Consider the following 49,332-nt stretch of genomic DNA (forward strand, 5'->3'; position numbering starts at 1 on the left):
CGAAGAGGCAGCGCCGTTCTTCTTCGACGATTTCAACGCCGACGTGCGCGGTCACATTGCCGAATATGCCAATTCCGATGTGATGGCGATCCTCGACCAGACCAGCGATATCGAGGCGAATATTTCCGAATACGACATCGCCGATCTGGCCGGCGGAGCGCGTGAACCGACCTATCAGAACATCGAAGGCGCGGACGGCAATCAAAAAAGCTTCCGCATCCCGCAAAGCATGGCCCGCCTGCTTGCCCAGCGTGACGAGAAGTTCCGCCGGATTATCCGAGAAGGGCGCACCGGCACGGTGACCTTCAGCAATATCACCTTGCCGGGCGATCCCGAAGACAAGGATGCAAACGAAGTCGAGTGAAGAAATAGACCGCAACGCGGCGCTTTAGAAAAACCAGCTATTTAGGCCGCCGAGACAATTTCGGCGGCCTTTTGCATTTTATTCGGAATTACCGTTATAACTCGGTGTACGAACTTCGCTGGACGCAGCTTTCATGCGCGCGGGAAAGGGCATCAGGGTGGCTTCACTGTTTTCATCAGCCGCTGCGGTAGCAATAATCGCAGCCTGCGCCGTTCCCGCCAGTGCCGGACAGGCCCGTCCTGACAATGCCGCGCAGGACACATGGGTAGCGCCCTCTGGTCCAGGCGAATTTGCGACCTTCGCCCCTGCGGAAAACCGCGTCAGGCACCGGATCGATTATTCGATCTGGACATCGGCCCTCGCCAATTTCGTCGTGTCGATGGGGCCGCCGCTGCGGAAACGTCCGTTTGCACCGCCCGGCGCGATGGGCACCCGCACCAAGCTGGGTCACAGTTCCATCTACCGGCTGGACGGGGCGATGGTCGGCTTCACCTTCATGACGCCAGAGGTGAAAGACAGCTTCACCGCGTACCGTGAAGATCTTGAGAGCGTGCCCGATACGATTGACCTGCAATCGATCTCCAAGAACGAACAACTCGCCTACTGGATGAACCTGCACAACGTTGCGATGGTCGAACAGATCGCCAAGAACTGGCCGATCCGCCAGCCGCGCGAGATCGAGATTGACGGAATGCCGCTGGACGAAGCGAAATTCATCACGGTCGAGGGCGTGGCGCTATCGCCAAGGGATATTCGCGAACGAGTCGTTTATCCGAACTGGAGCAATCCCAAGGTTATCTATGGTTTCTGGCGGGGCGAAATTGGCGGACCGGCGATGCTGCGAGAGGCGTTTCAAGGGAGCACGATTTCCGATCAGCTGGACCGTGCCGCGCGCGAATTCACCAATTCGCGTCGGGGCACGGAAAAGCGCGGCGGGACACTGCATGTCTCCGAACTCTATACAGAAGCGGCACCGTTCTTTTTCCGCGATTTCAATCGCGATTTGCGCGCGCACCTTTTGAATTATGTGGAGGACAGTGTGCTCAGGCGGGTTGAGGAGACCGATGCGGTGAAGGCCACGTTGAGAGAACACGATATCGCCGATCTTTCAGGCGGCGCGCGCTCAAATCCGTATTTTTCGACCGGCAAGCTGGGATTTGGCGTCGCCGCGCTTCTCTTCGAACGCCGTAAAAAGCTGGATTATGTGGAGCGCAAAGGTCTGCGGCAGGGCACGGTGACATTTAGCAATATCGATCTGCCCGGCGACCCGGAGGGCAAGGGCGAGGTTGAATAGGTGCAGCGCCATGGCCCTTATTTATCTGACGTTCATCTAAGGTTAGTGTGACCGGGCGCATGTTGTTCATGATGGGATCGTACTAACTCTGTGGGAGAGTTTCGATGAAACCTGGATTTATTGCACTCGCATTGGCCGGCAGCATGATGGCTGCGCCTATCTCGGCTGAAACCGCTTCTTCGGCGTCTTTCCAGACTGGCGCGGTGAACGACGCCGTCAAGGATAATCTGGAGCGGTTCGCCCCGGCCGATGTACGCGGCGACCATCAGATTGATTACGAACACTGGGACGAGGCGCTCGCATGGATGGTGATCCCGATGGGTCCATCCATCAGGCAGACCGCAGGCCGGGTCGAAGCCGATTTGGGATCGCGCATGATCACAGGTCACGATTCGCGGTTCAGGCTGGAGGGCAACCGCGTTGCCTTCAGTTTCCTGACCCCTGAAATCGTGCAGGCGCTGAGCGAATATCGCGCCGATCTGGAACGGGTGGGCAGCACCCTCGACATCACCAGCATCCCGCGCAACGAACAGCTCGCCTTCTGGCTGAACCTGCACAACGTCGCGGTGATTGAGGCGCTGGCTTATGAATATCCGCTGCGCCAGCCGGCCGACCGGACATTCGGCGCCGAGGCCGCCCCGCTCGACGATGCGAAACTGGTTACGGTGGCAGGCGTGGCCTTATCGCCAAGGGATATTCGCGAGCGGATTGTCTACAACAATTGGCGTGACCCAAAGGTGATGTACGGGTTCTGGCGCGGCGCGATCGGCGGGCCTTCGATCCAGCGTATCGCGTTCGATGGCGCAAATGTCGATGCGCTGCTCGCTCTGTCAGCGGAAGAGTTCGTCAATTCGCTGCGCGGTGTCGAAAAACGCGGCGACACATTGCAGGTCAGCCCGATTTATCAGGAAGCGTCCGGGTATTATTTCAGCGATGATGACGCTCTGCGCGCCCATTTGGAAAAATATGCCGGCGAAGACGTCAGCAAGCTGCTCGGCAAGACATCGCAGACGGATTACAAGTCTTTCGAACAGGATCTTGCCGATCTGGCCAAGGGACATGCGCATTCCAACATCGACTTTCTTTCCAGCATCGATTGCAGAGGGCAAAGCTGCGCATTTGAACCGCAAGGGGGATCACCGGTGCGCACCAACGCAAACCTCGCCATTCAGCGCCTTATGAAAGAGCGCGGTGAAAAACTGCGCCGCGCTTACAAAGCGGGCATTCGCAGCGGTATGGTCATCTATGGCGACGGCAAGTATTCAGAAAGCGACGTTCCGGCAGAGGTGGAATAACCGCGTCAGGCTGATCGCCTAGCCAAAAACTTCTGCGATCTGTTCGGACGCAGTTTCGACCGCTTGGCGCCGGGCGTACCGCCACCAGAAAAATCCGGTCGCGCCGCCTGTAACCGAGCCAAACGCTGCCACGAGCAAGGCGGCCTGCCACAAGCCGTCGAACAGGGCATATGTAATTGCGAATGTCACCAGCCCGCCGCTTAAAAATCCGCCCCAGAAATAGGTGCTGCCACGCTCCGCGCGTCTGCGCTTGAGCCATGCGGTCGTCGGTATTCCAATCAGCAGCAAACCGGCACCGGCGATGACCAATCCGACAGCGAATGGCATTATTGCAAGAGCCAAACCGAACGGATCGCCTTCATTAAGCGATCCTATCGCGACCGCAATTGCGACAATTGATGGCACGCTGGTTCCGATCAGCGACCCCATTGCCGCCGCCTTTATCCCGGCGACAAGAGTGTTTGGCCAATCCATCGCACAGCACTAGACAGAGGCAATTCGCGCAGCAAGAATACTGCTTGAAATTCAGGGGACGGGATAGACATGACAGCGCGGCAAATTGGCCTGTTTCTGGGCCCGGCCATCTTCGCCGTCACCGCCCTTACCCCTGCGCCGGGCGATATGGGCACGCAAAGCTGGCTGGTCGCAGGCCTCGTCATCTGGATGGCGACGTGGTGGATGACGGAGGCGATCCCGCTGACCGCCACCGCGCTGCTACCCTTCATTTGCCTCCCGCTTGGCGGAGTGATGAGCGCAGGTGACACGGCCAGCGCATATTACGCCCCCATCCTGTTCCTGCTGCTGGGCGGCGCTTTCATCGCACTCGCCATTGAGCGGACCGGATTGCACCGCCGATTAAGCCTTGCGATCCTGAGAACGGTCGGCGCAGATGGCGGACAGACGCGTTTGTTGCTGGCTTTTATGGTGTCGGCCGCGCTGCTTTCCATGCTGATCTCAAACACATCGACCGCGCTCATCATGATGCCGATGGCGCTTGCCGTGATCGCGGGCGGGTCGGCTGTTTCAAACATAGACGTGCTGGAGCAGAACGGACTGCCGGGCGCGTTGCCGATGGGGATAGCTTTTGCGGCGACCATTGGCGGGCTTGGCACGATTGTCGGATCGCCGACCAACGGGATCGCGGTTGCGCTGCTGGACGACATGATCGGGCTGGAAATCAGCTTTGCCGGGTGGATGGCGTATGGCCTGCCGATAGTGATCGTTGGCGTGCCGCTCGCCGCGCTCATCATCAGCCGGGTGCAGCAGGTTGCCGACCATCCGTTTGACGTAGCCGCTGCGCGCGCAGCGATTGACGATGCCGCCCCATGGACGCCTGCGGAAAAGCGGCTGGTGCCGATTATTGCGATCACCTTCGCGCTCTGGATGTCGCGGCGCTGGGTTGCGCCCTACCTGCCGGAAAACAGCTGGACTGACGGGACGATTGCCGTGCTCGCCAGCCTCGCGCTGTTCCTGCTTCCCGATGGCACGCGCCGTCCGCTGCTTAAATGGAACGAAGCCGACCGCGCGCCGTGGGGCGTCATACTGATGTTCGGCGGCGGACTGGCGCTGGCGGCGGGAATGAAGGAAAGCGGCCTTGCGCTGTGGCTCGGCAATGAATTGCTGCTGCTGGAGACGGTCCCACTGATACTGATCGCTCTGGCGGTGACAATGATGGTGGTTCTGATCACCGAATTTGCGAGCAATGTCGCCACCGCCAGCGCGATCATCCCCGTGGTCGCCAGCCTCGCTGCCGCGCTGGGTCTCGGCGAAGATGCGATCCTGTTGGCGATGCCCGCCGCGCTTGCGGCAAGCTGGGGGTTCATCCTGCCAGCCGGGACCGGGCCGAATGCAATTGCGTGGAGCACCGGCAGGCTGAAAATCGGCCAGCTGGTGCGCGCAGGCGCGGTCCTCGACATTGTGGGCATCGCGCTGATCGTCGGCATGGTCTGGGCTGTTGCGCTGATTGTTTAGGCGGCGTTGGCAGAAGAGCCGGCGATGCTCACCACATCTTGCGGGTGCGCGATTTGTCGCGTTGCAGGTCGCCAACCGCTATCCGGTCCCAGAACTGCCCGCCAACAATTTGTTCGGCGTCGTATGTCTTGACCAGAAAGCTTTCCAATTCATCGGTCTGCGGCGCGTTGGGTATTTCGAACGTCCACAGGCGAAACCGCCCGCGCCGGTTCTCTGCAAGCACGCTCTTGATGAACGCATGGGGGATCGGCACGCTGATACCGAAATCCTCCTGCTCTTTCCCGATACGCTCAACCGTTTTGCCAAAATAGAAAACCGGACAGGTCAGCACATATGTTTCCAGCGTGCTGTCGCGCGCATCTAGATCCCTGATCGCCATTTCAAGATCGCGCCAGATGCGGCGATTGAATTGCGGATGTTGGGGCGACATGTTGGACAGCAGGAACGTTTCGGAATTCTGGATATCCTGCAGATCCTGATTTGCGCTGGCGACGAGATGTCCGCGATCAAAACCGCTGCCCTTGTACGCTTTCAAACCGGCTCTGAACCGTTTGGGTATCCGTGTATCGGCGCGAAAATTATCGAGACGCTCCAAATCGCCCATATCGTTGACCAGTTCGCGGTCTCGGTTGATGATCTCCAGCGTCCATTTCGCCTGCCGGAAATACCACGAATATCCGATGGTGAAATGCCGTCCGGTCATGATCTGGTCGCACACCGGTGCGCCGTAACGCAGTTCTCGCTGCATCTGGAATGGATCGTCAATCACTGTCCCTCCTTTGCCGGGACCGGCTGATGCCGATCTTCGGTGCGAATTTGAGCCGCGACGCCTTATACCATTTCGTCAGTCTAACGGTGCCGGAAAATGCGGTGCTCTTGGGAATTCGGGCGATCGGCCTGGCAGGCGCGAATCTCCACATTCTCTTTGCCGCCAACCGGTTGCATCTGAAACCATCGCGCGATAACCACAGCGTCGATAGCCGGTTCGAGAGGAGAGGCGCTTCTGCGGAGGTTAGAAGCGGGTGCCAATCGGGCCAGTCACGTCAAATGCAGCGGCTCCTGCCTTCCTGGGAGCGAGTTCTTTGAGGAAGGAATCCGCATGACGGATGCAATCGACGCCACTGACACACCAACCCCGCGACGCAATCCGAAACCAGCGAAGACCACCATCGGCGGCCGCGAACTAAAACCATCGACGTTGATGATGGGGCACGGTTTCGATCCCGTCCTGTCCGAAGGATCGCTAAAACCGCCGATCTTCCTGACCTCTACCTTTGCCTTCCCCAGCGCCGCAGACGGCAAACGCCATTTTGAAGGCATCACCGGCAAACGTGAAGGCGGCGCAGAAGGGCTGGTCTATTCCCGTTTCAACGCGCCAAACCAGGAAATCCTCGAAGACCGGCTCGCGATCTGGGACGGGGCGGAGGATGCGCTTAGTTTCTCCAGCGGGATGACCGCGATCTGCATTCTGATGCTGGCCTATGTCAGCCAGGGCGACGTGATCGTGCATTCCGGCCCGCTTTACGCAGCATCGGAAGGGTTCGTGGCCAAAGTGCTGTCGAAATTCGGTGTGACCTACATCGATTTCCCCGCCGGTGCGACGCGCGAGGAACTGGACGATGTGCTGCAACGCGCGAAGAAACAGGCTGGCGAAAACGGCGGGAAGGTCGCGATGATCTATCTCGAAAGCCCCGGCAACCCGACCAATGCGCTGGTCGATATCGAAGCGGTAAAGGACGCGCGCGATGCGAACCTCAAATGGGATTGCCCGATCGCCATCGACAACACGTTCCTTGGCCCGTTGTGGCAGCGCCCGCTGGATCACGGTGCGGACATTGTCGCCTATTCGCTGACCAAATATGTCGGCGGTCACTCCGATCTTGTCGCAGGATCGATTGCGGGCGCGAAAAAGTGGATGGACCCGGTGCGCGCGCTGCGCAACACGATGGGCGGGATCGTTGATCCAAACACCGCGTGGATGCTTCTGCGCAGCCTCGAAACGGTGGAGCTACGGATGCAGCGCGCTGGTAAAAACGCGGCGAAGGTTTGCGCTTTCCTGAAAGACCATCCCAAGGTTGATGGCCTGGGCTATCTCGGGATCATCCATGATGAACGGCAGCAGGACATCTATGACCGGCACTGCCTGGGCGCGGGATCGACGTTCAGCGTGTTTCTGAAAGGCGGCGAGGCGGAGTGTTTCCGCTTCCTCGACAACCTCACAATCGCCAAATTGGCCGTCAGCCTTGGCGGGACGGAGACGCTGGCCAGCCACCCCGCTTCGATGACGCACCTGTCCGTTCCACATGCGCGCCGCCAGCAGCTTGGCATTTCGGACAGCCTTGTTCGCATCAGCATCGGGATCGAGGACGCAGACGACCTCATCGCCGATTTTGAACAGGCTTTACAGCACGTATGACCGGATCAAGGGCCGCCGCATTCGCCATCGCGCTAAGCGCGGCCCTTGCCTTGTCTGCACCCGCATTCGCGCAGTTCGATATCGACTATCCCGACACGCCGCCGGCGGAAGGGCAGACGATGCTGGAATGGGCGCGTCCGCCCGTGCTCGATTACACCATCCCGGCTGACAAACGCGGCGATCTGTCGACCTGCGCCGAAGACAGGGAAACGGAGCTGGAGCGCGTCGCGGCGACATGCTGGCCCGTGCTGCAAACGTTGAAGCTCTATACGCTCGCCTCCTTTGCCGAGAATGAGCCGGTCGGCGACAAAGCGACGAACTGGCGGGCCGCAATTGCCCATGCGGAAGAACTGATCGAGCTGGTGGGGACGCCGCGCTGGCCGATGGAAGAATTGCTACGGACCAAGGCGCTCGAAATCCGTTTGTCGGCATTGAGAGGGCTCGGCGAGTGGGACGCGGCCCTTGACGCGAGCGGGGCGCTGATAGCGAGCATTCGCGATGACATGGTGCAGCATGACGATTTCCGGCTGGGCTTCGCGCACCGAAAGCGCGGCGAAATCCTGATCAAGCTGGGTCAAAGCGAAGCTGCGCGAGCCGATCTCGACAGGGCATGGACGCTGTTTGATGGCGATGACCGCGACATGGTCGGCTGGCCGCTGTCCAATTACAGCGAAGCCGTAATTGCCGATGCAATCCGCAGCGGCGATCTTGAATATGCAAAGCAGGCGGCCGACCGGTTTCTGGACCTCATCCGAACCGCGCCCTCTAACATGCAGTTCGGCATCACCGATCACATCGATCTGAAACTCTATCTGCTTGCCATCGAAGGCGATGCCAACGGTGCCCTCACCCTCATAGCGGAACGTGTCGAAACCGGCAGTCCTTATTCGAAATGCACCGCCGGACCTTTCCGGTTTCCGCAGGTTCTTGCGCCTCTGAGGCAGGACGCGCGGATCCTGAACGCGCTTCGCGAGCTGGGTTGCCGTGACAAGCAGCTTGCCGAAATGGATTTCGCAGCCGATCAAGGCATTCGTAGCAGGAGGGGCGACCTGATTTTGCCCCCGCCAAGCGGAGAATAGATTTTGACCGATACGCGTCAGCCAGTTTTCCTCGTCATTGGAGCGGGCGCAGGCATCGGCGGGCAAACTGCGGTTCGCTTTGCCAAAGGCGGGTATCACGCGGTGCTGGCGCGGCGCTCTGATGAGGATAGCCTTGGCCGGTTGATCGAGCGGATTGAGGTGGACGGCGGAAGTGCCACAGGCACGCTGCTCAACGCTGCGGAAGATGGCGCGATAGAGGAACTTGTCGAGCGGACCGAGCGCGATATCGGCCCTATCGAAGGCGCGCTCTACAATCTCGGCGCGCAGATCGGGAACCGCAAACTGCACGATACACCGCACCGGACGTTCGAGCTGGGATGGCGGCTGGGGTGTTACGGGGTGTTTCGCCTCGCCCATGCGATGTTCCCCGCCATGGTGGAGCGGGCGAGGACTGGGCGGCACGGGACGCTGCTGGTCACATCAGCGACGTCGGCCGTGCGCGGAAATGCGGGCCAGCACAGCCATGCCGCCGCGATGGGCGGCCGGCGGATGCTTTGCCAAACGCTGAATGCCGAGTTTGGGCCGCAGGGCATTCACGTTGCGCATATCGTGGTCGATGGTGCGGTCGATGCGCCCGATACCTTGGGCAAGCTGCTGGGCAACAAATTCGACGCGTTCAAACAGGCAAAGGGCGAGGAAGGCGTAATCGACCCGGCCGAAATCGCGGAGACGTATTGGCACCTCGCACAGCAACCGCGCAATTGCTGGACCCACGAGGTCGACATCCGCCCATGGAGCGATACCGCGTGGTGGAACGACAACCCGAACCCCGAAATCAACAGCCGGGGCAAGGGATTTGCGGGACCGAAGGACTGATGGATGAGTGGTACTGGAGTGGGAAGCGGACATTCCCGGACCCTCAATCCAAACGGACAGTGTTACCTTTGAAGAACCCTGAGCAAACAGCCCCTTCAACTCGCTGGCCCGACGGACTCTTTGCTTTGAAAGCGGTGGCAAAGACATCATCTCGACCGCAGTCGAAATAGGCATAGCCGGTCGTCACAACCTCGCTGTAGCCTTGCGCTATAAGCGTTTGAGAAGCCCGATCATGTGATGTGCAGGCGACCGGCGCAAAAAAAGGAAATGCTGCGACCAGCGCAATCCCTATACCGATATGGATCATCTTCTTTCGGGGCATTGAATGTAAAGTGCCATAACCAGACTACGTCTGCAATGGGGGCCATGAACAGTCGCCGCTAGCTTGCGCTCTTGTCGCTTGAACGGGACAAGCGTCGTCTCCAAAAACCGAACGCCATCTGCAATAGGTTCAGCAGCAGAACACCGCCGAATATCCACGGGGTCCACTCGGTAGACAGAGACGGCAAGAGATCGAACTTTATGTCCGCCCAGAGAAAGCCGAACACTGCAAGGCTTGCGACCCAAAGATAGATTGAGTTTCGAGCGTCTTCAGTCATCGTATCACCTACAATATCGGGAAGCTTCATGCCCGCAACCGGGGCGTAGGCAGTCGCTCCCCGACCTACCCCTTCCAAGATCGCCGTTCTTCGGCCATGCGCAGCACTTCGTAGCTGACCTGGATCGCCTGAAACTGCTTCGCCGCTTCCTCGTCGCCCGGTTTTACGTCTGGATGCACTTCTTTTGCCTTGGCGCGGTACGCTTTCTTAATCGCGGTGTAATCCGCGTCCGCTTCCAGCTCGAGAACCTCCAGCGCCATCATCTCATCGGCGCTGCGCGATCCATCGCCTGATCCGGTCCAGCCGTAATGCGATGCCTCGGCATAGCCTGAGTTTTCCTGCTGTTCGGCATGTTTCCGCTCGGCCTTCTGCTCTTTGTCGAGGCCTTCAAAATAGTCCCATCCGCGGTTGTATTCCGCCGCATGTTTTTGGCAGAAATACCAGCGGTCCGGGCTGTTGGGCGATTTCGGCGCGGGGCACAGGCCAGCCTCTCCGCAGCCGTGGCGGTCGCATTCACGCTGCGCCACGGTTTCGCGCGAGGAATCGTAAGACCGCCAGCGCGGAAAGCCCCAATCGTTGGAACGTCCGGCGCGGCTCATAGCGGGCGAGGCGCGGCAGGCGCGCATTCAAAGTTGTTTGTCGAGAGTATCACGCGGTCAATCTAGGGTAAGTGGCGGGGAAAGCAAAGGCTGGCAAAGGTCGGGAACCAGTTGCGATGTGAAATGTTGCATTGCAACAGTCCGTTAATTTTTCGGTGTCAGGACGCACCCGAGACAGAGACCAGAATGAGCCAGCAACTCGCCCTATCCAGCATTTTTTCAGTGCTTGCGCTTGCAAGCCTGTGCCTTGCTGTGGGCAATGGTCAGATCACAGGGCCGCGCAGCGATGGTCCGGTGATCGTCAGCCAGCCATTCAGCGCGCAGTCCAGTCTGCCGCCGGTTCTCGCAGACTGACAGACACGGTGGCAGGGGCCGGTTTCCCGGCCCCGCCCAGTCCTTCAAATCAGTTTATAATCACGCTGGCTGCGCGGCGGTTTTCTGCCCACGCAGCTTCATTAGAGGCAAGCGCCACAGGGCGTTCCTTGCCATAGCTGACGGTGCGAATCCGGTCCGCTGTTACGCCCAGGCTGACGAGATAATTTTTCGCAGCATTCGCGCGGCGTTCTCCCAATGCGAGGTTGTATTCGCGCGTGCCGCGTTCATCGGCGTGGCCTTCGATGATGAACGTCAATTGCGGGAAGCGTGCAAAATACTGCGCCTGCGCCTGAAGCGCCGCGGCATCGGCGCTGTCCACGTTGAAACGGTCAGTGTCGAAATAGATCGTTGTCGATGATCCCACCGCCGCTTCAAAATGCTGCTGGGAGCCTACGGTCGGCCCGGACGGTGTCTGCGTCCCGGTTTCCGCAGGTGCGGTCGTCGTCGCGGCGGGGGGCGGCGGCAATTCTTCGGGCGGCTTTTTCGAACACGCGGCAAGCGCGCTGGCCGACACAACTAGCAGCATGGTGGCTTTCATCGAATTCATTTGCATCTTCCTTTAAATTGCGGGGATAGCCCCGTCAGGAGGTAACAATTCAACGCATTCAGGGCCGGATCGGTCCCCACGCCGGATCAGAGGCATCGACAGGCGTCGGCAGTCTGCGTTCATTCCGGCCGGTCAGATCGACCTGCCACAGCCCTGAACGCCCGGTGTTCCGCTCGGTCCGGAAAAACTGGATGATGCGGCCATTGGGCGCCCATGTAGGTGCCTCGTCCTGCCATCCGCTCGTCAGCACCCGCAGGTTGCGCCCGCCCGGCGTCATCACTGCGACGTTGAAATCGCCGGCAATGCGCGTGAAGGCAATCTGGTCGCCGCGCGGGCTCCATTCGGGTGTAGCACATCTGCCACCGAAAAATGTGATGCGCCGCTGGTTGGAGCCGTCGGCGTCCATGACATAGCATTGCTGCGACCCCGACCGGTCGCTTTCAAATACGATTTTTGATCCGTCGGGCGAATATGATCCGCCGATGTCGATCCCCGGAGTGTCGGTCAGCCGCACGCTCGTGCCGCCGGTTACAGGAACGCGGTAAATGTCCGTATTGCCGCCGACAGCCATCGAATAGAGGATGCTTCGGCCATCAGGCGACCAGCGCGGGGCAAGCGTCGGGTTGGAATTTTCCGTAACCAGCTGCTGTTTGCCGCTGCCGATATCGTAGACATAGATGCGCGGGTTTCCGTCTACGTAAGACAGATACATGATCTTCGAATAATCTGGTGAATATCGCGGCGTAAGCGCGGTCGCGCTGCCCAGCGTCAGGAACCGGTGGTTCGCGCCGTCGCTGTCCATCACAGCCAGCCGCTTTACCCGCGCATTCTTTGGTCCGGTTTCCGCAATATAGGCGATCCGACTGTCGAAGAACGGGCTTTCCCCGGTAAGCCGCGCATAGATCAGGTCGGAGCATTTGTGCGCAGCGCGCCGCCAGTCTGCCGGGCGAACGACCCAGCCTTCGCGGATGAGCTCATCTTTCAGCGCCACGTCATAAAGGTAGCATCCCACCACCAGCCGATCATCAGCGCGGGCGCGGACATATCCATGGACCAGCATTTCTGCGCCGCGCCCGCTCCAGCTGCCCCAGCTGGGCGCGGTGATCTGGCCGAAACTTGGCTGCGGCAGGCTGTCCGGCCCGACCGGTTTGAACAGGCCGTTATTGCGCAGATTGCCGGTGATGACCCGTGCAACCTCGCGGCCCAGTGCCTCTGTGCCCTCCGCATTGGCAGGTGTGGGCGCGTTGCGGTCTGTGGCAAATGCGGGAATGGCGACGCCGATATCGGACCAGTCGCTTTCATCAGTGACGGTAAAGGTCAGGCCGCCCTCATCCGCTTGCGCTGCGGACGCCTCTGCACCGGTGGTTTCAACCGCGCCGCCTTCGCTCAGCGGCTCGCCCAGATCCTCGCTCTGCGCCAGCGCGCCGCTTGAAAAGATGAGCGCAAAAGGCGCGGCGAATGCCGAAAAGGCAGTGAGGGTAGGTTTCATCGTGACAGGTTCCTATCGAAGCGGGCGCCGCGGATCGACTTCCACGCATTGTAATATTCGCCGGGCAGGTCAAACGGCGCGGCGAGCTGGACGGCGCGGATGGCGCGCTCTGCATGGAGGGATGCCTGCGCGCGGTTGGCTGCGTTGATACCGCTCTGCCGCAAAACGCGCGGGCGCCCTTTTAACGAGCCGTCTTCATTGAGGTCAAAGGCCAGCTCTGTGACCAGCAATTCGGTATCCACGCCATTGGGCGCGGTCCACTTTGGGCGGATCTGCCGAACAATCGCCTGAATGATGGATGCCTGCGCGCTCGCACCGATTTCCGAGGCGGGAATGCGGGTTTCATCAGTGCGGGTTGAGCTGCCGTTTCCTGAAAGGAAATCGTCGCCAATCCGGCTACCGCCGCCGCGTTCTGCAGCGCGCGGCGCTGGCTGGGCGGGCGGCGCAGGTGTGCTCCTGCGCGGGGTGGGAGACGCGGCGGGCGCGTTGGTCGTGCGCGTTGTGGCGGGCGTTGGCGGGGGCGGCGTGTCCGGCGCGGCCTCAGCCGGTGCGGGGTCTGCCTCCGTCCCGAGATTTTCCGCCAGTGTCGGCGCAATAGCTGTGCGGCTTTCCGCCACGGGATCGGGCGCGGTTGCCTCCAGACCGATATCGGTCGCTAGGCTAATGGTCATACGTTCGGGAATGATCGGGGGATCGCTGCGCATCGGTTGCAGGACGAGCAGCAGGACTACGCCGACATGCAGCGCGACCGCGACAGGCACGGCGATCCGGTCCTCTGGCCGAAAAAGGGCTCTCTCTCCCATATTCATCCCACGCTATGGCTCGGTCCCTGAACCGCTGGTGACCAGCGATATAGAAGTAAATCCGGCGCGGTTCAGCTCACCCAGAACGGCCATCGTCCTGCCATATTCGACCGCGCGGTCGCCGCGAAAGACGATCACCGGCTGCTGCCCGTCCGCTCCGCGATCAATCGCGGCCAATGCCCTGGGAAACCCGCCGACCGGCACAGCCTCGTCCTCAATGTAGATGATGCCATCGCCGTCCACCGAAATGGTGATCTGTTCGGGTGTCTGGTCGACCGGGTTTGCGCGGCTATCGGGCAAATCAATCGGCACCCCGACCGCCAGCAGCGGGGCTGTGACCATGAAGATAATGAGCAGCACCAACATGACGTCCACGAATGGCGTGACGTTGATCTCTGCCATGGGCGCGCGGCGCGACCTGCGGCCCGATCGGGAGGAGGCGAGGCCCATCGCCATTACGCCTTGTCCAGCTCGCGACTAAGCCCGGCGTGCACCTTGTCCGCGAACCGCTGAAGCTTGGCTTCGTAGCGGTTCACCCGTGCGGAGAAGCGGTTGTAGGCGATGACGGCGGGAATGGCGGCGAACAGGCCGATGGCCGTGGCAAACAGTGCCTCCGAAATTCCGGGCGCAACCACCGCGAGCGATGAGCTTTCCTGCGCGCCGATCTGGAAGAAACTGTTCATGATGCCCCAGACCGTGCCGAACAGGCCGACGAACGGTGCGACCGAACCTGTGGTGGCGAGGAAGTTGAGCCGCGTTGCCAACTCGTCTGCTTCCTCTGCAACCTGGCTTTCCATCGCGGCGCTGATGCGGTCGCGCGCCGCGCCGCGATCAACCACTCCGCGAGAGGTGGATTTCTTCCATTCATCAAGGCCAGCGGCGGCAACGCGCGCGGCGGGCACTTCGCGCCGCTGTTGTTTCGTCAGCACGGATTCGCGGTCGCGCGTTTCCCAGAAATCAGTTTCATACTGGCGGCTGCGCCCTTCGAATTTGCCCATCCGCATCGAAAACGCGACAATGATCGTCCAGACGTAAATGCTGGCGAGGATCAGGCCGAACATGACCGCCTGCACCACGATATCCGCGTCCAGAAACAGCGTAAGCGGGTCGAGCCGGGCGGCGGGCGCAGCGGCCAGAATGTTAAGCGAAATGGTCATTTGGCCTCTTGGTCCATGAATGTTTGAAATGCGGCGCGCCACGGCGCGGGCTGACGTTTGGGGCGACCGTCCAGCGAGATGTATCCGACGCGCAGCGATGCCTCGCACAGGTCTTCGCCGTCCCTCCGCGCGATCTGGTGCATCCGGCAACTGGCCGCGCCAAGCTGGGTGCAAACGGTTTCGATTACGACATCATCGTCCAGTTTTGCGGGGCGCAGATATTTGAGATTTACTTCCGAAACGGCATAGGCGCCGCCTTCACCGCCCGCCTCGATCTCGGCACGCTGGTCAATATCCAGCATTCGCAGCAAGTCGGACCGTGCGCGCTCAAACCAGCGCAAGTAATTGGCGTGATAGGTGATCCCCGACAGGTCGGTGTCTTCATAATAGACGCGCACCGCGTAAAGGTGACGCGGGCCATCGAACACACCGCCGGGAGGAGTAGGTTGTACCATTGCAAAGCCGTCTAGCGCAGCACGGAATCGCTGCAAAGCGCGGATTGTGCGATGTCAGATGAACGGCGGTGAAACGACTCGCGCGCGCGACAGGATCATTTCTTCCAGATCATCGGGCCTAGCGGCTCTCCGCCAAAGATATGGACATGCAGATGCGGCACTTCCTGTCCGCCATGCGCGCCGATATTGGCCATGATCCGGTATCCCGGCTCCACCAGCCCTTTCATCCGGGCCACTTCGCCTACCGCGCGGACAAAGCCGCCGATCTCGGCATCAGAAGCCTTGGCAGAAAAATCGTCCCAACTGACGTAGCGCCCTTTCGGGATCACCAGCGTGTGAATTGCCGCCTGCGGATTGATATCCTCGAATGCGAAGGCGTGATCGTCCTCGTAAACCTTATTGGACGGGATTTCGCCGCGCAGGATTTTGGCAAAAATGTTGTCATCATCGTAGGGAAGCGTCGGATCAATCGGCATTCATTCGCTCCTTGAGGCTTTCTCTTCCAGCCCGGACAACCCTTCGCGCCGGTCGAGTTCGCCCAGCACATGGTCGAGCGACACGCCTTTGGCATCCAGCAGGACCATCAGGTGAAACAGCAGATCAGCCGCCTCCCCGATCAGCTCTTCATTGCTGCCCGAAACGGCGGCGATCACGGTCTCGGTCGCTTCCTCGCCCACTTTCTGCGCGATTTTAGGCACGCCTTTCGCGTTGAGCTTTGCAACATAGCTCGTCTCGGGCGACGCGGCCCGGCGCGCGGCGATGGTCTGTTCGAGGCGTTCCAGAGTGTTCATTCGCTATCTGTCTTTCAAAGACCCCGCGCAGGCAAGCCTGCATTGCGCAGCGCCGTGTGCGCCTCTGTTATGGAGTGCTGCCCGAAATGGAAGATCGAGGCGGCGAGCACCGCGCTCGCATGGCCTTCCTTCACGCCGTCAACCAGGTGATCGAGCGTGCCGACCCCGCCGCTGGCGATCACGGGGATATTCACCGCATCGGCAATGGTGCGCGTCAGTTCAAGGTCGTATCCCGCTTTCGTCCCGTCGCCGTCCATGCTGGTGACGAGCAGTTCGCCTGCGCCCAGTTCCGCCATCTTCACCGCATGTTCGACCGCGTCGATGCCGGTTGGTTTGCGCCCGCCATGCGTGAAGATTTCCCATTTCGGCCCCGGCTCGCCCGTGGTCGGTACGACGCGCCGTGCATCGACGCTGGCGACAATGCACTGGCTGCCGAACCGCTCGGCAATCTCGCGCACGACTTCGGGCCGTTTTACCGCCGCGCTGTTGACCGCAACCTTGTCTGCGCCCGCGAGCAGCAGCGCGCGCGCATCATCGACCGAGGCAACGCCGCCGCCAACCGTGACCGGCATGAAGCACACCTCTGCGGTGCGTTTCACGATATCGAGCAACGTTCCGCGCCCCTCATGCGTGGCGGATATATCGAGAAAGCACAGCTCATCCGCGCCCGCCGCTTCATAGGCACGCGCCTGTTCGACCGGATCGCCCGCGTCTTTCAAATCGACGAAATTCACGCCTTTAACAACGCGCCCATCGGCAACGTCGAGGCAGGGGATGACCCGGATACGAACGGTCATTGTTGCGGCGCCGATGCTGTCACAGAGTTAACTCCACCTTCAAGACACTCATCCCCTTCGCAGCCATCGCTGAAGCCGATCAGGACATAGGGCCACAAAAAGCTCGCGAAAAACGCGCCTGCCATACCGTAGACGAGGCCTTCCTGACCAAAGCGCGGCTCCAGAAATTTGGCGACGCCCAGCGCAAGGACCAGGAACACCACCATATTTATGAGCGCAATCTCAAGCGTGGCGACGGTCACACCCGCAAGGAATGTGAGGCCGAGAAACAGAGAGCCGATCAGGCGGATCATTTACGCCCGCGCTCCCATCGCAATCGCTGCCGCCAAATCCAGCCGCCCTTCATACAGCGCACGTCCTGTAATGACGCCTTCGATGCCTTCATGCGCGTTCAGTGAGAGCACATGAATATCGTCAATACCCTTCACTCCGCCGCTGGCGATGACGGGGATATCGACCTGCCGGGCAAGCTCAACCGTCGCGTCGATATTCACGCCTTTGAGCAGGCCGTCGCGGCCAATATCGGTGAACAGCAGCGCGGCAACGCCCGCATCCTCGAACCGGCGGGCGAGATCAACCACGGGCACGTTGGAAACTTCCGCCCAGCCCTCGGTCGCGACCATGCCGTCTTTCGCATCCACCGCGACGACGATGCCGCCGTCCCATTCCTTTGCCATGTCTTTTACAAATTCGGGGTTCTTGAGCGCCGCAGACCCCATGACCACGCGCGCCACGCCAAGGTTGAACCACCCCTCCACCGCCTGCGCGTCGCGAATCCCGCCGCCCAGTTGCACATGGCCGGGAAACGCCTCGACAATCGCCTCGACCGCGGCGCGGTTTTCGGTCCGCCCGGCAAAGCTGCCGTCCAGATCGACGACATGCAAATGCTCTGCGCCCGCCTCGGCGAACAGCATAGCCTGCGCTGCGGGATTGTCCCCGTAAACGGTGGCGCGGTCCATATCGCCCTCGGCAAGGCGGACGACTTCGCCGCCTTTCAGGTCGATTGCAGGAAATACGATCACGGCTTCCACTCCAGAAAACGGGTCAGGGTCGCAAGGCCATAGGCCTGGCTTTTTTCGGGGTGGAATTGCACCCCCATAATGTTGGCGCGCGCGACCGCTGCAACCAGGCCTTCGCCGTGATCGGTCATCGCGGCAATGTGGTACGGGTCGCTGACGGCAAAGTGATAGGAATGGAGGAAATACGCCTCCCCCTGCTCGATCACCGCGCTGCCGCGTGCATGGGGCATCAAGGCCACATCGTTCCAGCCCATATGCGGGATCTTGATCGCGGGATCGCTCGGCTCAATCAGGCGCACTTCGCCCGGTATCCAGCCAAGGCCGGGTGTCTCGCCATGTTCCAGCCCGCGGTCGCCGAGCAATTGCATACCGACGCAGATGCCCAAAAACGGCGCGCCGCCCTGCTCCACCCGCTCTGTCAGCGCCTCGGTCATGCCATCGACCGCGCGCAGGCCGTTGGCACATGCCTTGAACGAACCCACGCCCGGCAGCACGATCCGGTCAGACGTGCGCACCGCATCGGGATCGGCGGTGACGGTAACATCCGCCCCGACCGCTTTCAGTGCATTGTGAACCGAATGAAGGTTGCCCGCGCCGTAATCGATCAGAGCAACGCTCTCACCCACCAAGCTGCCCCTTGGTGCTGGGGATTGCGCCACCTTTACGCGGGTCACGTTCAACCGCGATCCGCATGGCGCGGGCGAAGCCTTTATACAGGCTTTCGCAGATATGGTGGTTGTTGCTGCCGTAGAGCAATTCCATGTGCAGCGTGATGCCGGCAGTCTGCGCGACCGAATGGAACCAGTGCTCGATCAGTTCGGTGTCCCATTCGCCCAGTTTTTCCTGCGTGAAACCGGCTTTCCAGACCACGAAAGGCCGGCCGGATATGTCCAGCGCCACGCGCGACAATGTTTCGTCCATCGGGGAATAGGCCGCGCCGTACCGCCCGATCCCCGCCTTGTCGCCCAGCGCCTCTGCAATGGCCTGACCCAGCGCAATCGCGCTGTCTTCTGTCGTGTGGTGCTGATCAACGTGCAGGTCGCCCGACACGTTCATTGTAACGTCTATCAGCGAATGCTTCGAAAACTGCTCGACCATATGATCGAGAAAGCCGATGCCCGTTGACACGTCATATGTGCCGGTGCCGTCCAGATTAACCGCGATGTTGATCTCGGTTTCGGCGGTTTTACGCTCTATCTTGCCCGTGCGCGGGGCGGTTTGCGATGGTTCAGACATGGCGCGGGATATAGGCGGGTCAGCGCCGAGCGCAAGCCGCTGAAACCGCGCGCGGCAGGGCGCAGTTTCGCAACAGGGCAGCCAAAACGTCTCGGCCGGGCCGGAAATACTTGACCAGCGCCGCGCGTCTCGCCACGACTCTGGGCATGAATGACCAAACGCCTGACAGTCTGATCCCCTATGACGAGATCGTGCAGGAAGCATTGCGCGCCGTCGTTGGCCGCGTGCTGGGCGAGATTGAGCAGGGCGGCAGCGAACTGCCCGGCAACCATCACTTTTACATCACATTCAAAACCGGCGCGCCCGGCGTGTCGATCCCGCCGCACCTGCGCGAGCGTTTCCCCGATGAAATGACCATCGTGCTGCAGAACAAGTTCTGGGAGCTTGAAGTGCGCGAGGATGATTTTTCGGTCGGATTGTCGTTCAACCAGGTCCCGGCGAAATTGCAGGTGCCCTATGCCGCGATCACCGCCTTTGTTGATCCGGCGGTAGATTTCGGCCTCCAGTTTCAGGCGACGGCGGGCGATATGGCCCCCGAAATGCACGAAGATGCGGAGAATGACGGGTCTGAAAGCACCGCCGCGCCCGATGGCGACGGCGATGATGATGGTTCCAACGTTGTCACGGTCGATTTCGGCAAGAAAAAGTAACCTCGCCGCGCCGAAATGGCCTGAAATTTCAGGCGGTCAGGATCGCCCCTGCGTTCCGTGCGTTGTAGGTGTGTTATGAAAAAGCCCAAACCCGATCACTTCACCAAAACCTTGGCCAAGGCCGAGGTGGAGGAAGAAACCCGCACGTCATTTTTCACGCCCAGCCCCAACCCGGCGACCAACCTGCTGATCACCGATATCGTGGTGCGCGGGGCATCCTCGCTGTTCCGGCAGCGGATCGAGAAAACCGTCGCAAAGGCGAGTTACAAGGATGAGGCCGCTGCGCAATCGCTGGTCGACGGGCGCACGCTCATCACCACTCTGGGCCTTTACGGCGCGAGCAAACTGGCGACCCGGTCACCCGCAGGCCTTGGCATAGTGGCGGGCGGTCTGGTGCTGAAGACGCTGTATGATCGCGGCAAATCACGCCAGCGCAAACGCCGCCGTAATACAGATCCCGAATAAACGGCAAACCCTGCCGTCTGCCCCTTGATTTAACGCCTCGCTTTGCGCCATCGGGGCGCATGGGCGATTACAAAACCATCGACAAGCTGGCCCGACGCGGGCTTTTGTTCATCCTGTCCTCGCCTTCGGGCGCAGGCAAGACCTCATTGTCACGCAAGCTGCTTGCGGCAGACGAGCACATCAAATTGTCCGTTTCCGTCACCACGCGCCCACCCCGCCCCGGCGAACAGGACGGAGTGCATTATCATTTCGTATCCGATGCGATGTTTGACCGGATGGTGGAGGAAGACGACTTCTACGAATGGGCCGAGGTTTTCGGCCACCGTTACGGCACGCCGAAAGGCGCCATCCGAGAGGCGCTGAAAGACGGGCAGGATTTCCTGTTTGATATCGACTGGCAGGGCACGCAGCAGCTCTATCAGAAAGACCAGCAGGACGTTGTCAGCGTCTTTATCCTGCCGCCCAGCCTTGCCGAATTGCGCCGCCGGCTGGAAAGCCGCGCGCAGGACAGCAGCGACGTGATCGACGCCCGCATGGAACGCGCCCGCGCAGAAATCAGCCACTGGGCCGAATACGATTACGTCGTCATCAATGACAATATCGATGAATGTTTCGACCGCGTGCGCGAAGTGCTGGACGCAGAACGCATGCGCCGCACGCGCCAGACGGGGCTGATCCCGTTTGTGCGCGAATTGATGGGGTAGCTGTCAGGCATTTCCAGGTGCCTGTTTACGACCCCATAACAGCCACACCCTAATCTCTTCTTTGAAGCGGGCGCAGGGTGTGGGTTGAAAAGGCCGGTGACTAGGCCAAGCCAAGCCAAGCTAAGCAGATCATAGCCGGTCCGATGGTCGGCGTATTTGTTCTGAAAGTCGTTTTCCGCCCGGCTATAATCGCGAGTGCACAGGCAAACGCTCTTTATGATTTTTGAGATGTTTTTCTTGGAGGCCTCTTTCCAGAAACGAGACGGTATAGATGGAAGCCGAGTAGTGGAAGAATCGCAATTGTTATAAACGGTCTCATAATTTCTTTCTGTGGCTCGTATAGTGCTTCGAGAGTCATACCGAACACCATAGACCCAGCCAGAATAGATACTGGCAGAAGCATTCCCTCCCAAAAGACGACCTTAATGATCTTCTCGTGAGAGAAAAATGCCAAAAGCAGCGCGAATGCGCATCCGTGACTAATATAGCTCTGAAATTTGAGTGCGATAAATATTTAGGCAACACCGACGAATAAGCCTAATAAGATGCTGCTCTTTACGAATCGAATCAGAATCAAAGTTACACTCCACCGAATTGGGCTTATCATCAATGGTAGAACCTTTTTATGTTGGCGCACTGCTTTTCGAACTATGGTTACGACAGCGGCGCTACAGCGTTCTTGTCCGCTTCCCATCCCAATTACAGCAATTCTCCTACACCGAACCAAAATGCCCGTGGACACGCCGAGCATGCTTGGCAGCGCCATCAGCGGTCACGACACCTCCGATCTCGCTTGACAAGATTGCGGGTGCGATGCAGCTTCGACTTGGGATAGAATCAGGCTACACCGACGACGTCAGAGCGCGGAAAGACGCTTGCATAAAGCTCACGAAAACGTGAGGAAAATCACAGAAAATCTGCATCAATTCGTGCCGGTTTCTGGCGTCAGGTAATCAAATGTAGTGCAGTGCTTTGGGCACTTGTTGATACTTCCCGCGTGTTTACGGGGAGCATAGCGTGTCAATTGGGCTTGAAAATTCTGTTGCAAATCCAGTCAACTGGACCAGCAGCATCAGCTATCAGAGCAAGGCAACGGCCCGGCCCACGGCGGCCGATCTGCGCGAGCTGACGTGGAAAGCGAAAACGCGCAACCAGACGCTCGGCGTGACCGGTATGCTGCTGTATGACAATGGGCGCTTTTTCCAGACACTCGAAGGGCCGCCCGCCAGCCTCCAGACATTATGGTCGTCGATCAGCGACGACAGGCGCCATAGCGATATTGAAATCCTTAGCGAGCATATCATCCCGACCCGCCTGTTCGGGGAGTGGGATATGCTAAGCTATCACGGCGATGAACAACCCTACACCGCCATGCTCGCCGCAAAGGCAAGGCACGAACTGACCGCCCAAGTGCCGGATCTCATCGATCTGGTCCTCAACGGCGATGATCTGGGCATCAACAAACGGATCGCCGCGCTGGCCGAAGATGGCTGGGACGGAAATGACGTTATCAAACATCTGATTGAACCCACGGCGCGCGCATTGGGCGATGCGTGGTTATCGGATGACTGCACCGAACTTGACCTGACTATCGGGCTTAGCATGCTGCAACTGGCCGGCCATGCCGTGCGCCATACGCCGACCCCGGCGGCGCTGCGGAACAACCGTTACAGCATCCTGCTCGCTTCCGCGCCGGGAGAGGCGCACACGCTGGGCATATCACTGATGGCTGATCTGTTCACCGATGCAGGCTGGCATGTCGACATGGCATTTCCCGATAGCAATCAGGCGCTGTCCAACCAGCTGGCCTCGCAGAAACCCGATGCGCTGGATATCGGGCTGTCAGATGCTCTACCGCGCCAGCACAGTCTGGCCAATTTGCGTGAGACGATTGAGCGTAGCCGGTTCGCCGCGCCCGATCAATTGACGGTGGTGTCTGTCGGGGGCCGTTTGTTCGCCGATGCTGCCGCCACTGCAGACAATGTTGGCGCGGATCACGCGCGCAAGACAGTGACGGGAACGACCATCGAAATCGCGGAGCTGATCCGGCAGAAACGTCAGGAACCGCGCAGCAGATAAGCCTGTCCGGTTTCCTACAAAGCGCCGCGGCGCTATTCCCGGGGCCGTTCTTTCTTATCGTCCGTGCCCCTTATCCTGCGCGCCATAATATGGCCGTTGGCGCTGCTATGTTGGACAATTGTCATCCGTGTCCTACATGGCGTTTCTCCAATATTTTCAGATGATTGAGCCATTTTAGCGCGGGTGACACTTTTCCAACATGTCACCCGGTGCCTATATTTTCTGACCGCAACGAAAAAGGCCGCCGGATCGCCCCGACGGCCTTTTTGAAGTTAGCAATTTGCGCCGCGTGTGCGTCAGCCAGCCGGATCGTTGAACATGTTCGGCAGCGCCGCATTCACTACGCCGCCATCGACGGTCACGGTGTCGCCGACCACGTAATCGCCCGCGCGGCTGCACAGGTAGATCGCGGCGGCGGCCATGTCCTCTTTCGTCCCGATCCGTTTCGCCGGGATCATTGACGCGCTGGCATCCGGCGCGTTTTTGGCCGCCTTGTTCATCTCGCTGGCAAACGCGCCCGGTGCGATGGATGTAACCACTATGTTATCCTGAATCAGACGCGCGGCCATCCTGCGGGTCAGCTGGATCACCGCCGCTTTGGAAGCCTGATAGGCGTAGGTTTCCCACGGATTGATCCGCTGACCATCGATGGAAGAGACGTGGATCACCTTTGCCAGATGGTCGCCTGCCCCGCCCGCAACCAGTAGGTCATGCAGTTTCTGCGTCAGGAAGAACGGAGTTTTCACGTTCAGGTCCATCGTCCGGTGCCAGCCAGCCTCATTGAATTCGAGATAGGGCTGGCCCCATGCAGCGCCGGCATTATTAATCAGAATGTCGAGCTTGTCCTCGCGCTTCGCCATTTCGTCGGCAAGATGCTGGATACCGTCCATCTGGCTAAGGTCGGCGGGGATGCCGATGACCTTGTCCTCGCCAAATTCGTCAATGGTTTCCTGCATCTGCTCAACCTTGCGGGCGGAGATGTAAACCCGCGCGCAGCCTGCTGCGAGCAGACCTTCGACGAACATCTTGCCGATGCCGCGGCTGCCGCCAGTGACAAGTGCGATGCGGCCATCGAGGCCGAAAAGTGATTGAATATCCATGGATCAGTACCCGCTAAGTTGTGCGACGCGATTGGCGTGGAAATACGCATCGCCAAGAAATTCCTGCAAGGCGCGGTCGCGCTTCATATACAGGCCGATATCGTATTCATCGGTCATCCCGATCCCGCCGTGCATCTGCACGCCTTCTTTCACGGAAAGCCCGGCAGCCTTCGCCACTTTCGCCTTGGCAACAGAGCTCATCAGCTCTGCACTTTCAGCACCGGCATCCAGCAATTTCTGCGCCTTGATCACCGATGCACGGGCGATTTCGACTTCGGAATAAAGGTGCGATGCGCGGTGCTGCAGCGCCTGGAATTCGCCGATGACACGGCCAAACTGTTTGCGCTGCTTCAGGTAATCGATGGTCATATCCATCGCGCCGCTGGCAACGCCGACACCCTCGGCAGCCGCGCCAACACGGCCTGCGGTCAGCACTGCGTTCAGCACCTCGCGCCCGCCATCGACCTCACCGATGACCGCGTCGCCGTCCAGCTCGACCCCGTCGAAGGTGATATGGCTGGCGACCGAGCTGTCGACGAGCCGGACCGGGTCCTGCGTCATATTGGCCGCGTCTTTCGGAACCGCAAACAGGGTGATGCCGTCCTCATCCTCGTCCGATCCGCTGGTGCGTGCGGCGACGACGATCATGTCCGCGCTCGCGCCTTGGATTACGAAGCTTTTTGAGCCGGACAGTTTGAAGCCATTGCCCGATTTTTCAGCGCGCGTCGCGATGCGGCTGGGCCGGTGCTTGGCTGTTTCATCGATGGCGACAGCAAATACGTGTTCGCCGTCGATCAGTCCGGGCAGATATCGGCCTTTCAGGTCGTTTGATCCGTGTTTAAGAGCGGTCGCGGCCAGCACCGAAGAGGTGAGGAACGGTGACGGCGTCAGGTTGCGGCCGATCTCTTCGAGCACGATGCCCGCTTCGACGTGGCCCATGCCAAGTCCGCCATCATCCTCTTCCACCAGCATTCCGGTAAAGCCCATTTCGGCCATCTGTTTCCACAGGCCGTGGCCAAAGCCATCGGGACAATCGCGGTCTCGCCAGTGGCGCAATTGTTTCTGGATGTTGCCTTCTTCGGCCATGAAGCCTCTGGCGCTGTCGGCCAGCATGGCCTGATCTTCGTCGTGGTAAAGGGGCATGGTGCGCCTCGGTCCTTTGATGAAAAATGGTGTTTGCGGGCCGCTGGCTCATTAGCCCTGCGGCCCGCCGATTGCAGGTGCCCGGGTCAGGCGCCGGGCAGCTCGAGGATCCGTTTCGAGATCACGTTCAGCATAACCTCCGAAGTGCCGCCCTCAATGGAGTTCGCCTTGGTGCGCAGCCAGCCGCGCGATGGCTTTCCGCCGCCGGTTTCTTCGCTTTCCCATTCGAGGCTGCGCGAACCGCCCGCCGACATCATCAGCTCATGACGACGCTTGTTCAGCTCGGTTCCGGCGTATTTCATCATGTTCGGTTGAGCCGGGTGAGCCTTGCCAGCTTTCGCCTCATCGAGGAATTTCTCGCCCATCGCAGTGTAGGCCAGCGCATCGACATCGAACATGGCAAGCTCAGAACGCAACACCGGATCGATCTCATCGCCGGTTTTGGCCGCATGGCGTTTCATCGCCGCGCCGATGGCTGCCGTGCGTTCACCGCCGCCCGCGCCAGAAATCATCTCGCGCTCGTGGCCGAGCAGATATTTCGCCACATCCCAGCCGCGATTGACCTCTCCGACATAGGCCGGAATGTCTTCGCCATAGCTTTTCGGCACTTTCACATCGTCGAAGAATGTTTCGCAGAACGGTGAGTTGCCGCTGATAAGTTTGATCGGCTTGGTCGAGCATCCCTCGCTCGCCATGTCGAACAACATGAAGGTGATGCCTTTATATTTGTCCTCTTTATCCGTGCGGACGAGGCAGAAAATCCAGTCGGCTTCGTCGGCATAAGAGGTCCAGACCTTCTGGCCGTTAACGACCCAATGGTCGCCCTTGTCTTCGCCAAAGGTTTGCATCGAAACAAGGTCGGAGCCGCTGCCCGGTTCCGAATAGCCCTGGCACCAGCGGATTTCGCCATTCGCGATTTCATTGAGGAAACGCTGTTTCTGGCCCTCTGTACCGAACTTGAGCAAGGCCGGGCCAAGCATCCATATGCCAAAACTGGAAAGCGGTGGACGCGCGTTGATCCGGCTCATTTCCTGACGCAGGATCTTCGCTTCCGGAGCGGACAGCCCCGCGCCGCCATATTCCTTGGGCCATGACGGAACGGTATACCCCTTGTCCCGGCAAACCTCGAACCACGCTTTTTGCGCGTCATTCTTGAAAACGGCTTTGCGACCGCCCCAATAAATATCGTCGTCATCGCGCACGGGCTGACGCATTTCTGGCGGGCAGTTTGCCTCAAGCCACGCACGGATTTCCTGACGGAAGCTTTCCAGATCGGACATTGCCGACTCTCCTCTCAAATCGCTCTTGCTTGACGCTTACGTTATGGGAATTGGTGGGTTGCAAGCAAGGACCGATTTGCCGGCCTGCAAGGGTAGCCGCGATGCCGTAGCGTCAGGCGGTTTCCGTTGACGGATGCGGCGATGCGCCTAGGCTTGGCAGCAATGTTTGGGAGAGCATTTTTGAAAAGATTCGCCGCCACGCACCGCCCGAAAGACTGCGCCTGATGGGTCTGGTCAAAGGTAAGCTTCCGATGCGGCTAAAGCTGATCCACGGTTTCGGGGCAGTAGCATTTGGCGTGAAGGATGGCGGATTCCTGTTTTTCCTGCTGTTCTATTACAGTCAGGTGCTGGGCATGGATGCGGGGCTGGTCGGCCTGATATTGCTGGCAGCGCTGGTTATTGACGCGTTTGTCGATCCTGTGATCGGCTATCTTTCCGACCGGACTTACACACGCTGGGGCAGGCGGCTGCCGTGGCTCTATCTTGCGCCGGTTCCGCTTGCGTTTGCGTGGATCATGCTGTGGTCGCCGCCCGGCGGTGAGGCGCCCAGCGTGCTGGGCCTGCTGGGCATTATGGTCGCGGTGAGGCTGCTGCTTTCGGCGTGCGAGGTCCCCTCCACCAGCCTCGTCCCGGAACTGACATCGGATTATCACGAACGCACCACGCTGTTCCGCTATCGATACCTGTCGGGCTGGATGGGCGGCATTCTGATGATGGTGCTGGCCTACACGGTATTTATGCCGGGCGAGGACGGGCTGCTGCGGCAAGAGGGCTATCCCGCTTACGGCATGTTCGGTGCCGCATTGATGGTGATCGCCGTGCTGGGATCGGCGATTGGCCAACATGCGATTGTCGCACGGCTTCCCGAAACAAAGCCTGCGCCGTTCAACCTCAAAGATGCGTTTGCCGAAATATTCGAGGCATTCAGCGAGAAAGCATTCCTGATCTTCGCCGCTGGCGGGCTGGCAGCATATATCAGTCAGGGAATGACGTTCTCAATCTCGAACTATCTTAACATTTTCGTCTGGCAGCTGGACCGGGTTTCATTCGATTGGGCTCCGGCATGGCTTAACGGACTTACCGCCTATCCGTTCGTGCTGGGTATATCCGTTATCGGGATGTTCCTGATCGTGGGGCCGATGCACCGGCACCTTGGCAAACCGAAAAGCGCAGCGATCAGCGCGGTTTTGGCGCTGGTCATCGGACTGGCCCCATACCTTCTGTTTCTGGCGGGATACTGGCCGGCAATCGGTACGCTATCGTCGACCGCGCTCTATTTCGCCTTCATCATCTTTGCCAACATGTTCGGCGTGGTCATCATGATCTCTGCCTCATCCATGATTGCAGAGATCGTCGAGGCGTTTGAGGACCGCACCGGACGCCGCGCGGAAGGCAGCTTTTATTCCGGCAACTGGCTGGTCCAGAAATGCGCAACTGGATTTGGCGCGGCGCTGACAGGTCAGATCATCGCGATCTCTCAATTGGAAGGGGATGCCAACCCGGAAACCGTGCCGATGGAGGTTCTTTCGACCATGATCCTGACCTTCAGCGGCGCAAGCATCGTACTCGCGTTAATTGCGGCATTCTGGCTTGGCCGGTTTCCGATCAGCCGCGAACAGCACGAGGCGCGCATCGCCGCTCGCGAAGCGGGTGCGGTTGGCGAAGCGAGCGCATAAAACGCAGGATAACCGCACAAATGAGAGCTTGGCGCGGCCTATCGGCTCTGCCACGGTCACGTCCAACAGATTCGATTGCAATTAAAGACTAGAGAGGAAGCCCCCCATGGATTTTCAACCGACCGAACGGCAGGTTTACTGGCGCGACCGGGTGCGCGATTTTATCGAAACGCATGTCCGCCCGAACATGGACACCTACAAAGCGCAAGATGCCGAAGGTGACCGGTGGAAGGTAATCCAGATCATCGAAGACAAGAAGAAACTGGCGAAAGAAGCCGGTATCTGGAACCTGTTCATGCCGCCGCGCAATGAAGGCCACCATCATGTCGAGGAAGAATTCGAGTTTGAAGGCCCGGGACTCACCAACCTCGAATACGCGCTGTGCGCCGAAGAAATGGGCCGCATCGGCTGGGCATCGGAAGTGTTCAACTGTTCCGCGCCAGACACCGGTAACATGGAAGTGTTCCACCGCTACGGCACGCTTGAGCAAAAGGAACATTGGCTCCGCCCGATCATGAACGGCGAGATTCGCTCTGCCTTCCTGATGACGGAGCCGAACACAGCATCTTCCGATGCGACAAACATCGAAACCCGCATTGAACGTGATGGCGACGAATACGTAATCAATGGCCGCAAGTGGTGGTCTTCGGGTCTGGGCGATCCGCGCTGCAAGGTCTCCATCGTAATGGGTAAGACCGATCCTACTGCGGGCCGCCATGCGCAGCAGAGCATGTTGCTGATGCCCAACGACGCACCGGGCGTGAATATCATCCGCCACCTTCCCGTCTTCGGATATGACGATGCGCCGCACGGCCACATGGAAGTGGAAATGAAGGACGTCCGCGTCCCTGCCACCAACATGCTGCTGGGTGAAGGCCGCGGTTTCGAGATCGCTCAGGGGCGCCTAGGCCCGGGCCGCATTCACCACTGCATGCGCACCATCGGCGTCGCCGAAGAGGCGCTGGCAAAAATGTGCAAGCGGCTTCAGGAACGTGAAGCGTTTGGTAAGCCGATCTATAAGCATTCCGTCTGGGAAGAACGCGTTGCGCGCGCCCGTATCGATATCGACATGACCCGTCTGCTCTGCCTGAAAGCGGCAGACATGATGGACAAGGTCGGCAACAAATCTGCCAAGCAGGAAATCGCGATGATCAAGGTTCAGGCGCCAAATATGGCCCTGAAAATCATCGACGATGCGATTCAGGCCCATGGCGGCGGCGGCGTGTCGAACGATTACGGTCTCGCCAATGCTTACGCCCACCAGCGCACCCTGCGTCTGGCGGATGGCCCCGATGAAGTCCACGCCCGCTCCATCGCGCGCATGGAGTTTGGCAAACATGTTCCCGAAGCTGGCCCAACCGCCAATGCACTTCGCGGGGACAGCGGCCGTGCAGCCAATGACCGCGGCGTGGATGCGAGCAAGTTCAGTTCGGGCGATATGGGCGCGACGCGCTAAACTGCGCGCCTTTAGGAAGAGAGGCCTGACATGGCGAAAGCAGCAATTCTGAAGCAACCGGGTGAAGGTCTTGAGATCGGAGAGATTACGCTCGCCGATCCCATGCCGCACGAGGTTCTGATCGACACCAAGGCGTGCGGCCTATGCCATTCGGACCTGCACTTCATCGACGGCCATTACCCCCATGCCCTGCCCGCGATTCCGGGTCATGAGGCGGCGGGCGTGGTACGCGCGGTCGGATCTGAAGTGCGCACGGTGAAGCCCGGGGACCACGTGGTCTCCTGCCTCAGCGCGTTCTGCGGCACCTGCGAATTTTGCGTCACGGGGCGCATGGCGCTGTGTCTGGGCGGCGCGACCCGCCGGGGTAAAGGCGACGCTCCGCGCATGACGCTCGCGGGCGGCGATCCGGTCAACCAGATGCTGAACCTGTCGGCGCTTTCAGAGCAAATGCTGATCCACGAAAACGCCTGCGTTGCGATTGATAAGGACATGCCGCTCGACCGGGCGGCAGTGATCGGATGTGCGGTAACGACCGGCGCTGGCACCATTTTCAACGCGTGCAAGGTCACGCCGGGTGAAACCGTGCTGGTGGTCGGCTGCGGCGGCGTTGGCCTCGCCACCGTCAACGCGGCCAAAATCGCTGGCGCGGGCAAGGTCATTGCCGCCGATCCGCTGCCTGAAAAGCGCGCGCTGGCGGAAACGTTGGGCGCGACGCACACCGTCGATGCGATGGCGGACGATGTCGTTCAGCAAATCATGGAAATATCCGGCGGCGGCGTCGACTGGGGCATTGAGGCGGTCGGGCTTCAGGCTTCTGCCGACCTTGCCGTAGCTGCGCTTCGCCGCGGCGGGACCGCCGTGATCCTCGGCATGATGCCGCTCGATTGCAAAGTCGGTCTGGGCGCGATGGACCTGCTTGGCGGGAAAAAGCTGATGGGCGCGATCATGGGCATGAACCATTTTCCAGTGGACCTCCCCCGCCTGGTCGATTTTTACATGCGCGGGCTGCTCGATCTCGACACGATCATCGCAGAGCGTATTGGCCTTGATGAGGTCAACGCCGGATTTGATAAAATGCGCGAAGGGAGCCATGCGCGCAGCGTGGTGATGTTCGACTGATGGATATCGATTTCGACAAGGAAATGGTCGGCACGGTCGAAGTGACCGAGCGTGACAAGCTGGACCTCGATAAGCTCACGACATGGTTCGAGGCCAACGTCGAAGGGTTTGCCGGACCGATCAGCTATACAAAATTCAAGGGCGGACAATCCAACCCGACCTACAAGATCGAAACGCCGAGCACCAATTACGTTTTGCGCCGCCAGCCTTTCGGCAAACTGCTGCCCAGCGCACACGCAGTGGACCGCGAATACAAGGCGATGACCGGCCTGCATCCAACCGGCTTTCCCGTGCCGAAAACCTATGGTCTGTGCGAAGACCCCGACGTCATCGGATCGAAATTTTTCGTGATGAGCATGGCTGATGGCCGGTCGCTATGGAACGGCGCGCTACCAGGCAGCACGCCCGCAGAGCGGCGCGAGCTTTACAACGCGCTGATCGATACGATGGCCGATCTGCATCTTAACAGGCCCGACGAAATCGGCCTTGGCGATTATGGCAAGCCGACCGATTATTGCGCGCGGCAAATCGCCCGATGGTCGAAACAATACAAACTGTCCGAAACCGAGCATATGCCGGAAATGGAAAAGCTGATTGAATGGCTACCGCAAACCATCCCGCCGCAGCATGAAAGCAGCGTCGTGCACGGTGATTACCGGCTCGACAACGTGATCTTTGCGCATGAAGAAAACCGGATTATCGCGGTGCTCGATTGGGAGCTTTCGACGCTTGGCGATCCAGTCGCCGATTTCAGCTATCTCATGCTCAACTGGTTCCAGCCGGCGGATGGGCGCGCGGGGCTGCTCGGCCTCGATCTCGAAGATCTGGGCATCCCATCGGTTGAGGATGCGGTTGAACGATATGTAGCGCGCACCGGATATCCCGTGCCCCCGATGGACTGGTATTTTGCCTACAACCTTTTCCGGCTCGCAGGCATTATGCAGGGCATCAAGAAACGCGTGATCGACGGGACCGCATCTTCGGCCCATGCCAAGGCGATGAGCGACCGCGTTACGCCGCTGGCGCAGCGGGCGTATCAATTCGCCCTTTCCGCCGGTATGGCGGAATAATTCGGGTAACTCAGAACGACGCGTTGAAGCTCACGAGTGCGCCGACATCATTCGGCGCGCTTGCGATATGGCCCGGGTTCTGGCGGTAAAACACGCTCGCCCGGGCATAGCCGAACAGGAGCGGGGAGCCATATGTGAACTCGCCCATAATCTCGCGCCCCTCTGGCGAAAGCGACAGGGTCTGCTGGCCGATGATCGCGCGTTGTGATGCGTAATCATACGCCACCGGCAGCGTAAGATCGATGCCGCCTGAACGTACGCGCAAGGGCTGGCTTAGCCGGAAACCGATGCTGTCTGCGGCTGCGAAGTTGCCGCGGCGCGACACATCGAGCGACCAGGCATCGCTGCGAAGCTGAGAACTACTGGCGATCTGGCCGCCCCAGCTCGGGCTTGTGAAACCTGCTCTATACGCAGCGCTGGCTTGCCAATTACGCCCGAAATCACGCGCGATATCCGCGTCCAGAAACAGAGTATCTGCGCCTTCAAGGCCAATCAGGCTGCTGAATGCGCCGCCGAGCAGCGTCTCCTCTTCGGTCAGCCATGTGAGCGAAATCGCAGTGTCCAGACTACCGAATGACCGGTCGGCTGCGACACTGACCATATTCGTGCGGCGCCGGGGGTCTACCCGATAAACCGCAGCGCCGGATGGGATGGTTCCGGCAAGATGCGCCTCGCCGCGCTCTGCCGATACAGTCACGCCCCATGCGCCCAGCGTATGCCGGGCGGCGAAGGACATGTCGCTGCTTGCGAGAAAACCGCTGTCTGCGCCTGCGCGCGGCGCAATGGCGAAAGCCGGGCGGTCAGCACCCTGCAACTGCGCGACCAGCCCGCGCGATCCCTGCGCGATGCCGAAACCTACCTGCATGTCCGGTGCAATCCGCGCTGCAATACTGGCGGCAAGCACGCGCGCGCCCAGCGCCTCCTCTGATGAAAACTGCAATTCGCGTGACCAGCCCAGCCCTGCCGCACGGTCACCCTGTGCCACAGTCACCGCCATAGCCAGCCCCTCACCCGCCGCTGAACGGGTGATGCCACCACGCTCGACCGCGCCTCTAAGGCGCTGTGTCTGTGCGGCATTGGCCGATTGCGCGCCCAGATCGACATTGTAGGCCCGGCGATATTCATCGAGCACAACGGTCCCGGCAGAGGCGCTGGACAAGGCATCGCCCATCGCCGCCGATCCGACCGCAAACGTCTCACCAATCGTAAACGCAGCCCCGCTTCCCGCGATGGCAGTCGCACCCGATGGCGCAATCGCTGCCGCGATATCGAGAATGCCAGTGCCAAACACGCTATCGGTGCCCGCCGCGCCTGCATCACGCGCGTTGTTCAGCAGGATTTCGACAATTTCGGTCGCGGTCAGATTGGGGAAAGCCTGCGCCAGCAGGGCAACCGCACCGGCAACCTGCGGCGCGGCAAAGCTCGTGCCGGAAAACACGGTTACAAATTGCTGTCCGTCAACCGTCTCGACGAACACTTCGCCGTCTTCGTAAACACAGCAAATCCGCTCCCCGCGCGCTGACAGGAATGAACCAGCCAAATCGCCTGCGCGGTTGCTGAAATCGGAAAACTCGCCCGCATCGTCAACCGATCCGACGATGATCACATTGCCATTGCCCGCCGCCTGAAGGCTGGCGGCAAAGGGATCGGGTTGGTCGGGATCAATACCGGGCTCGCTTCCGTCACCGCCATTGCCAGCGGAAACGACCACCACCACGCCTTCGCTTGCAGCGCGTGAGACTGCGTTCAAAACGCTTTGCGACGCACCGCCGCCGCCAAGGCTCAAATTGATGACCGTCGCTCCGACATCCACGGCCAGATTTATACCGTCGGCGATGTCGCTGTCTGTGAAAAGACAGCCGAGCGTCGGATCGCTGGGCGTGTCTGTGCCGCACGTGCCCGGATCATCGGCGCGCACGGCCAGCACCTGTGCATCGAATGCGATGCCGACCACGCCTGTATTGTTGCGGCCCGCGGCTGCGACAAGAGCGACATTCGTGCCGTGGTCATCTTCGGGATCGACACCTCGGCTGCCCGCAACATCGCGCGATTGGGGATGCAAACGGCCTGCAAATTCCGGGCTGTCGCTATCGATTCCGCTATCAATCACGGCGATGATCTCTCCATCGCCGGTAAAATCCTGCTGCCACGCCTCATCCGCACCGTGAAAGGACGGTCCGTCGGATCGCCGGAATTCAGCCGTGTCGAAATTGGTCGGCGGCGGCGGGGGTGGCGGCGGGGGTGGCGGCGGGGGCGGAGGCGCAGGTATCGATGTGATCGGCGCGCCGCCTGACGATCCGCCCCCGCAGGCGCCCAGCGCGGCAACCATGACGGCGGCTGCGGCAGTCTTGCCCACATACGTCCAGTTGACGGGAGATCCGCCGGGCGGTTTCAGCAGCGGCGATTGCGTGCGGGTTTTGTGCATGTTTGCGACCTCATCATATTCCCACCTATCAAGCAATTGCATAGGCCGGATTTCCGAACCATTGCAAGAAACGTGATAAGCATTCCTAAATACGTGAAAACGTGGTTGTTGCATCATCTTCTTGTCGCTGGCGCTTTGCGCAGCTAGCAGCGGATCCAACGCATATTCGCCATTTTTCAGAGGTATTATGACCGCACAATTGATCGCCGACATCGAAGCCGCTTGGGAAGTCCGCAGCGAGGTAACTCCGGGAAGCGAAGTGCGCAGCGCCGTTTCCGATGCGCTTGCACTGCTGGACAGCGGCGAAGCGCGGGTGGCGGAGCCTGACGGCAATGGCGGCTGGCACGTCAACGCATGGCTTAAAAAAGCGGTGCTGCTGTCATTCAGGCTGAAAGACAACAAGGTGATGGAGCAAGGCTCTGCCGGAGAAGCCGCATTCGACAAGGTACCGCTCAAATTTGCCGGCTGGGGCGACAACCGGTTCCGCGAGGCGGGGTTCCGCGTTGTTCCCGGGGCCGTGGTCCGGCGCGGCAGCTTCATCGGCAAAGGCGCTGTGCTCATGCCCAGCTTCGTCAATATCGGCGCCTACGTGGATGAAGGCACCATGGTCGACACATGGGCGACGGTGGGTTCATGCGCGCAAATCGGCAAAAATGTTCACATCTCCGGCGGGGCAGGGATTGGCGGCGTTCTGGAACCTTTGCAGGCTGAACCCGTCATCATTGGTGACGGCGCATTTATTGGCGCTCGCAGCGAAGTGGCCGAAGGAGTGCGCGTAGGCGAAGGCGCCGTGTTGTCCATGGGCGTCTATCTGGGGGCTTCGACAAAGATCGTGGACCGCGCAAGCGGCGAAGTGCACATGGGCGAAGTGCCGCCCTATGCCGTGGTCGTACCCGGATCGCTGCCGGGTAAACCCCTGCCGGACGGCACGCCCGGCCCATCGCTATATTGTGCGGTGATCGTGAAAACGGTCGATGCGCAAACCAGATCGAAGACGGGTATCAACGACCTGCTTCGCGATTGATTTTTCTGCCTCTTCATCCAGAGGCTTTCGGACCGGGCCTTGCTCGGTTATAACGGGATTATTGGAGTTCAAATGGCTTACGAAGACAAAAAAGAAGTTCACATCGAAGATGACGATGCACGCGCGGCCAGCACGCCCGGCATCATGCGTTACGTCCTCGGCATCAGCCTGCTGCTGGCAGTGATCGCGATGACAATCGTCTGGATCGTGCCTGCGATCTCGGGCTGACCTCGCCCGGCTCTGTTTGGAACCGGTAGGGCGGGACGTGCATTAATCATCTGAAACCAATCAGGAGATTAATCATGAGCAATTCCAACAGTTTCCAGACCAACCAATACGTCAAATGGAATTGGGGCAACGGTGAGGGCAAAGGCCAGATCACCGATCGCTTCGAACGAGAAGTGACGCGCACCCTTCAGGGGACCGAAGTTACCAAGGACGGTGACGAGGACAATCCCGCTTACCTGATCAAGCAGGAAGACGGCGGTGAAGTGCTCAAACGCGGCAGCGAGCTTGAGGCGCAGGACTGATGGCCAAAGCCACCAGCAAGGCGCAGCAACAGGCGGCAGGCGCCGCTCTTTCAGCGAAACGCGGAGAGACTGACAAGTCCGATCTTCAGGGCGCCTCTGCCGAAATGTATGACAGCATGAGCGAGGAAGAGCTGGAGGATATGGCCTCCACTTCGCGTGAAGACCTGCCCGAAACTGCAGACTGATCCAGACCGATAATGCAGCCCCGCCGCCGGCCAATCACCGGGGGCGGAGCGCATTTTCTGGTCAATCAGCGGCGGGAAGAATGCTTTCGATAGGTTCGCGGTCAGCCACACGCGCGGCATAGCGTTCAGCCTGGCGCAGAACGCGGATGGCATTGCGGCTTGAAATCAGTTCCAGCTCGACCTGAGAATAACCGCGCCGCGCCAGCTCTGTGAACAGCGCGGGATAACCCGTCACATCCTCCATTCCGACAGGGCCGGTAGGCATGCCGTCATAATCCGCACCGATGCCGATATACTCGACGCCGGCCACAGCTTTGATGTGGTCGATATGGTCCGCCATGTCGCCAATCGTCGTTTGCGGTTCGGGGTTTGCAGCGTCCCATTCCGCCATCGCCTGCTCCCAGACATCCGGCTGACCGCCGAACAGCGATTTTCGCCGCGCCAATTCAGCCTCCCGCTCGGCATACCACTGGCGGCGATCATCATTTAGGAAGCCGGGTAGTCCCACCACCATCACGATACCGCCATTTTCTGGCAGGCGCTCCAGCACGCCGTCGGGCACATTGCGTGCATGGCCATTGATCGCGCGCGCGCCTGAATGACTGAAGATGACCGGCGCCGCCGCCACATCCAGCGCGTCCATCATCGTCTCTTCGCTGACATGACTCAGATCGACGAGCATTCCGATCCGGTTCATTTCACGGATCACATCCTTGCCGAAGTCGCTCAGGCCGCCATGCTCCGGTTCGTCGGTGGCACTATCAGCCCACGGCGTGTTTTCGGAGTGCGTTATGGTCATATACCGCGCGCCCAGCGCATACATCTGGCGCAGCACCGCAAGGCTGGACCCGATCGAATGGCCGCCCTCCATCCCCAGCAGCGATGCGACCTTTCCGTCGGCCATCGCGCTTTCAACCTGATCGGCAGTTTCCGCATAGGCAAGACTGCCGGGATAACGCGCGATCAGCCGCTTCATCACGTCGATCTGCTCCATCGTCATCTGGACTGCTTCGGGTTCAGACAGGCGTGCCGGGACATAGACCGACCAGTATTGCGCCCCGACCCTGCCCTGTTCCAGTCGTGCAAGATCGGTGTGCATCGTCCGGCCCTGCGGGTGGGTTTCGCCTGTCGCGCCAGTGTCGGCAAAATCGAAATTGTTGATCTGGTTGTCAAAGCGCGAGCGCAGCTGGATGGGGACGTCGTTGTGTCCATCAAAGACCGGTGCTGCTTCCAATGCCGCATTTGCGGTGATGACCGCCGGATCGGTCTCAATTTCTGGGACGATGTTGTCTGCAACGCTCTGCGCGGACAACGGCGCTGCAAGCGCAGTTGCAAGTGCGATGAACGGCAGACTGAAAGAAAGTGGGGCGCGATGTTGCATGTGAGGCTTAACTCCCGGTAACTGCACCGCAAAACAGCGGGGCACAATAAGATGACAGGTGATAGCGCGGGTGAACCGATCGGACAAACACCGCATTCCTGCCGGGCACTGATGGCTGGGGTCAGCCAATGATCAAAGCTGTTTTCCGGATAATCCTGGCGGTGTTTTACGGCTTTGCAGGCTATGCCCATATCGCCCGGCCAGAGCCGTTCTTGCTGATCACCCCGCCATGGGTGCCAGCACCCGACGCGGTCATCTTCTGGACGGGTGTGGCCGAGATTGCCGGGGCAATCGGCCTGCTCCAGCCTTTTTCGCGCGCACTGCGGCAGGCGGCGGGTATCGGTCTGGCCCTTTATGCGCTGTGCGTGTGGCCCGCCAACATCCACCATTTCGCAATGGACATGGCGAGCGCGGATGGCGGAATGGGCCTCGGCTATCACATACCGCGCATGATCGCGCAGCCGGTGTTGATCTGGCTGGCGCTGTGGGCGGGTGAGGTTTGGGGAAAGCCGCGCAAGGGCGTTTGAAACGTCGTCTCAGCCGACACAGCGCCGACTGAACGCTGCATTGCTGCGCGATAAAAGCCGAAAAGAGCAGCGGCGCGGGCTGTAATGCACCGCGCCGCCGGCTCCTGTCGGTTTTTCAAGGCATAAGCCTTAGGTGAGGTGCTTGGACACCGCAGCCGTCATTTTGAACATCGAGATCTGCTCTTTGCCGATCACCGCGCCAAGTTTGTCGTCGGGATTGATCTGACGCTTGTCCTTCGAATCCTGAAGGTCATTCGCCTTGATGTATTCCCAGACTTTCGAGGTTACCTGAGCGCGCGTCATCGGACCTTTGCCGATTACGTTCTCGAGTTCGCCTGAAAGTTGCACCGGTTTCTGTAGTGCATTGGTCTTGCCAGCCATGGTATTTCTCCCTTTTATAATGGCAGGTTAGTCAAGTTATTCTTCATCCCACGCCATGCCGTCATCAGCATCGACGCCGGTGAATGGTGCAGTCAGAATTGCGCAGGCTGTGATGCTGCCCTTGATCGAGGCTATCAAATCCTCGCGGCTTGCGCCGGGCATCAAGGTCAGCGGAAGATCGGTCGCGAATAGCTGGAACACATATTCGCGTTTTTCGCCAACAGGCGGATCAGGAAGCAGCCATTCAGAATTGCCGGCAGCGTTCTTTCCAGCGCGCGGCGGGACCTCCCCCTCCAGCAATTTTCCGCGCTGCCCGGCCAAACCCCAGACGAGCCAGTGGCATTGCGGCTTATCACCATCGGTGCTGGCGTCTTCGACGATCAGCACCAGTTCCTGCGCACCTGGAGGAGGCGCGCTCCATTCCAGTGGCGGAGCGACAGCGTCTTCTTCTTTAGCCGTGAAGCAAGGGTCCAATTCCTCGCCCGCGTCAAACGCCGGGCTCGTGATGGCAAAACCGCCGCGCGCCAGTGTGCGCGCATCGCCCAATTGAGCGATGGCCAGCCCCGGATGCCGCGCAGCCGGTGGCAGCTTTGCGGTAAGCCAATCGGGAAGGTCAGTCATGATTCTGTCTTTCCATAAGTCATTTGCTAGTCCCATCGCGGGAAGGAAACGAGGCACGCGCCCGTGATTTGCCCCGCTTTTTGGTGAAAAACGCCCGTTTCCCAATAAAACCGCGGTAAATTGATGCAAAAATCCCTCAGATCACCGGCGACCGGCGCGATGGAAACCAATCGCCCTTGCAGGCGCGGGCATCCCATTGCATGTTTTATTTGCCTGTTTGAAGGCTGTTTGTCGCAAATATCTACCTACTGGAGCTCCCTCAATGCAAATCGGTCGCACCGCACTTTCCGCAACCCTCGCGCTCGCCCTGGCGGCATGTGGAGGCGGCGGTGGATCGACTACGCCGCCGATCAGCGGCGGCACCCCAACTCCGACACCGACGCCGACACCAACAACCGCCACCTGTGATATTAGTAACCAGCTCGATTTTGTAGATGACCAGTTGAACGAATGGTATTTATTCCCGGACCTTCTGGACAACAATGTCAGCCGGGTGGGGATCACCGATGTGCAAACCTATTTGGACGCGCGCGTTGCGCCTGCTCGCGCTCAAAACCGGGACAAAGGGTTCACATTTGCCACATCGATTGCCGAAGAAAACGAGCTGATCAATTCGGGTGCGAGCGCCGGTTTCGGCATCCGTCTGGGATACGACACGGTCAATAACCGCGTTTTCCTGTTTGAGGCATATGAGGCGGGCAACGGGTTTGTCGCCGGAATGGACCGCGGAACAGAATTGCTTGCCATCGGCGAGACGAGCGCAAATCTGACCACCGTTTCGTCGCTGATGGCCTCTGGCGGACCATCGGCTGTGATTGAGGCCCTGGGGCCATCCAATCCGGGCGTTTCGCGAGTGATCCGTTTTGCCCAGCTGGGCGGAAACGTGATCGAGACGAACATCACCAAGGCGAGTTTTTCATTGGATGCGATTTCTGATCGTTACGGCGCGCTTGTCCTGAATGATGGCGGCAAGAAAGTTGCCTATCTGAACTTGCGCACGTTTATCGTGGGAACATCGGACCGCCAGTTGGTCGATGCGTTTCAGGATTTCAGCGATGAAGGGATCACCGAATTCGTGATCGATTTTCGCTATAACAGCGGCGGGCTGGTCCGCATCGCTGATCTGATGGGCGATTTGCTTCGCGGATCGAACACGGGCCAGGTTTTCAGCCAAACAGTTTTGCGTGCGAGCAAATCGAGCGAAAATTCAACGGAATTCTTCGAAAGCACGACGGGATTTTTCAATCCCTCGACAAACACGCTGGGATCGCCGCAGGCAATCCCGTCGGTCAATCCGATCAAGATCGCATTTATCGGACGTCCCGGCACAGCGTCCGCCAGCGAGCTGGTGATGAACTCGATGATACCCTATGTCTCGCCGGCCAACCTTGCGCTTGTCGGATCGAACACATCGGGCAAACCGGTCGGCCAGTCCGCTTTTGATTTTGCCGCCTGCGACCTGCGCCTCCGTGCGGTAACATTCCAGACGCTTAACGCCGATGGTAACGGCGAATATTTCGGCGGCATGGCGAGCGAAATGCCAAATACCTGCGCGGCGACAGACGATATTTTCACCCCGCTCGGTGATCCGTCAGAAACTTCGATTGCGACTGCTTTGAGTTTTCTGAGAGGCCAGACATGCACCGCTACGATCAGCGGCGGCACCGGGCAGACCGCGCAAAGCGTTGGCGGGCGCCAGCTGCTTCAGCCTGAACGGCCAAATGCCGCCCAGCACGAAATTCCCGGCCTGTTCTAAGGTGCTTTATCCGGCGGCTTGGCGGAGGGGCTGACCCTTCGCCTCGTCGCCGCGTTCTATCGCTGCTTCGATAACTTCGCCTGATGGCATCGGCTTGGCGAGCAGCGGCGCATCCAGCGTTCTGATCCGTTCTTCATGACGGTTGAGGTCACCGGAGTGCAGGATAAATGGGATGCCCTGCCGGTCCAGCTCACGCGCAATCGGCAGACATGTTTCGGTCTTGCCGAGCGACACATCGAGAACAGCAGCATGGATCGCAGAATTATCCGCAAGATGCTGGAGCGCCTGCTCGCAGTTGCACGCCGAAAGGACGCGGCAATCGCGGTCTTCGGCGCTGAATTGCAAATCCATCATGATCAGCGGTTCGTCTTCGACGATGAGCAATGTGATTTGATTTGACATTACTCGTTCCCCGCCGGAATTCTCACAACAGCGCGCAGACCGTCTTCCTGCCAATCGCGCGTAATGGAGCCTCTACCGGTGGATAGCAGGCGGTCAACGATAGTCGTGCCGGTTCCGGCTTCAATCGCCTTCTTGTCCACCGCCGGTCCGCCTGTTTCATCCCATTTGATGACCAGGTCTTGTCCATCTTCCGACAGTTTCCATTCGACCGTAACCTTGCCGCCTTCGGTAGCCCATGCGCCATGCTTTGTGCTGTTGGCGGCAAATTCGTGCAGCACCAGCCCCACCACAGAAACGGTGGTGAACGGGATGCGCGTGCCGTTACCAATCATTTTCAGCCGCTCGGCCGCCTGATCGTAAGGCGCAAGGACCGCACGGATCGCTTCGCCAATCGGGATATACCCGCTTGCCGCTTCGTCGAGAGTTGTTTCGTAAGCGCGGCCCAAAGCCTGAATGCGCGAGTTGATTTCTGCAGCCTCGTTCTGGATGCCGCGCATCCGTCCCGTGACGTTCACGATGCCCGAGATGACCGCGAACATATTTTTCATCCGGTGTGAAAGCTCACGCGCCATTTCCTTGGCATGCTTTTCATCGGCGCGCGCGGCGCGAACGTCGGAGACGTCCCACTGGCTGCCGAAGAAATACACCAGATTGCCTGCGTTATCGTAAATCGGGCCGAGGTGAAGGGCGTTCCAGAAGCTGGTTCCGTTCTTCCGGTAATTCAGGATTTCAACCACGACCACATCTTCGGCCTCGATCGCCTTGCGAATGCGCGCAACGGAATCCGGGTCGGTTTTTGGCCCCTGCAGAAACCGGCAATTGCGGCCCACGATCTCGGCCTCGGAATAACCGGTCAGCCTGCGAAACGCGCGGTTCGCAAATAAAATCGGCATATCTTTGGAATGAGGATCACTCAGGCAGATCGCCATACGGGTCTGCGCCATTGCCTGTTCGAACAGGACACCTGATGCGCCAGAGAACTGGTCGCTGGTGTTTCCTGACCGAAACCGGTCAGGCGCGTCGTCGAAACGCATGTTGGACTGCTGCGCCCTTTCTGGCGCGCGTTCGTCGTCTGTATTCACTTTATCCTGCTTTCCCGCGAGGTGCGCAGCGCCTTCAATCTTTAAAGTGCGCACTTGCGGTTTTAATTCGTCGTTTCGCAGTCAACGAAAAATGCAGGCCTGCGTTCCGAAAAGATTGGGCTAAGCAGGCCGCTAAAGCCCCTCTGGAACCGTTTCGAAGCCGGGAATATCACTAATATCAATCCATTGCTGCTTGCTCTTTGTGTAACAATGGAATGCAGGTTTTAACGACGAAGTGTCGTCCAAAGTGCCTGCTTTAATGAACATCAGGTCATCAGACCCTTCTAGACGGGTGAAAACCGGCGAGCCGCAATTGCGGCAAAATTGGCGCATGACCGTTTTGCCGCTGTCGCCTGTGTCATCGTAGGTTTTTACCTCGCCCCTGATGTCGAGGTCGCCTTCGGAAACGCCGACGATAATGGAAAGAGCGCTGCCCGATTGGCGCTGGCAATTCTTGCAATGACAGGCGACGCACAGTTTTGGATCGGCGTTCAGAGTGTAAGTAATCTCACCGCATAGGCATCCGCCGGTGTGCATCGTGCTGTCCCTCTTAATATCAGTCCGCCTCAATCATCGCTGCGGGTGAGCAGAAACGCAAGGAACCCGGCGCCAAGCAGCGCCTCGGCCGCCAGAACCGCCCCGGCCAGCGCGCTGTTGCCGGTTTCAAAGAGCGCCGGTGCCAGCAGCGCAACCGTCCCGATTTTTCCGATCAGCCCCGCCCACAAGGCCGCGCCATACCGGTCCGGGTCGCGCGCGATCAGCGCGAAGATGATCCCGAACGAAAACACCAGCAATCCCGTAATGCGTGCATCAATCGTGGCGGCAGGGCCCATGATCCAGTTGAAAACAGCAGCGCACCAGAACAGCGCGCGCCATGCTCTGCCAACACGAGCCTTTCCCAAAGGCGATCCGACAATGCCGCCGGTCACGGTGCCGCGTCCCCGGCAAACGGTTCATCGCTGGTATAGCCGCATCCCATCAGCACCTCATCGCCCAGCGCGACGGTTGCGGTGTAAGGGTACGACCGGTCGCTCATCCCGTCCGCGCACGCGCCTGGCGTCAGCGCGATCTGGGCGGGCACCCCGTCCATCTCGCCTGAAAAACCAAGGCCGTTATTGCCCGCAAAACGGGTGACGGCAAAATTCGAACCTTCGGGGTTTTCGGGCGAGGAAAACGCCGCGCGGTAGAGTTCGCCATCGGGCGCGATCTCAATGCCCCAGAACGGTTCCGTCCCGGTTAGCGTGATCACCGCATTGTCCGATACGCCTGTGAACGTCTCGCCGCCCGGATCGATACCGTCATCGGGAGAGCAGGCTGCGGCAAACAGCAGGCAAGATAAAACTGTCAGGGATCGGGAAGCTTTTGCGATCATCGGCGGCATCCTTTGTTCATGCCGACCATCTAATGCTCTGCTCCCTGAAACGCAAAAGGCGGACCCGATCGGGCCCGCCTTCGCAATTCAAAATGATACGCAGATTACTGCGGCATCAGCACCGTGTCGATCACGTGGACAAGGCCGTTCGACGCTTCGACGTCGGTTGCGGTCACGGTCGAGGTGCCGCCCGCTGCGTCGGTCAGGACGACTGCGCCGTCAACCACTGCTGCGGTCAGCGTGCCGCCATTGACGGTCGTGATTTCGTAGCCCGCTTCGCCAGCTTCTTCGATGGCGGCGGTCAGCGTTGCTGCGTCAATCGAACCTTCGACGACATGATAGGTGAGGATGCTGCCCAGCGTTTCCGTGTCGTTGGTGGTCAGTTCGGTCAGCGTCGCTTCGGGGATCTTGGCGAATGCGTCGTTCGTCGGTGCAAATACGGTGAATGGACCTTCGCCCGACAGTGTTTCGCCAAGGCCGGCTGCGGTAACGGCCGATACGAGGGTGGAGAATGTTTCATCGCCCTGCGCAACATCCACGATAGTGTTCGTGGTGGTTGCCTCTGCCGCCATTGCAGTTTCGTCCGCGCTCATCGCGTCGTCGGTGTCTGCTTCGGCGCCGCATGCAGCAACTGCAAGAGCGATCGAAGAAACGAGGGTAAGTTTAAGGGTTTTCATTAATTTATCCTTGGATGTGGAAATCATGTTTCGGTCATCAGGGGCCGCGCATGGTGCGCTGGCCCTTCCACAACTACGAACGCAGCGATGGAAAGGATGTTCCGAATTCGTTTTGCACTGCACCATCGCCGCTCCTTGGCTGGAATTGCGCCGGCGCCGTAATGACAGGAACCCAACGTCTCTCTTTCGGTTCCACTACCATGCTGTTTTCCCCGACCAGAGAAGCCGCCCTCCAGCGCCTCCATGATTTTGTGCCGCGCGCAGGCCGCGCTTACGCAAACAGCCGCAATTACGATGATGGCCCGCCCGATAGCGAAGCCCGGCAAAACGTTTCGCAATTGTCGCCGTGGCTGCACGCCGGGATCATCAGCGAAACCGAGGTGCTGGACGCGGTGCTTGCCCAGCACGGCCCGCACGCAGCGGAAAAATTCGTGGCCGAGGTTTTCTGGCGCATCTATTTCAAAGGGTATCTTGAACAGCGCCCCTCGATCTGGCCCGCCTACTGCGAACAACGCGATAAAGCGCTAGGTCAACTTGATGCGAATTCCGGGTTGAAGACCGCCTATGATCAGGCCGTCGGCGGCAGTACCGGGATCGAGGCGTTCGATCATTGGGCGCGCGAGCTGGTGCAGACGGGATATCTCCACAATCATGCGCGCATGTGGTTCGCCAGCATCTGGATCTTTACGCTTAAACTCGACTGGACCTTGGGCGCGGACTTTTTCCTGCGGCATTTGATGGATGCCGATGCTGCATCGAACACGCTCAGCTGGCGATGGGTCGGCGGACTGCACACCAAAGGCAAAACCTATCTTGCCCGGCCTGATAACATTGCGCGCTACACGGCGAACCAGCCGTCGGGACCGCTATCCGCCGATGGATTGGCACACGAAGCGCCTGCACTCGAAGAGGCGGCGGACCATCAAAAACAGGCGCTTGATCTGCCCCAGTCGGACGCTGCTGATTTGCACGGCGCGGACTATGCTCTCATTCTGCATGACGAAGGCGCCTGCCACATGGCGATGAACCTGCCGCATCCACCAAAGTTGGTGCTGGGCATGACGCGTCCAGAAGCACGCTCGCCATTGCCCGTAGGCGAAACCGCTCGGAACTTTGCTCGCAGTGCGGTCGAAACGGGGGTGGATCAGGCGGGGGACGCTTTCGGATGCAAAGCAAAGCTGCTTGGCGAGGGAGAGGGATTGCAGCAATCGCTCGGCCAGGCGGGGCTGCAGACGGTTGCATTCTCTTATCTGCCCACCGGCTGGACGCGCGATGCGCTGCTCCCGGAACTTATGGGCCTGCCAGACGCGGTGAATATTGTGCCCCTGCTCAGCGAAGTTGAGCACGCCACGTGGCCCTATGCCAAGGCTGGTTTCTTCGGTGTCAAAAAGAAGATTGAGAGCATTCTCGGCGAGGTCGGGATTGACGGGTCAAGCCTCGACGCCGCCGAGTGATGCAATTTGCGTTGGATGAATGCGCGCAGGATCAGGCGTCGATTATCTTGTCGGGGCGTTCATCATGCTTGTGCTTTTCGCTCTTGCCGAAATGCCGTTCCAGCCGCTGAGCCAGCGTCGTCGCCGCTTTGCGTGCAGCGGTATCCACGTCGGACGCCTTGCCCGTTACGCCGATCGGATTGCCGCCGCGGGGGCGCGCTTCGATGGTGCAGTTCTTGTCATCGGCACCGCCTTTACGGGCGTTTTCGTCCGAGACGTGCACTTCAAGCCGCGTGAGCCGGTCTTCAAACCGTTCAAGCCGCTGGCGCACCTGGTTTTCGATCCGCTCTGCCACGTTGGCAGTGCCCATGACCGAACTGTCTGAATTGAACTGGAATTGCATATGGGGGTTTCCTCTCATTATGGTCGTTTCAGCGAACGTATCGCCGTACATGCCATATGGGGTCGAACCGCCCGATTTCTAACGAATTATTGCTGTTCCAAAGCCTCGGCAGCACGTTTTGCCGCGCGTTCTTCTTCAGCCTTTGCCCGGTCACGCGCAACAGCGCGGGCCTGGTTCGCAAGCGCCCGCCATGTTTTCTCCGAACGCAGCTCACGGTCGCGCACATTGTCGAGTTGGGCTTCTTTCGCCTTCGCCGCAGCTTCGTCAGCGCGGTCGCGGTAGAATTCGTATGTCTGGGCCATTTGGGCTCCTGCTGGAGTGGAGGGTCAGGCGGCTTAAAAGCAAAAGCGTAGGGCGCGGCAGTCATCCCGCCGCGCCCCCACGCAAATTCTGCTTAGTCAGCAGCCGACAGGTTTACGGCGCTTTCCTTGCCGTTGCGGCCCTGCTCAACGTCGAAGTTGAGGCGCTGGTCCTTGTCGAGGCTGTGCATGCCGGCGGCCTGAACCGCGCTGATGTGCACGAAACTGTCGCTGGAGCCGTCGTCAGGCTGGATGAAACCATAGCCCTTGTCGGTGTTGAAGAATTTTACTGTGCCAGTCTTGGCCATGATGTGTTCCTTTCGAGAACGTATTGCCCTCCTGCAAAATCGCAGGCGGGGTCGTGCGTCAAATCGTTCAGGGAAAGGAAGTCGTCGTCTGGTTTTCGCCCGCGCCATTTGCGTAAAAACAAACCTGCGCAGAGGTAGTCAAATCTCGAAGTCCGTCGCAAATTCCGACGTCAGCGCGATGTATGTAGCACGGCTTTGCTCCATTACCTAATTATTGCTGCAACGCGTAATATTTGGTGCTTGGCACAAGCCCGCGCTATTCGTGTGCGCCATGACCATTACAATCCTTGTCGATGCCGATGCCTGCCCCGTTAAAGACGAGGTGTACCGCGTCGCCGACCGGTTCAAAGCGCAGGTGCGCATCGTCAGCAATTCTCCCTTTCGCATCCCCGATAGCCCCCGGGTAAAACGCGTGGTGGTGGATGACGGTTTCGACGCCGCCGATGACTGGATCGCGGAGCACGCGGACGCGCGCAGCGTGGTCATCACCGCCGATATCCTGCTCGCCGAACGCTGCCTGAAAGCGGGCGCGGCGGTTATTGCGCACAATGGTAAGCCGTTCGATGCGACCAGCATTGGCAGCGCGATTGCGACCCGCGCGATTCTGGAGGACCTGCGCGCCGGCATGGACGGCGCCACCGGTTTTGGGGCAGGCGGGCCTCCCCCGTTTTCCAAAGCTGACCGTTCGCGGTTCTTGCAAGAGCTGGACCGGGTGCTGGGGAAGCTGAGCCGGGAGTGAAGGTGAGGGTGTTTTGTGTTGTTTGTTTGCGCGCGGTTTTTTGATGCGCCCTCAGGCGCCGGGCGCGGGCCATCCGGCCCGCTTGGCTGCGCCGCATAAGCGGCGGCACGCGGTCGCGCGCTGGCGAGCCTGCGGCTCGCACCATTCCAAGCCATGAGTCCAGCGCCCCGAAACAAGACATTACTTCGCATTGTCGCTTCGAAGCACGGCGCGAAGCGCCGCAAGGGCGACCGCCCGCCCGGAGGCCCGAAAGGGCCGAGGAAATCGCGCCCCGGATGGGGTGCGCAAACAAAAAACGCGCACAAAAAAACGCGCGCAAACAAAAAAACACCAAAACCACACATGACACATTTTCCAACATGTCATCCGGTGCCTACACGCCGAAAGCCCGGAGTTCCGCCAGCTCCCGCATGTAGGCACCGCATGACAACTCTCCAACTTCTGACCAGTCGGAACCGCAGGTTCCGCAAGCGCGACTGCGCGCCCGCAGCGCCGTAGGCGCGAGGAAATCGCGCTTCGGATGGAGTGCGAAAACAAAAACACCACTTCTCGGGCTTCACTCCGCGTCTTCCCCCTCCCCATCGCCGTAAAACTCCTCATATTCTAGGCGGCTTTCCTCGTCCCATGTTTCGGGGCCGCGCTCTACCCGGTCCACCAGCGGGCCGAAATCCTGCGGGTCATAGCCGAAGGCGGGGTGGTTGGAGCGCGCTCTTGGCGGGCCAAGCCGCTCGCGCATGGCGAGCAGCGCCACGGTCAGCCGCTCGTCAAAACGGCGCGAGGTGTGGACCAGCTCGCCCTTGTAGAAATGCGGAACCTCGACCCCGTGCAACGCGCGCTCCAAAGCCGCCTCTGCCAGCGCGTCAAAGCGGACATGCAGCGCCGCATGCCAAGCCAGATCAAACGGCTCGCCCTTAAGCCGCGCGCGCAAGGCATAGGCGGACTGCCGCGACATCCCCGCCATACGCGCCGCCTGCGTAACAGAATGCGTGGAGGCCAGCGCGGTAAGAAACAGAGTCTGCCGCGCAGGCGTCCACTGCGGCGCGTTTGAGGCTGGGATGATTTCGGTGGCGGGGTGAGTTTTGGATGAGTGTGTCATCCGCAAATTTAGGGCAGATTTTGGCGGAGTAGGAAAGGGTTCCTTCTCGCCTACTCTCTCCAAATCGAGGCCCACACAATGATGTTGGCGCTCGACTCTACCATGGAAGAGAACGATAGAATTTACTCACGGTAAGATAAGCTTCTTCAAAATCAGGTAGAATTTCAACCTCGGACTTGAGTGACTCCCAGTTCTGTTGAGACTTCTTTTTTACATTTGGGTCATCCAAAGAATTTTTATTTGGTTTAATATTTCTTGAATTACATTTTTTTACGAAAGTTTGTAATAATTGCTTTGGATCAATAGGATGGAGACGACCATCTAAAATCAAGAAATTCAGGTCAAAGATATCTTGACGTCGCGCTCGATTTCGGACGGCCTGCTGAAGGATTGCTCGATACTTTTCGGCAACTAAGTCGAGCAATGAGTATGCTAATATCTTTACGTCGGTTCCTTCGATGCGAATTTCCTGTATAAAATCAATTGGTTCGTTGAAGCTTATATCTGCATGTAATACTTGCGAACATCGCCCTTCGAGCAAGTGCTTTTCTTGAGGACTGTTCTTGATTGCATAAGCAAATTTAGCTGAGATTGCAGGGTATGAGGCTTCAACAAATGAAGCTTCTCGGGGGCGAAATTTTACTGATTGAAGATCAAGCAAGACTTCTGGAAGCCCTAACATTGCTGTGGCGCGAGGAAGCGCATCACTTAATTCGGGGTGTATCCCCTTTGCATACGTGATTGACTCAATGCGAGGTTGATGCATAAGTTCAAATCCTTGTTTTGAGGGGGCTTATGCACAACACACCCGCAATTTTGCAGTTCG

General features: G+C 59.5%; 59 protein-coding genes (1 of these 59 only partly in view). 24 read left to right on the plus strand and 35 right to left on the minus strand.

The features are described 5' to 3' along the window. From ACGHU1_RS09070 to ACGHU1_RS09080, 3 genes are all read left to right on the plus strand, one after another. Positions 1-364, plus strand: partial view of a DUF547 domain-containing protein gene (locus tag ACGHU1_RS09070; RefSeq protein ID WP_390585991.1) — the 3' end only. Its footprint begins 785 nt before the window's first position; the window shows 364 of its 1,149 coding nt (coding positions 786-1,149); the start codon falls outside the window, past its left edge; the stop codon is at positions 362-364. Between the two features lie 157 nt (positions 365-521). Continuing rightward, positions 522-1,658, plus strand: coding sequence for a DUF547 domain-containing protein (locus ACGHU1_RS09075; protein ID WP_390585993.1), 1,137 nt, complete (start codon positions 522-524; stop codon positions 1,656-1,658). Positions 1,659-1,762: 104 nt separating this feature from the next. Further along, a complete protein-coding gene (locus ACGHU1_RS09080; protein WP_390585996.1) occupies positions 1,763-2,953 on the plus strand; it encodes a DUF547 domain-containing protein in 1,191 nt (396 codons plus the stop codon). An 18-nt stretch (positions 2,954-2,971) separates the two neighbouring features. Here the strand turns inward: ACGHU1_RS09080 and ACGHU1_RS09085 are convergent, their stop codons facing one another. Then, entirely contained in the window at positions 2,972-3,427 is a 456-nt protein-coding gene (locus ACGHU1_RS09085; RefSeq protein WP_390585998.1) for a hypothetical protein, read from the minus strand. A 69-nt stretch (positions 3,428-3,496) separates the two neighbouring features. Here ACGHU1_RS09085 and ACGHU1_RS09090 point away from each other — a divergent pair, with 69 nt between their 5' ends. Next, the gene (locus tag ACGHU1_RS09090) at positions 3,497-4,924 is read left to right on the plus strand and encodes an SLC13 family permease (RefSeq protein ID WP_390586000.1); all 1,428 of its coding nucleotides are present in this window, start codon (positions 3,497-3,499) and stop codon (positions 4,922-4,924) included. Positions 4,925-4,952: 28 nt separating this feature from the next. Here ACGHU1_RS09090 and ACGHU1_RS09095 read toward each other — a convergent pair whose 3' ends face one another. After that, a complete protein-coding gene (locus ACGHU1_RS09095; protein ID WP_390586001.1) occupies positions 4,953-5,693 on the minus strand; it encodes a DNA/RNA non-specific endonuclease in 741 nt (246 codons plus the stop codon). A 330-nt stretch (positions 5,694-6,023) separates the two neighbouring features. Here ACGHU1_RS09095 and ACGHU1_RS09100 point away from each other — a divergent pair, with 330 nt between their 5' ends. The 3 genes from ACGHU1_RS09100 to ACGHU1_RS09110 are packed head-to-tail and all read left to right on the plus strand — an operon-like array spanning position 6,024 to position 9,256. Further along, positions 6,024-7,340 (plus strand): cystathionine gamma-synthase family protein, encoded by a 1,317-nt coding sequence (locus ACGHU1_RS09100; protein ID WP_390586004.1) that lies wholly within the window; start codon positions 6,024-6,026, stop codon positions 7,338-7,340. Beyond that, positions 7,337-8,419: a hypothetical protein gene (locus ACGHU1_RS09105; RefSeq protein WP_390586007.1), complete on the plus strand. Its 1,083-nt coding sequence runs from the start codon at positions 7,337-7,339 to the stop codon at positions 8,417-8,419. Before ACGHU1_RS09100 ends, ACGHU1_RS09105 begins: the two co-directional genes overlap by 4 nt. A gap of 3 nt (positions 8,420-8,422) precedes the next feature. Then, positions 8,423-9,256 (plus strand): SDR family oxidoreductase, encoded by an 834-nt coding sequence (locus ACGHU1_RS09110; protein WP_390586010.1) that lies wholly within the window; start codon positions 8,423-8,425, stop codon positions 9,254-9,256. Between the two features lie 43 nt (positions 9,257-9,299). On the opposite strand, the gene ACGHU1_RS09115 is transcribed toward ACGHU1_RS09110, so the two are convergent. Both ACGHU1_RS09115 and ACGHU1_RS09120 read right to left on the minus strand, forming a co-directional pair. Then, positions 9,300-9,563 (minus strand): hypothetical protein, encoded by a 264-nt coding sequence (locus ACGHU1_RS09115; RefSeq protein ID WP_390586012.1) that lies wholly within the window; start codon positions 9,561-9,563, stop codon positions 9,300-9,302. A gap of 357 nt (positions 9,564-9,920) precedes the next feature. Next, positions 9,921-10,454 (minus strand): J domain-containing protein, encoded by a 534-nt coding sequence (locus ACGHU1_RS09120; RefSeq protein ID WP_390586151.1) that lies wholly within the window; start codon positions 10,452-10,454, stop codon positions 9,921-9,923. A 186-nt stretch (positions 10,455-10,640) separates the two neighbouring features. Between ACGHU1_RS09120 and ACGHU1_RS09125 the strand changes: the two genes are divergently transcribed. Beyond that, on the plus strand, positions 10,641-10,808 hold the full coding sequence (locus tag ACGHU1_RS09125; RefSeq protein ID WP_390586014.1) for a hypothetical protein: 168 nt from the start codon (positions 10,641-10,643) through the stop codon (positions 10,806-10,808). A gap of 49 nt (positions 10,809-10,857) precedes the next feature. On the opposite strand, the gene pal is transcribed toward ACGHU1_RS09125, so the two are convergent. The 13 genes from pal to hisB all read right to left on the minus strand — a co-directional run bounded on the left by pal (position 10,858) and on the right by hisB (position 19,123). Next, positions 10,858-11,376 carry a peptidoglycan-associated lipoprotein Pal gene (gene pal, locus ACGHU1_RS09130; RefSeq protein ID WP_390586016.1) on the minus strand — a complete coding sequence of 173 codons (519 nt, stop codon included), beginning with the start codon at positions 11,374-11,376 and terminating at the stop codon, positions 10,858-10,860. Between the two features lie 58 nt (positions 11,377-11,434). Then, positions 11,435-12,865, minus strand: a complete 1,431-nt coding sequence (gene tolB, locus ACGHU1_RS09135; protein ID WP_390586019.1) for a Tol-Pal system beta propeller repeat protein TolB — start codon at positions 12,863-12,865, stop codon at positions 11,435-11,437. Beyond that, complete coding sequence (locus ACGHU1_RS09140; RefSeq protein ID WP_390586021.1) at positions 12,862-13,668, minus strand: energy transducer TonB; 807 nt, start codon at positions 13,666-13,668, stop codon at positions 12,862-12,864. The genes tolB and ACGHU1_RS09140 overlap by 4 nt, the downstream gene beginning before the upstream one ends. 12 nt (positions 13,669-13,680) lie before the next feature. Next, positions 13,681-14,124 carry an ExbD/TolR family protein gene (locus ACGHU1_RS09145; protein WP_390586023.1) on the minus strand — a complete coding sequence of 148 codons (444 nt, stop codon included), beginning with the start codon at positions 14,122-14,124 and terminating at the stop codon, positions 13,681-13,683. Beyond that, entirely contained in the window at positions 14,124-14,825 is a 702-nt protein-coding gene (gene tolQ, locus ACGHU1_RS09150) for a protein TolQ (RefSeq protein WP_390586025.1), read from the minus strand. Before tolQ ends, ACGHU1_RS09145 begins: the two co-directional genes overlap by 1 nt. Beyond that, a complete protein-coding gene (locus ACGHU1_RS09155; protein ID WP_390586028.1) occupies positions 14,822-15,280 on the minus strand; it encodes a YbgC/FadM family acyl-CoA thioesterase in 459 nt (152 codons plus the stop codon). The genes tolQ and ACGHU1_RS09155 overlap by 4 nt, the downstream gene beginning before the upstream one ends. A gap of 95 nt (positions 15,281-15,375) precedes the next feature. Next, on the minus strand, positions 15,376-15,756 hold the full coding sequence (locus tag ACGHU1_RS09160) for a histidine triad nucleotide-binding protein (protein ID WP_390586030.1): 381 nt from the start codon (positions 15,754-15,756) through the stop codon (positions 15,376-15,378). Then, positions 15,757-16,071 (minus strand): phosphoribosyl-ATP diphosphatase, encoded by a 315-nt coding sequence (locus ACGHU1_RS09165; RefSeq protein ID WP_390586033.1) that lies wholly within the window; start codon positions 16,069-16,071, stop codon positions 15,757-15,759. 14 nt (positions 16,072-16,085) lie between these two features. Further along, on the minus strand, positions 16,086-16,868 hold the full coding sequence (hisF, locus tag ACGHU1_RS09170; protein ID WP_390586035.1) for an imidazole glycerol phosphate synthase subunit HisF: 783 nt from the start codon (positions 16,866-16,868) through the stop codon (positions 16,086-16,088). After that, complete coding sequence (locus ACGHU1_RS09175) at positions 16,865-17,161, minus strand: hypothetical protein (RefSeq protein WP_390586037.1); 297 nt, start codon at positions 17,159-17,161, stop codon at positions 16,865-16,867. The genes hisF and ACGHU1_RS09175 overlap by 4 nt, the downstream gene beginning before the upstream one ends. After that, positions 17,162-17,890 (minus strand): 1-(5-phosphoribosyl)-5-[(5-phosphoribosylamino)methylideneamino]imidazole-4-carboxamide isomerase, encoded by a 729-nt coding sequence (hisA, locus tag ACGHU1_RS09180; protein ID WP_390586039.1) that lies wholly within the window; start codon positions 17,888-17,890, stop codon positions 17,162-17,164. It lies immediately after the preceding gene. Continuing rightward, positions 17,887-18,513, minus strand: coding sequence for an imidazole glycerol phosphate synthase subunit HisH (hisH, locus tag ACGHU1_RS09185; RefSeq protein WP_390586042.1), 627 nt, complete (start codon positions 18,511-18,513; stop codon positions 17,887-17,889). The genes hisA and hisH overlap by 4 nt, the downstream gene beginning before the upstream one ends. Further along, complete coding sequence (gene hisB, locus ACGHU1_RS09190) at positions 18,506-19,123, minus strand: imidazoleglycerol-phosphate dehydratase HisB (protein ID WP_390586045.1); 618 nt, start codon at positions 19,121-19,123, stop codon at positions 18,506-18,508. The genes hisH and hisB overlap by 8 nt, the downstream gene beginning before the upstream one ends. 146 nt (positions 19,124-19,269) lie before the next feature. Between hisB and ACGHU1_RS09195 the strand changes: the two genes are divergently transcribed. From ACGHU1_RS09195 to ACGHU1_RS09210, 4 genes are all read left to right on the plus strand, one after another. Further along, positions 19,270-19,773 carry an SspB family protein gene (locus tag ACGHU1_RS09195; RefSeq protein ID WP_390586048.1) on the plus strand — a complete coding sequence of 168 codons (504 nt, stop codon included), beginning with the start codon at positions 19,270-19,272 and terminating at the stop codon, positions 19,771-19,773. Between the two features lie 75 nt (positions 19,774-19,848). Continuing rightward, entirely contained in the window at positions 19,849-20,238 is a 390-nt protein-coding gene (locus ACGHU1_RS09200; protein WP_390586051.1) for a hypothetical protein, read from the plus strand. 59 nt (positions 20,239-20,297) lie between these two features. Next, positions 20,298-20,942 (plus strand): guanylate kinase, encoded by a 645-nt coding sequence (gene gmk, locus ACGHU1_RS09205; RefSeq protein WP_390586054.1) that lies wholly within the window; start codon positions 20,298-20,300, stop codon positions 20,940-20,942. A 1,017-nt stretch (positions 20,943-21,959) separates the two neighbouring features. Then, positions 21,960-23,021, plus strand: a complete 1,062-nt coding sequence (locus tag ACGHU1_RS09210) for a BLUF domain-containing protein (RefSeq protein ID WP_390586057.1) — start codon at positions 21,960-21,962, stop codon at positions 23,019-23,021. A 296-nt stretch (positions 23,022-23,317) separates the two neighbouring features. Here ACGHU1_RS09210 and ACGHU1_RS09215 read toward each other — a convergent pair whose 3' ends face one another. From ACGHU1_RS09215 to ACGHU1_RS09225, 3 genes are all read right to left on the minus strand, one after another. Then, positions 23,318-24,121 (minus strand): SDR family oxidoreductase, encoded by an 804-nt coding sequence (locus ACGHU1_RS09215; RefSeq protein WP_390586059.1) that lies wholly within the window; start codon positions 24,119-24,121, stop codon positions 23,318-23,320. Positions 24,122-24,124: 3 nt separating this feature from the next. Then, positions 24,125-25,264, minus strand: coding sequence for an acyl-CoA dehydrogenase family protein (locus tag ACGHU1_RS09220; RefSeq protein WP_390586062.1), 1,140 nt, complete (start codon positions 25,262-25,264; stop codon positions 24,125-24,127). Positions 25,265-25,350: 86 nt separating this feature from the next. Continuing rightward, on the minus strand, positions 25,351-26,544 hold the full coding sequence (locus ACGHU1_RS09225) for an acyl-CoA dehydrogenase family protein (protein ID WP_390586065.1): 1,194 nt from the start codon (positions 26,542-26,544) through the stop codon (positions 25,351-25,353). Positions 26,545-26,768: 224 nt separating this feature from the next. Here ACGHU1_RS09225 and ACGHU1_RS09230 point away from each other — a divergent pair, with 224 nt between their 5' ends. The 4 genes from ACGHU1_RS09230 to ACGHU1_RS09245 all read left to right on the plus strand — a co-directional run bounded on the left by ACGHU1_RS09230 (position 26,769) and on the right by ACGHU1_RS09245 (position 31,865). Beyond that, positions 26,769-28,220: an MFS transporter gene (locus ACGHU1_RS09230; RefSeq protein ID WP_390586067.1), complete on the plus strand. Its 1,452-nt coding sequence runs from the start codon at positions 26,769-26,771 to the stop codon at positions 28,218-28,220. 106 nt (positions 28,221-28,326) lie between these two features. After that, the gene (locus ACGHU1_RS09235; protein ID WP_390586069.1) at positions 28,327-29,676 is read left to right on the plus strand and encodes an acyl-CoA dehydrogenase family protein; all 1,350 of its coding nucleotides are present in this window, start codon (positions 28,327-28,329) and stop codon (positions 29,674-29,676) included. A gap of 30 nt (positions 29,677-29,706) precedes the next feature. After that, positions 29,707-30,795: a Zn-dependent alcohol dehydrogenase gene (locus ACGHU1_RS09240; protein WP_390586072.1), complete on the plus strand. Its 1,089-nt coding sequence runs from the start codon at positions 29,707-29,709 to the stop codon at positions 30,793-30,795. Continuing rightward, entirely contained in the window at positions 30,795-31,865 is a 1,071-nt protein-coding gene (locus ACGHU1_RS09245; protein ID WP_390586074.1) for a phosphotransferase family protein, read from the plus strand. The genes ACGHU1_RS09240 and ACGHU1_RS09245 overlap by 1 nt, the downstream gene beginning before the upstream one ends. A gap of 10 nt (positions 31,866-31,875) precedes the next feature. On the opposite strand, the gene ACGHU1_RS09250 is transcribed toward ACGHU1_RS09245, so the two are convergent. Next, positions 31,876-34,290, minus strand: a complete 2,415-nt coding sequence (locus tag ACGHU1_RS09250; protein WP_390586076.1) for a S8 family peptidase — start codon at positions 34,288-34,290, stop codon at positions 31,876-31,878. A 187-nt stretch (positions 34,291-34,477) separates the two neighbouring features. Here ACGHU1_RS09250 and dapD point away from each other — a divergent pair, with 187 nt between their 5' ends. The 4 genes from dapD to ACGHU1_RS09270 all read left to right on the plus strand — a co-directional run bounded on the left by dapD (position 34,478) and on the right by ACGHU1_RS09270 (position 36,029). Next, the gene (dapD, locus tag ACGHU1_RS09255) at positions 34,478-35,314 is read left to right on the plus strand and encodes a 2,3,4,5-tetrahydropyridine-2,6-dicarboxylate N-succinyltransferase (protein WP_390586078.1); all 837 of its coding nucleotides are present in this window, start codon (positions 34,478-34,480) and stop codon (positions 35,312-35,314) included. Positions 35,315-35,386: 72 nt separating this feature from the next. Next, positions 35,387-35,542 (plus strand): hypothetical protein, encoded by a 156-nt coding sequence (locus tag ACGHU1_RS09260; RefSeq protein WP_390586081.1) that lies wholly within the window; start codon positions 35,387-35,389, stop codon positions 35,540-35,542. Between the two features lie 74 nt (positions 35,543-35,616). Then, positions 35,617-35,844, plus strand: coding sequence for a DUF2945 domain-containing protein (locus tag ACGHU1_RS09265; protein WP_390586084.1), 228 nt, complete (start codon positions 35,617-35,619; stop codon positions 35,842-35,844). After that, entirely contained in the window at positions 35,844-36,029 is a 186-nt protein-coding gene (locus tag ACGHU1_RS09270; protein ID WP_390586087.1) for a DUF3008 family protein, read from the plus strand. Before ACGHU1_RS09265 ends, ACGHU1_RS09270 begins: the two co-directional genes overlap by 1 nt. Before the next feature lie 61 nt (positions 36,030-36,090). On the opposite strand, the gene ACGHU1_RS09275 is transcribed toward ACGHU1_RS09270, so the two are convergent. Continuing rightward, on the minus strand, positions 36,091-37,410 hold the full coding sequence (locus ACGHU1_RS09275; protein ID WP_390586090.1) for a dipeptidase: 1,320 nt from the start codon (positions 37,408-37,410) through the stop codon (positions 36,091-36,093). Between the two features lie 128 nt (positions 37,411-37,538). Between ACGHU1_RS09275 and ACGHU1_RS09280 the strand changes: the two genes are divergently transcribed. Then, entirely contained in the window at positions 37,539-37,937 is a 399-nt protein-coding gene (locus tag ACGHU1_RS09280) for a DoxX family protein (protein ID WP_390586093.1), read from the plus strand. A 129-nt stretch (positions 37,938-38,066) separates the two neighbouring features. Here ACGHU1_RS09280 and ACGHU1_RS09285 read toward each other — a convergent pair whose 3' ends face one another. Further along, a complete protein-coding gene (locus tag ACGHU1_RS09285) occupies positions 38,067-38,318 on the minus strand; it encodes an SWIB/MDM2 domain-containing protein (protein ID WP_390586096.1) in 252 nt (83 codons plus the stop codon). Between the two features lie 36 nt (positions 38,319-38,354). Continuing rightward, the gene (locus tag ACGHU1_RS09290; protein ID WP_390586098.1) at positions 38,355-38,939 is read right to left on the minus strand and encodes a YbhB/YbcL family Raf kinase inhibitor-like protein; all 585 of its coding nucleotides are present in this window, start codon (positions 38,937-38,939) and stop codon (positions 38,355-38,357) included. Between the two features lie 262 nt (positions 38,940-39,201). Between ACGHU1_RS09290 and ACGHU1_RS09295 the strand changes: the two genes are divergently transcribed. Next, entirely contained in the window at positions 39,202-40,695 is a 1,494-nt protein-coding gene (locus ACGHU1_RS09295; RefSeq protein WP_390586101.1) for a S41 family peptidase, read from the plus strand. Positions 40,696-40,701: 6 nt separating this feature from the next. Here the strand turns inward: ACGHU1_RS09295 and ACGHU1_RS09300 are convergent, their stop codons facing one another. From ACGHU1_RS09300 to ACGHU1_RS09325, 6 genes are all read right to left on the minus strand, one after another. Next, positions 40,702-41,097 (minus strand): response regulator, encoded by a 396-nt coding sequence (locus tag ACGHU1_RS09300; protein WP_390586103.1) that lies wholly within the window; start codon positions 41,095-41,097, stop codon positions 40,702-40,704. Continuing rightward, complete coding sequence (locus tag ACGHU1_RS09305) at positions 41,097-42,179, minus strand: PAS domain-containing protein (protein WP_390586106.1); 1,083 nt, start codon at positions 42,177-42,179, stop codon at positions 41,097-41,099. The genes ACGHU1_RS09300 and ACGHU1_RS09305 overlap by 1 nt, the downstream gene beginning before the upstream one ends. 132 nt (positions 42,180-42,311) lie before the next feature. Beyond that, entirely contained in the window at positions 42,312-42,716 is a 405-nt protein-coding gene (locus ACGHU1_RS09310) for a GFA family protein (protein WP_390586109.1), read from the minus strand. A gap of 29 nt (positions 42,717-42,745) precedes the next feature. After that, on the minus strand, positions 42,746-43,108 hold the full coding sequence (locus ACGHU1_RS09315) for a hypothetical protein (RefSeq protein WP_390586112.1): 363 nt from the start codon (positions 43,106-43,108) through the stop codon (positions 42,746-42,748). After that, positions 43,105-43,551 (minus strand): COG3650 family protein, encoded by a 447-nt coding sequence (locus tag ACGHU1_RS09320; protein ID WP_390586114.1) that lies wholly within the window; start codon positions 43,549-43,551, stop codon positions 43,105-43,107. Before ACGHU1_RS09320 ends, ACGHU1_RS09315 begins: the two co-directional genes overlap by 4 nt. 104 nt (positions 43,552-43,655) lie before the next feature. Then, positions 43,656-44,228, minus strand: coding sequence for a fasciclin domain-containing protein (locus ACGHU1_RS09325; protein WP_390586116.1), 573 nt, complete (start codon positions 44,226-44,228; stop codon positions 43,656-43,658). Between the two features lie 161 nt (positions 44,229-44,389). On the opposite strand from ACGHU1_RS09325, the gene ACGHU1_RS09330 reads away from it, so the two are divergent. Continuing rightward, positions 44,390-45,682 carry an FAD-binding domain-containing protein gene (locus ACGHU1_RS09330; protein WP_390586119.1) on the plus strand — a complete coding sequence of 431 codons (1,293 nt, stop codon included), beginning with the start codon at positions 44,390-44,392 and terminating at the stop codon, positions 45,680-45,682. A 31-nt stretch (positions 45,683-45,713) separates the two neighbouring features. Here the strand turns inward: ACGHU1_RS09330 and ACGHU1_RS09335 are convergent, their stop codons facing one another. From ACGHU1_RS09335 to ACGHU1_RS09345, 3 genes are all read right to left on the minus strand, one after another. Next, positions 45,714-46,064, minus strand: a complete 351-nt coding sequence (locus tag ACGHU1_RS09335; protein ID WP_390586122.1) for an HPF/RaiA family ribosome-associated protein — start codon at positions 46,062-46,064, stop codon at positions 45,714-45,716. Positions 46,065-46,150: 86 nt separating this feature from the next. Continuing rightward, the gene (locus ACGHU1_RS09340; RefSeq protein ID WP_390586124.1) at positions 46,151-46,366 is read right to left on the minus strand and encodes a hypothetical protein; all 216 of its coding nucleotides are present in this window, start codon (positions 46,364-46,366) and stop codon (positions 46,151-46,153) included. A 92-nt stretch (positions 46,367-46,458) separates the two neighbouring features. Beyond that, positions 46,459-46,671, minus strand: a complete 213-nt coding sequence (locus ACGHU1_RS09345) for a cold-shock protein (RefSeq protein WP_390586126.1) — start codon at positions 46,669-46,671, stop codon at positions 46,459-46,461. Positions 46,672-46,942: 271 nt separating this feature from the next. On the opposite strand from ACGHU1_RS09345, the gene ACGHU1_RS09350 reads away from it, so the two are divergent. Beyond that, the gene (locus tag ACGHU1_RS09350) at positions 46,943-47,410 is read left to right on the plus strand and encodes a YaiI/YqxD family protein (RefSeq protein WP_390586129.1); all 468 of its coding nucleotides are present in this window, start codon (positions 46,943-46,945) and stop codon (positions 47,408-47,410) included. A gap of 556 nt (positions 47,411-47,966) precedes the next feature. On the opposite strand, the gene ACGHU1_RS09355 is transcribed toward ACGHU1_RS09350, so the two are convergent. Both ACGHU1_RS09355 and ACGHU1_RS09360 read right to left on the minus strand, forming a co-directional pair. Then, positions 47,967-48,506, minus strand: coding sequence for a hypothetical protein (locus ACGHU1_RS09355; protein WP_390586131.1), 540 nt, complete (start codon positions 48,504-48,506; stop codon positions 47,967-47,969). Between the two features lie 97 nt (positions 48,507-48,603). Then, positions 48,604-49,272, minus strand: a complete 669-nt coding sequence (locus ACGHU1_RS09360) for a nucleotidyl transferase AbiEii/AbiGii toxin family protein (protein WP_390586133.1) — start codon at positions 49,270-49,272, stop codon at positions 48,604-48,606. Between the last annotated feature and the right edge of the window lie 60 nt (positions 49,273-49,332).

It is taken from the genome of Erythrobacter sp. MTPC3 (assembly GCF_042854385.1).
GTDB lineage: Bacteria > Pseudomonadota > Alphaproteobacteria > Sphingomonadales > Sphingomonadaceae > Erythrobacter.

What these genes read in the sequence shown, in the direction of transcription:
- ACGHU1_RS09100 (WP_390586004.1), top strand. Translation starts at nt 6,024, where the DNA reads ATGACGGATGCAATCGACGCCACTGACACACCAACCCCGCGACGCAAT.
- ACGHU1_RS09345 (WP_390586126.1), bottom strand. Translation starts at nt 46,671, where the DNA reads ATGGCCAAGACTGGCACAGTAAAATTCTTCAACACCGACAAGGGCTAT.
- tolB (WP_390586019.1), bottom strand. Translation starts at nt 12,865, where the DNA reads ATGAAACCTACCCTCACTGCCTTTTCGGCATTCGCCGCGCCTTTTGCG.
- ACGHU1_RS09350 (WP_390586129.1), top strand. Translation starts at nt 46,943, where the DNA reads ATGACCATTACAATCCTTGTCGATGCCGATGCCTGCCCCGTTAAAGAC.
- ACGHU1_RS09325 (WP_390586116.1), bottom strand. Translation starts at nt 44,228, where the DNA reads ATGAAAACCCTTAAACTTACCCTCGTTTCTTCGATCGCTCTTGCAGTT.
- hisB (WP_390586045.1), bottom strand. Translation starts at nt 19,123, where the DNA reads ATGTCTGAACCATCGCAAACCGCCCCGCGCACGGGCAAGATAGAGCGT.
- ACGHU1_RS09200 (WP_390586051.1), top strand. Translation starts at nt 19,849, where the DNA reads ATGAAAAAGCCCAAACCCGATCACTTCACCAAAACCTTGGCCAAGGCC.
- ACGHU1_RS09320 (WP_390586114.1), bottom strand. Translation starts at nt 43,551, where the DNA reads ATGATCGCAAAAGCTTCCCGATCCCTGACAGTTTTATCTTGCCTGCTG.
- ACGHU1_RS09175 (WP_390586037.1), bottom strand. Translation starts at nt 17,161, where the DNA reads ATGATCCGCCTGATCGGCTCTCTGTTTCTCGGCCTCACATTCCTTGCG.
- ACGHU1_RS09330 (WP_390586119.1), top strand. Translation starts at nt 44,390, where the DNA reads ATGACAGGAACCCAACGTCTCTCTTTCGGTTCCACTACCATGCTGTTT.
- ACGHU1_RS09080 (WP_390585996.1), top strand. Translation starts at nt 1,763, where the DNA reads ATGAAACCTGGATTTATTGCACTCGCATTGGCCGGCAGCATGATGGCT.
- ACGHU1_RS09225 (WP_390586065.1), bottom strand. Translation starts at nt 26,544, where the DNA reads ATGTCCGATCTGGAAAGCTTCCGTCAGGAAATCCGTGCGTGGCTTGAG.
- ACGHU1_RS09245 (WP_390586074.1), top strand. Translation starts at nt 30,795, where the DNA reads ATGGATATCGATTTCGACAAGGAAATGGTCGGCACGGTCGAAGTGACC.
- ACGHU1_RS09140 (WP_390586021.1), bottom strand. Translation starts at nt 13,668, where the DNA reads ATGGGAGAGAGAGCCCTTTTTCGGCCAGAGGACCGGATCGCCGTGCCT.
- ACGHU1_RS09240 (WP_390586072.1), top strand. Translation starts at nt 29,707, where the DNA reads ATGGCGAAAGCAGCAATTCTGAAGCAACCGGGTGAAGGTCTTGAGATC.
- ACGHU1_RS09165 (WP_390586033.1), bottom strand. Translation starts at nt 16,071, where the DNA reads ATGAACACTCTGGAACGCCTCGAACAGACCATCGCCGCGCGCCGGGCC.
- ACGHU1_RS09155 (WP_390586028.1), bottom strand. Translation starts at nt 15,280, where the DNA reads ATGGTACAACCTACTCCTCCCGGCGGTGTGTTCGATGGCCCGCGTCAC.
- ACGHU1_RS09195 (WP_390586048.1), top strand. Translation starts at nt 19,270, where the DNA reads ATGAATGACCAAACGCCTGACAGTCTGATCCCCTATGACGAGATCGTG.
- ACGHU1_RS09145 (WP_390586023.1), bottom strand. Translation starts at nt 14,124, where the DNA reads ATGGCGATGGGCCTCGCCTCCTCCCGATCGGGCCGCAGGTCGCGCCGC.
- ACGHU1_RS09340 (WP_390586124.1), bottom strand. Translation starts at nt 46,366, where the DNA reads ATGGCCCAGACATACGAATTCTACCGCGACCGCGCTGACGAAGCTGCG.
- ACGHU1_RS09125 (WP_390586014.1), top strand. Translation starts at nt 10,641, where the DNA reads ATGAGCCAGCAACTCGCCCTATCCAGCATTTTTTCAGTGCTTGCGCTT.
- ACGHU1_RS09275 (WP_390586090.1), bottom strand. Translation starts at nt 37,410, where the DNA reads ATGCAACATCGCGCCCCACTTTCTTTCAGTCTGCCGTTCATCGCACTT.
- ACGHU1_RS09235 (WP_390586069.1), top strand. Translation starts at nt 28,327, where the DNA reads ATGGATTTTCAACCGACCGAACGGCAGGTTTACTGGCGCGACCGGGTG.
- pal (WP_390586016.1), bottom strand. Translation starts at nt 11,376, where the DNA reads ATGAATTCGATGAAAGCCACCATGCTGCTAGTTGTGTCGGCCAGCGCG.
- ACGHU1_RS09220 (WP_390586062.1), bottom strand. Translation starts at nt 25,264, where the DNA reads ATGCCCCTTTACCACGACGAAGATCAGGCCATGCTGGCCGACAGCGCC.
- ACGHU1_RS09215 (WP_390586059.1), bottom strand. Translation starts at nt 24,121, where the DNA reads ATGGATATTCAATCACTTTTCGGCCTCGATGGCCGCATCGCACTTGTC.
- ACGHU1_RS09120 (WP_390586151.1), bottom strand. Translation starts at nt 10,454, where the DNA reads ATGAGCCGCGCCGGACGTTCCAACGATTGGGGCTTTCCGCGCTGGCGG.
- ACGHU1_RS09265 (WP_390586084.1), top strand. Translation starts at nt 35,617, where the DNA reads ATGAGCAATTCCAACAGTTTCCAGACCAACCAATACGTCAAATGGAAT.
- ACGHU1_RS09335 (WP_390586122.1), bottom strand. Translation starts at nt 46,064, where the DNA reads ATGCAATTCCAGTTCAATTCAGACAGTTCGGTCATGGGCACTGCCAAC.
- ACGHU1_RS09270 (WP_390586087.1), top strand. Translation starts at nt 35,844, where the DNA reads ATGGCCAAAGCCACCAGCAAGGCGCAGCAACAGGCGGCAGGCGCCGCT.
- gmk (WP_390586054.1), top strand. Translation starts at nt 20,298, where the DNA reads ATGGGCGATTACAAAACCATCGACAAGCTGGCCCGACGCGGGCTTTTG.
- ACGHU1_RS09085 (WP_390585998.1), bottom strand. Translation starts at nt 3,427, where the DNA reads ATGGATTGGCCAAACACTCTTGTCGCCGGGATAAAGGCGGCGGCAATG.
- ACGHU1_RS09360 (WP_390586133.1), bottom strand. Translation starts at nt 49,272, where the DNA reads ATGCATCAACCTCGCATTGAGTCAATCACGTATGCAAAGGGGATACAC.
- ACGHU1_RS09115 (WP_390586012.1), bottom strand. Translation starts at nt 9,563, where the DNA reads ATGATCCATATCGGTATAGGGATTGCGCTGGTCGCAGCATTTCCTTTT.
- ACGHU1_RS09090 (WP_390586000.1), top strand. Translation starts at nt 3,497, where the DNA reads ATGACAGCGCGGCAAATTGGCCTGTTTCTGGGCCCGGCCATCTTCGCC.
- ACGHU1_RS09105 (WP_390586007.1), top strand. Translation starts at nt 7,337, where the DNA reads ATGACCGGATCAAGGGCCGCCGCATTCGCCATCGCGCTAAGCGCGGCC.
- ACGHU1_RS09300 (WP_390586103.1), bottom strand. Translation starts at nt 41,097, where the DNA reads ATGTCAAATCAAATCACATTGCTCATCGTCGAAGACGAACCGCTGATC.
- ACGHU1_RS09355 (WP_390586131.1), bottom strand. Translation starts at nt 48,506, where the DNA reads ATGACACACTCATCCAAAACTCACCCCGCCACCGAAATCATCCCAGCC.
- ACGHU1_RS09280 (WP_390586093.1), top strand. Translation starts at nt 37,539, where the DNA reads ATGATCAAAGCTGTTTTCCGGATAATCCTGGCGGTGTTTTACGGCTTT.
- ACGHU1_RS09285 (WP_390586096.1), bottom strand. Translation starts at nt 38,318, where the DNA reads ATGGCTGGCAAGACCAATGCACTACAGAAACCGGTGCAACTTTCAGGC.
- hisF (WP_390586035.1), bottom strand. Translation starts at nt 16,868, where the DNA reads ATGACCGTTCGTATCCGGGTCATCCCCTGCCTCGACGTTGCCGATGGG.
- ACGHU1_RS09250 (WP_390586076.1), bottom strand. Translation starts at nt 34,290, where the DNA reads ATGCACAAAACCCGCACGCAATCGCCGCTGCTGAAACCGCCCGGCGGA.
- ACGHU1_RS09260 (WP_390586081.1), top strand. Translation starts at nt 35,387, where the DNA reads ATGGCTTACGAAGACAAAAAAGAAGTTCACATCGAAGATGACGATGCA.
- ACGHU1_RS09230 (WP_390586067.1), top strand. Translation starts at nt 26,769, where the DNA reads ATGGGTCTGGTCAAAGGTAAGCTTCCGATGCGGCTAAAGCTGATCCAC.
- tolQ (WP_390586025.1), bottom strand. Translation starts at nt 14,825, where the DNA reads ATGACCATTTCGCTTAACATTCTGGCCGCTGCGCCCGCCGCCCGGCTC.
- dapD (WP_390586078.1), top strand. Translation starts at nt 34,478, where the DNA reads ATGACCGCACAATTGATCGCCGACATCGAAGCCGCTTGGGAAGTCCGC.
- ACGHU1_RS09295 (WP_390586101.1), top strand. Translation starts at nt 39,202, where the DNA reads ATGCAAATCGGTCGCACCGCACTTTCCGCAACCCTCGCGCTCGCCCTG.
- ACGHU1_RS09310 (WP_390586109.1), bottom strand. Translation starts at nt 42,716, where the DNA reads ATGCACACCGGCGGATGCCTATGCGGTGAGATTACTTACACTCTGAAC.
- ACGHU1_RS09290 (WP_390586098.1), bottom strand. Translation starts at nt 38,939, where the DNA reads ATGACTGACCTTCCCGATTGGCTTACCGCAAAGCTGCCACCGGCTGCG.
- ACGHU1_RS09160 (WP_390586030.1), bottom strand. Translation starts at nt 15,756, where the DNA reads ATGCCGATTGATCCGACGCTTCCCTACGATGATGACAACATTTTTGCC.